The sequence below is a fragment of the Phenylobacterium sp. genome (assembly GCF_004297125.1).
Taxonomy (GTDB): Bacteria; Pseudomonadota; Alphaproteobacteria; order Caulobacterales; family Caulobacteraceae; genus Phenylobacterium.
In genome coordinates, this window is record NZ_SCVD01000014.1 from 56,417 (window position 1) to 108,543 (window position 52,127).

A 52,127-nucleotide genomic window follows, 5' to 3' on the forward strand; every position below is an offset into this window, starting at 1 on the left:
GCCCGATGAGCCAAGCCCTCGACCTCCAGGACAAAATCGAGCCCGTCTCCTTCGACCTCTACGCGAAGGACTTTCCCGCCTTCACCCAGAAGCTGGGCGACAGCTACGCCCGCTGGGGCTTCGCGGTGATCGCCGACCACGGCATGCCGCAGGACAAGGTCGATGCGGCGATCGAGCAGATGAAGCTGTTCTTCGCCCTCCCCGAGGAGACCAAGCGCAAGTACAAGCTGCCGGTGTCCGGCCAGCGGGGCTACACGCCGTTCGGGATCGAGACCGCCAAGGGCGCGACGCACCACGACCTAAAGGAATTCTGGCATGTCGGCCGCGACCTGCCGCCCGGCCACCGGTTCCGCGACCACATGCCGGACAACGTCTGGCCCGACGCCGAGCTGCCTGAGTTCAAGGCCAAGGTGAGCTGGCTCTACAACGCGCTCGACGAGATGGGCCTGAAGGTGCTGGAGGCGATCGCGACCTACCTGGGCCTCGACCGCCACTTCTTCGATCCGACCGTCGACTTCGGCAATTCGATCCTGCGCCTGCTGCACTATCCGCCGGTGCCCAAGGACGGGCCGCACATCCGCGCCGGGGCGCACGAGGACATCAACGTCATCACCTTGCTGCTCGGCGCCGAAGAGGCGGGCCTTGAGGTCAAGGATCACGACGGCCGCTGGATCGCCATCAACCCGCCGGCCGGCAGCCTGGTCTGCAATATCGGCGACATGCTGCAGCGGCTGTGCAACCACCGCCTGCCGTCCACCACCCACCGCGTCGTGAACCCGGCCCCCGAGCGCCGCGGCTTCCCGCGCTACTCGACCCCATTCTTCCTGCACTTCAACTCGGACTACCTGATCGAGACCCTGCCGGGCTCGATCGACGCCGAGCACCCGAACCGCTACCCGGAGCCGATCACCGCCCACGAGTACCTCCAGGAACGCCTGCGCGAGATCAAGCTGGCTTAACCTCCTCTCCCCGCAAGCGGGGAGAGGAGCACTGCGCATCTGCCGCCTACCACCCGCACTGCTGGCCCTTGTTCTGGACCTTCAGCCACGCATCCAGCGGCTTGAAGTACTCGGCCACGGCGCTCGCGTCGGTCCGCGTCTCGCCGGAGAACACCGCCAGGGTCTGCGGCCAGGGCTGCGACTGGCCCAGCTCCATCATCTTGTTGAACTTCTCGCCCACGGCCTTCTGGCCATAGACCGAGCAGCGGTGCAGCGGGCCCTTCCAGCCGGCCTGGGCGCAGGCGGCCCGGTGGAACTGGAACTGGTAGATGTGGGCCAGGAAGTAGCGGGTGTACGGCGTGTTGCCCGGGACGTGGTATTTCGCTCCCGGATCGAAGGCGTCGGCCGGACGCGCGGCGGGCGGGGCCAGCCCCTGGTACTTCAGGCGCAGCGCCCACCAGGCGTCGTTGTACTTGTCCGGCCCCACCTCGCCCGAAAACACCTCCCAGCGCCAGCGGTCGACCAGCAGGCCGAACGGCAGGAAGGCGATCTTGTCGAGCGCCATCTTCAGCAGGAACGGGATGTCCTCCTCCGTCCCCGGCACGGCGCCCAGCAGGCCGATCTGGTTCAGGTACGTGGGCGTCGAGGCCGACAGCGCCGCGAAGTCCCCGATGGCCTCGTGGAACCCGTCGTTCGCCCCGTTGCGGAACAGCGTCGGCTGGTTCTGGTAGGCGCGCTGGTAGTAGTTGTGGCCCAGCTCGTGGTGGACGGTCTGGAAGTCGTCGGCGTCCACCTTCGTACACATCTTGATGCGGATGTCGTTCTTGTCGTCCAGGTCCCAGGCCGAGGCGTGGCAGACCACCTCGCGGTCGCGGGGCCGGGTGATCAGCGAGCGCTCCCAGAAGGTCTGCGGCAGCGGCGCGTAGCCCAGCGACGAATAGAAGCCCTCGCCGGTTTTCACCATCTTGACCGGGTCGTAGCCCTTCGCCTCGAGCAGCTTGTCCAGGCTGTAGCTGGAGGCCGCCGTCTTCGGCTGGACGATGTCGTAGATGTTGCCCCACTGCTGGGCCCACATATTGCCCAGCAGGTCCGCGCGGATCGGGCCGGTCCTGGGCTGCACCGCGTCGCCGTACTTCTCGTTCAGCCGGGCGCGCACGTAGCAGTGCAGGTTCTTGTAGAACGGCTCCACCTGCGTCCACAGCCGGTCGGTCTCGGCGGCGAAGGCGTCGGGGTCCATGTCGTAGTTCGAGCGCCACAGCGCGCCGGTGTCCTTGAACCCCAGCCCCTTGGCGCCCTCGTTGGAGAGCGCGGCGAACTTGGCGTAGTCCGGCTTCATCACGCTCGCCACGCCGTGCCAGCCCTCCCAGGCGGCCTTCAGCTCGGCCGGGTCGCGGCTCTTGGCCATCACCTCCTCGGCGTCGTTGAGCGTGATCGGCTTGCCCTTGAACAGGAACTTGCCCGACGAATAGGTGCTGTCCAGCTTGGTCACCAGGCCGGCCAGCTCCTCGGCCGCGCCGGGCCGGTTGGGCGCGGGCGACACCAGGTACAGCTTCAGCAGCTTCAGCTTGCGCGCCGTCACCGGGTCGGCCTGCACGCCGTTGAACCTCGCCGCCTCGGTGGCCAGCCGGGTCACCAGCGCGTTCTGCTCGGCGTTGGCCTTGGCCTCCAGCCACTGGGTGTCCTCGGTGATGAAGTTGGCCCGCACCCACTGGGCGCGGTTGGCGAAGGCGTTGGCCGTGTCGAGCTGGGCCTCGGCGTTCTCCACGAAGGCCTTGGCGTCAGCGGCGGTAGGTTGGGCCGTGGCGGGGTGCGCGCACATCAGGACGGCCGCGGCGGCCGCGGCCATGAGCTTCAGTTTCATCAGGCGTTCCTGGTCGTTTCCGTTGGCGGTTCGCACCGCCGCTGGCCGGAGGAGAGGCCCCGCGGGGCGGCAGGTCAATCCGCGTATTCGGCCAGGTCCTCGGGACCCATGACGGTGACGTCCAGGTCGGTGACGATGCCCGTCCCCAGCGTATAGACCCAGCCATGCACGCTCAGCGGCTGGCCGCGGCGCCAGGCGTCCTGGACGAAGACGTCCGAGGCCACGTTGCGCACCTGGCGGATGACGTTCAGCTCCACCAGCCGGTCCCACTTGGCCTTCTCGCCCGGCAGGGCCTCCAGCTCGTGGCGGTGCTCGTGGTGGACCTCGCGGATCGGGTGCAGCCAGTGGTCCACCAGCCCCCGCCGCTGGCCGTCCACCGCCGCCGCCACCCCGCCGCAGCCATAGTGGCCCACCACCAGGATGTGCTTCACCTTGATCACGTCCACCGCGAACTGCAGCACCGACAGGTAGTTGGCGTCCTGCGGCGGGGCCAGGTTGGCCACGTTGCGGTGTACGAACAGCTCGCCGGGATCGAGGCCCACGATCTCGTTGGCCGGCACCCGGCTGTCGGAACAGCCGATCCACAGGTACTCGGGCGCCTGCTGGTCCTCCAGCCGCTTGAAGAAGCCGGGGTCCACCGCGACCTTGCCCGCCGCCCAGGCGCGGTTCTTGGCCTTCAGATCGTCCAGGGTCTTGGGCATCAGAGAGGTTTCGCGTCCGGCTGCTGGTTGGGATGGGCGGCGACGAAGGCGGGATGCTCCGCGGCCCGGTCGGCGGCGGCGACCAGCTTCGGCCATGGCGTCACGTCCAGCTCGAACCGCCGCGCCGAATAGACCTGGGGCACGAGGCAGCAGTCGGCGATGGTCGGCGTGTCGCCGAACGCATACTGCCCGCCGTAGGTCTCCACCAGCGGCTCCAGCGCGTCGAAGCCGTCGCGGATCCAGCCGTGGATCCACTCGGTGATCGCCGCCGGCTCCACGCCCATCTGCCGGAGCTTGCGGCCCACGCGGGTGTTGTTCAGCGGGTGGATGTCGCAGGCGATGATCCCCGCCATCCGCCGCACCACCGCCCGGTCCAGCGCCGCCCGCGGCAGGATCGGCGGCTGCGGCCGGGTCTCCTCCAGCCACTCCAGGATCGCCAGGCTCTGGGCCAGCACCGTGCCGTCCCCCAGGTCCAGCGCCGGGGTCAGCCCCTGCGGGTTCACCGCCCGGTACTCGGGCTCGCGCTGCTGGCCGGCGATCAGGTCGATGGCGTGATAGCCGTACGCGCAGCCCTTGAGCTGCAGGCCGATGCGCACCCGATAGGGCGCCGTCGCCCGCCAGGCGGAATGCAGGGTCCAGGCCATGCTCAGGCCACCACGAAGCTGAGCGAACCCACGCCCTCGACCTCGCCCTCGACCCGGTCGCCCTTGGCCAGCGGCCCCACGCCCTCGGGCGTGCCCGTATAGATCAGGTCGCCGGGCGCCAGCGCCCACAGCTTCGACGCCTCCGAGACGATCTCGGCCACGTTCCAGATCATGTCGGCCGCCGTGGCCTCCTGCTTCACCGTCCCGTTCACCGACAGCGCGATGCGGCCCTGGGGCGCCGGCCCGCGCCAGCGGCGGATCGCCGAGATCGGCGCGCTGTCGTCGAAGCCCTTGGACGCGTCCCACGGCTGGCCCTTGTCCTTGGCCGCGCTCTGCAGGTCGCGCCGGGTCAGGTCCACGCCCACCGCATAGCCGTAGACCACGCCCAGCGCCTCGCCCACGGCCAGGTCGCGGCCGGCCCCCCCGATCGCCACCACCAGCTCGATCTCGTGGTGCAGGTTGGCGGTGCGCGGCGGATAGGCGGGGTCGCGCCCCGGCGGGACCACCGCGTCGGCGGGCTTGGAGAAGAAGAACGGCGGCTCGCGGTCGTCGCCCCCCATCTCGCGCCGGTGGGCCGCATAGTTGCGCCCCACGCACAGGATGCGGCGGACCGGAAACCCGCCCAGGGCTTCACCCCCCTCGCCCTCGACGGGCACGACGGGAAGCGACGGAGGAGCGAACACATACTCGGCCATGCGCCGCGTTTAGGCCCGGCGCGCCGCGATGTGAACCCCACGCCGGGGCACACTGTCCTTACGTCACGGAAAGCCGGGCGGCCCAGGCCCTCTCCTCATCCATAGGGGGAGGAGCAGGGGCCGCCAGATCATCCATCACGCCAGCGCTTCCCCGGCCGCTGCCAGAGCCGCCCCAGCCGCGCCTCCACGCGCTTGATCCGCCGCCCCGCCTCGACCGGGTCCACCGGCCCCGTCCGCTCGGCGATCTCCAACATCTGGTCGGCGTACCAGTGTACCCGCTCCTCACAGGCTCGCGCCACCTCGCGCGCGATCTCCGGGTCGCGCGCCACCCAGCCGTACAGCGTCGTCCGATGCGGAAACCCGTCCCGCCCCGCCAGGTCGTTCAGCGACGCCCCTTGCACGATCGCCCAGCACACCGGCTCCATGCGCGCGCGCCGCTTCGCCTGCAGACGCGCCGAGCGCCCCATCGCCAGGTTCGCCCGCAGGTCGAAGTCGAAGTCCGGCCGCTCGCGCCGCCACTTCCGCACCGTGTAGGCCGACGGCAGCGCCGGGTTCACCGCCCGCAGCTGTGTCAGCGCCACCCCGCGCCCCACCTGGTACAGCACCCGGTCGGCCAGCCGGGCGTCCCACATCGACAGTTCCCGCCGCCGTTCGCCCACCCGCGCCCCGTGCGCGGCCCGCCGCATCCGGCGCAGCCGATGCACCTCGGCGCAGAACGCTCCGCTGATCGACTGCCAGTACCGCAGCGTCCGCCGGCTGGGCGCCGCCGGGTCCAGCTCGATCTTCCGCAGCGACTCCCCGGCCCGCAGCCGCGCCAGCACCGCCTCGGCCTTCACCGGGTCGAACGCCAGCCGCAGCGCATAGTCCCCCTTGGCCATCGCCACATCCAGCGCCGCCCGGAACCCGGGGTCCTGCCGCCCCCACCGGTCCACGCTCTTCGGACACGGCATCCCCGGCCGCGCACACGCCGCCTTCACCGTCTCCCCGGCGGCCACCCGCTCCAGGATCTCCAGCTTCTGGCGGTCACGCAGGTTGGCGCGCTCGACGAGGGACGGCATGGACGGAGGATACCGCAGGGGGCGAGGCGGGCGGTATGTTGTTCTGGCGGGGTGCGTCCGGGAATGACGTGGGGGTCGCGGGTCGAGGGTCGAGGTGGGCGATGCGCCAGGAGCCGCCCGAACCGGACATTCCCGGCACGCGCGGGCGGGCCCCGATCTCTCAGGCCGCCTGGATCGCTCGTCGCGCCGCTTCGGTCTCGCGGCCCGGCGGCAGCCCGAACAGGCGTCGGTACTCTCGGGTGAACTGTGGCACGCTTTCGTAGCCGACTTCGTAGGCGGCGCGGCTGGGCCTCGCTCCCTTGGCCAGCATGAAACGACGCGCTTCGATCAGGCGGAGCTGTTTCTGGAACTGAAGCGGCGACAACGACGTCACCGCCTTGAAACGTTGGTGGAACGTCGATGCGCTCATCCCGGCCGCCGACGCCAACCGTTCGATGCTCAGGGGCGACGCGAAATCCTGCCGGATGATCTCGATCGCCCGGCCGATCCGCCGCACGTGGCTGTCGGGAAAGCCCAACTGCCGGATCGCCGCTCCGTGGCGCCCCGCCAGCAACCAATAGTGCATCTCGCGCACCAGCTGGGTCTGCAACAGGGGAATGGCGGCGGGGCGCTCCAGGAGGTTGATGAGCCGGAGCGCGGTGTCGGCCACTTCGGCGTCGGTGGGCTGGAGGCGGAGCGCGGAACCGGTTTCCACGATCACCGCCCTCATCTCGGCCGAAAGCTCCGCGATCAGCGCCGCATCGAGATGGAGCGCGAAGGACAAATATGGCGCAGGACCGCTCGCCTGGGTGATCTGGCTGACCGTCGGCGCGTCGGCGGTGAGCAGCATGGAGTCGCCGGCGCTGAACGCCAGGGTCTCGTTTCCCACCGTCACCTGCTTGGCCCCCTGCACGACCAGGCAGATGAGCGGGCGCTGGATGGCGTATTGCAGCTCGCGCACGGCGGTGGTGCGAACGAGGGTCATGCCCTTGACGCCCGTAGGGGCGATGCCCTCCGCGCCGGCATTGGCCTCGGTGTAGCGGCTGACGGCGTCTCGCAGCTGTTGGGTCATCGAGATCTCGGTACCGAAAGGCCCGTGAGCGTCAAGCGTCCCGGAGTTTTAGGCAAGGTTACCGCACAACCGGGCAACCTGGCCTGTGGCGATCGGGAGATACTGGAAGGGGTCCTCGGCGGCCCGCCCCGGAGGGGCTCACTGATGAAACGGAAGCTTCAATGACCTCGCAGGCCGTTCAGCAGCATCGCGGCGTCGTCATGACCGGCGACGATGGCGATGAGGGCCGCAAGGCCTTCTACATCCTGATCGAGGCTCGTCCCTGCCTTGAAACCGAGGTCCTTCAGATGCTGAAGGACATCCTGGCCTGCGTGGAGAGTGAACCAGCGACCGGTCCTTGGTACGCTGTACAGCAGTCGCCGACCACCTTCGCCATCTTCGAGGTCTTCCCGAATATCGCCGGGCGCGACGCCCACGTGGCCGGGGGAGGCGGGGACATTTTCCGCGATGTCGAACGGATGAACCGCCTGCTGGCGCAGCCGGCCCATGTCCGGAAGGTCGACGTCCTCTTCAGCAAACAGGTGTTCGCGTAGCCGGCGGCGCGCCCGCCTCGCGCCATGAGGAGACCTTGGCCCAGGCTCCGGAATTCGACCTTCGCGGATTCAACACGGAGTCTGCTTATCGGCTCAACACCAACTTCGCTTCTCCCCCTTAGAGATCTATGGGAGTCCCGCCGAGCCGGATTGATGGGGAGCTCCGACCATGAAGCGGATTGCATCGGTCGCCCTTGTATTCACCCTACTGGGCGGCGCCACCCACGCGCACCATTCGCGCGAGATGTTCGATGTCACCCGCAACATTACATACAGGGGGGCAGTCAAAGCCTACCGCTGGCAAAACCCGCACAGCAGTATTGTCGTGACGGTCGGCGCGAACGCGAAAGACAGGTCAACCGTCGGAACGTGGAACATTGAGGCGTCTAGCCTGAGCATCATGACGACGGGCGGTTGGAAGCAGAACACGTTTAAGATGGGCGACCCCATCACCGTGGTCGCGCATCCAAACAAGGACGGCTCGAAAAGCGTCCTACTGTTTTATGTGATCATGCCGGACGGCAAGCGCCTCTACCGCGCTGCACATCGTTATCCCGGCGAGGTGGACCACTAGCCTTCTTACACCAACGTTCACGTCCCACCCTTTGGCGGCGTCGGGACGAGCCCCCGCCTGCCCCGGAAACGAGCCGCGCCTCCGCCTAGGGTGAGGGCTGCGCCAACAGCAGAAGTCCGCGTCGGGTTGGCGAGCAGACATTCGCCGTCACCTAGTTGTGCGCGGCCGTTTGCGGCCTCTACCCGTCGCCGGTTCACCGGCAAGGTCGTGCCGGCCCGGGAGCATCTCGCATGCTCGCCGGTCAGGCGGTCTTAGTCACAGGTTCCGCAAAGAACTGCGTGAACAGGGCAGTCGACAGGAAGATCGGGACAGGTTGACGTGTCCCCATCCCCACGTGCGAGGTGCGGGATAACCTGTCCCCGAATTCGCGCGGAGTTCACGGCGGCATCGCGACGTGAGGGCGCATCCCCCTGCTATACTGCTGCGGGGAGGGGCCGATGCCCAAGAAGGACCGCCGCAAGAAAAAGCAAAGCAAGGCGACCAGCAACAAGCCGGTGAAGGTCGAGATGTCGTCCTTTGGCGTGCCGGTCGAGGATCACGCTGCCTTCAACGAAGCTGTCTTGAAGGCCGCCAAGGCAGGCGTAGATGAATTCCCGAAGATGTTGGAGCGCTTTGGAAAGCTGTTCCGCGACCGCGACCCCATGGGCATGATCGCGTCCATGTCGATGTACAGCCTTATGGGCTTCGTTACCGACGAAGGTGTGTTCAGGAAGCCCAGCCGCGATATCGAGCAACACCACGTCGAGCTGTTGCAAGCCATCATGATGACGGTCCCCGGTGACGAGTGGGGAATACGTCCACCGACGGCCGACGTGATGCAGGCCCTGCACGACGAGGCCCCAAAGCTGGCGAACACGTTCCTTTTCCAACGCCTGCTGGCCGAGGGCGATGAACCTGACGAGGCGGCAAAGGCCTTGGCGTCACTCCAGGTCAGCATTCGCCTTCACACCCAAGCCGTTCGGAACTGGGGCTACTACAGTGCTGTGAACCGGATCACGAAGGAGCTGCACGAACCACTCAACGCTGCGTTCGTCGAGAAGCTCGGCTTCGGCATTTCCGATCTCATCGACGTCATGGCGGTGGTGGTAAAGGAGCATGAAAAGCGGAGCAGTGAGCACTCGACCACGCTCGCCAAGGTACTGCGGGGCAAGACCATCACCCAGATGGTTCGCCTCTACTATAAGTACGTCCCTGAGCTGAAAGGCGACCCGGAGGGACTCATCGCGACCTTCCCGCCAGGCGTGAGCCGCGATGGCGTGATGAGCTTCATCATGCAGCATTTCGATCTCCGGCTGGCGGATCGAGCAACCTTCACACCCGATGAAATCGCCCCGTTGGCCGAACGCACGCCCAATGTTGTCGAGAAGGTTCTAAGGGCGGTCTCACGCCCGCCCGGTGACCTCGCAGGAGCGAATCCTGACTTCCTCTTCCTCTCGAACCCGATCTGGACGGCTCCCGGCATCGATCTCGGCGACCGGTTCTTCTTCGCCATCCCTCAGGTGGTGCAAAGCCACATCAACGCCGTCGTTCGAGGCCTCGCAGAGAGGGCGGGCCTGACCGTCCAACTGGAGCGCCGCCGCGCTCGCTACCTCGAAAGCAAACTTGAGGAAATCCTGACCAGGGCGCTGCCAGGCGCGGCAGTCACGCCCGGGGTGAAGTGGGAGATTGCAGGCGAACAGGGAGAGACCGATGCCCTCGTCGTGCTTGATCGCATCGTCATCATTGCCGAGGCGAAGTCACATCGCCTGACGCCGGAGGCGCTGCGGGGCGCGCCTGCGCGCATGAAAAGACACGTGCAGGATTTGATTGTCGATCCGTCCTTGCAGTCGGCGCGCCTCGGAGCTTTCATCGAAGCGGCGAAGGCGGGGGACGAAGCGGCCGGCGCGGTCATGAAGACGCTGGGGATCGACCCGGTGAAGGTGGATCGGATCATCCGGTTTTCACTGACCCTGGATGACTTCTCGGTGCTCAGTTCGGCCGAAGCCGACTTCAAGGCCGTGGGATGGGTTCCGAATGATCACCATCTTGCGCCAACCATCCTGCTGGCCGACCTCGAATGCATTGTCGATATTTTAGATAGCCCACTGCTGGTCGCCCACTATCTCAGCGAGCGGAGCTACTTTCAGAAGGCGTTCGACCTTCTGGGCGATGAGCTGGATTTCCTGGGACTCTATCTCGACACGGGCTTCAATCTCGCCGGCCTTGAAGGCCACGCGGGCGTATTTTCCCCTTCGGGCATGTCAACGCCGATCGATCGCTACTACGAATCCCGCGACGCCGGCATCCAACTCCCGAAGCCAAAAGCCAGGGTCCAACCGTACTATCGCGCGATCATCGATCGCCTGACGGAACGGCGGCCGACAGGCTGGACGATGGCTGGCCTCCACCTGCTGAGCTCCGCCGACCCTGCCGAACAGCGGAAGATCGAAAGCGGCGTGAACAAGCTGCGTTGGATGGTCCGCAAGAATTTCAGGGATCCGAAGCACATCAATTCGGTGGTCGTCCAACCGCCCTCGAAGCGGAAGGCGAAGGTGGTGTTTTACGTATTTCCCGAAGAGCATCGCGCCAATCTGAAGGCCAACAGCGAGCAACTGATGGCGGAGACGCTGCCCGAAAGCGAACATGACGGCTGCGTGCTTTTCGCTCGTTGCCTGGACGAATGGGAAAAGCCCTATGTCGCCGTCCTGATGGCTGACGGTTCCTCGCGTACCGAGGAAGCGAGTTAGGCGCTCGTGTCGGTTTAGGTCCCGGCGCCGGCCCGATGGCGGACCTTCCGAACTTCGCCTTGGAGTCAGGATCGGTCCTCTAATCGCTTCCGTCCCCCCACACCCCCGCTTGCCATCCACCGCGACCTTGCCCACCCTCCCGTTCGGCTGGGCATGGGGCGTGGAGGCGGGGAAGCGCCATGCTGCGGATCGACCTGTCCCGGATGAGCGGGGCCGAGCTCCGGCGGTTGCTGGCGGCCGCCGAGGCGCGGGGCCAGGCGGGGCTGGCCGAGCGGTTCCGGGCCGAGCTGGCGGGGCGGGCGGGCGGCGGCGAGACCGCCACGGCGGCGCCGCGGCCGATCCCCCCTTCCGACGACGATGACGACGAGCCGGGGCCCATCGTGGTGCAGGCCGAGCCGCCGCTGCCGTTCGAGCTGAGCGGCCGGCGCCCGCCGCCCGCGCGGCGGTGGCCGGTGGGCCTGGCTGCGGCCGTGGCGCTGGCGGCGGGCGGGGCGACGGCCTGGGGCCTGGTCGGGGCGCCGGGATGGCCGGGCGGCTGGCCGGGCCGCGAGGGCGCGGCCGGGCCCGCGCCCCGGGCGATGACCCTCCGCAACGTGGCCGCGCCGGCGCCGGCGCCTGCCGCGGTCGCCGTCCGGACGCCGGAGCCGCAACGGCCGGCCGAGCCATCCGCCCGCGAGCCGCCCGCCTCCGAGACCCCCACGCCATCGCCGAAACCAACGACCCTGGCCACGGCCGCCCCCGCGCCCAAGGCCGTCCCCGAGCCGCGGCCGCGGCGGGCCGACCCTTGCGCCACGCCGCCCACCCCGGCCGATCGCCTGCTCTGCAACGACCTGGCCCTCAACCTGCTGCGGCAGGAGGCGCGCGACGCCTATGGCCGGGCCCTGGCGGCCGGCGCCGACCCCGCGGCGGTGCGGGCCAGCGAGACGGCCTGGCGGCGGGTGCGCGACCCGACCTCGGACCCCCGCGCCCTGGCCGAGCTGTACGAGCGCCGGATCCGGGAGCTGAGGGCCATGGCGGCGGCGGCGCCCGCGTCCCCGGCGCCGCCGGAGACGCGGGACCGACAACAAAATTGACGCTCTGACCCAGCGTCACCCGGCTTACGCTGCGGGCCCGGCTGGGCTAAGCGAGAGCCATGAGCGACGCATCCGAACCCCAGGGCCCGCTGGCCGGCCTCACCGTCATCGAGATGGGCACCCTGATCGCCGGGCCGTTCTGCGGCCAGATCCTGGGGGACTTCGGGGCCGAGGTGATCAAGATCGAGGACCCCAGGGTGGGGGACCCGATGCGCCAGTGGGGGCGCAGCCTGCCCAAGGGGCTGTCGCCCTGGTGGCCGGTGATCGGGCGCAACAAGAAGTCGGTGGGGCTGGACCTGCGCAAGCCCGAGGGGCAAGCGATCGCCAAGGCGCTGATCGCCAAGGCCGACATCGTCATCGAGAACTTCCGGCCGGGCGCCATGGAGAAGTGGGGCCTGGGCTACGAGGCCCTGTCGGCGGCGAACCCGGGGCTGATCATGGCCCGCGTGTCGGGCTTCGGGCAGACCGGGCCCTATGCGCAGCGGGCGGGCTACGGCCTGATCGGCGAGGCGATGGGGGGCCTGCGCTATGTGACCGGCGAGCCCGACCGGGCGCCGGCGCGGGCCGGGATCTCGATCGGCGACAGCCTGGCGGCCATGCACTCGGTCATGGGGATACTGATGGCGCTGCACCACAGGTCGAAGACCGGCAAGGGCCAGGTGATCGACGCGGCGCTCTACGAGAGCGTGCTGGCGGTGATGGAGAACCTGGTCACCGAATACGACCTGACCGGCTATGTGCGCGAGCGGTCGGGCTCGGTGCTGCCGGGGATCGCGCCGTCCAACGCCTATCCCTGCGCCAACGGCGAGCTGATCCTGATCGGCGGCAACGGCGACAACGTCTATGCGCGGCTGACCGAGGCCATGGGCCGGCCGGAGCTGAAGGACGACCCGAAGTTCGTGGACCACGCCAGCCGCGGCGCCCACCAGCACGAGCTGGACGGCATCGTCGCCGACTGGACCTCGACCTTCGTGCTGGACGACCTGCTGGCGCTGCTGGAGGCCAAGGGCATCCCCGCCAGCCGGGTCTATCGCGCGCCGGACATGCTGGAGGATCCGCAGTTCAAGGCCCGCGAGGCGATCGTCTCGGTGGACCACCCGGTGTTCGGGCCGGTCCGGATGCAGAACGCCTTCCCCAAGCTGTCGGCCACGCCGGGCCGGGTGCGCTGGCCGGGGCCGGAGCTGGGGCGGCATACGGCCGAGGTGCTGACCGGCCTGGCGGGGGTGCCGGCGAACAAGTTGGCGGAACTGAAGTCCGCGGGTGTAATCTAGGCAGGGTCCGCCGGCCCGCGACCTATGCCGCGGACCGAGCGTCGAGAGCTGGGTCGCCTGGTTCCGGGCGAACTCCCCTGGCCACCGGTCTGGCCCCCGCGGCTTGGCGCCGCGAGCTCTCGAGGGGTCAGATAGGCGGGCGGCCGGCCCTTGCAGAGGTGGCGACTTGTCCCAGTGCGATCCTGCCGCGCGACGGCGCGTCGCACAGCATAGCTAACGGAAATGGCTAACGATTCAGCAGTTCCGCAACGGCTGCGGCGACCTGTGTGACGTCATATGGCTTTCTGATAACCGGAGCCTCGAAACCACCAGGGGCGCCGCCAGTCTCGCCGTAGCCGGTGGCGAAGACGAAGGGGACCTGGCGCTGGTGCAGCGCCTCGGCGACCGGGGTCACGGAGCGGCCGTTGAGGTTGGCGTCGAGCACCGCGGCGTCGATCGGCTGGTCCAGCAGCGCCATGGCCTCCTCCAGCTCATAGGCCGGGCCGATCACCGTGGCGCCGGCCTCGGACAGGCCGGTTTCCAGTTCCAGGGCCAGCAGGACGGCGTCCTCGACGATCAGCACCCGGGCGCCCCTCAGGCTGGCGGGGCCGCGGGAGGTGGGGACCGTCTCGGTGACCCGGGCGACGGGGGCCTCGGGCATGATGTCGGGCCGGTCGGCCATGGCCTGCGGGCCGGCGCGCAGGCGCACGGTGACACCGGCGGGGCGGTACTGGACCGTGGTGTCGCCGTTCAGCTCGCGGCCGGTGACCTGGCTCAAGAGGGTGGAGCCGAAGCCCTGGCGGGCCGGCGCGGAGACGGTGGGGCCGCCGCTCTCGGTCCAGGTCAGCTCGAAGCCGCCGCCGGTCCGCGTGGTCCAGTTCAGCCGGACGTGGCCGGACTCCACCGACAGGGCGCCGAACTTGACCGCGTTGGTGGCCAGCTCGTGCAGGGCCAGCGACAGGGCGTTGGCGGCGCGCGGGGTGAGGAAGAGGTCGGGGCCTTCCCAGCTGGTCTGGCCCGGGGCGATGGCCCCCAGCTCGGCCGCCGCCAGGTGGTCGATGGCGGCGCCGCGCCAGCGGGCGGCGGTGAGCAGCTCGTTCGCGCTCGCCATGGCCTTCAGCCGGCCGCCGAAGGTCTGCAGGAAGGCGTCCAGCGACGTGGTGCGCTTGGCCGTCTGCTGAGCCAGGGCCTGGACGGCGGCCAACACGTTCTTCACCCGGTGGTCCAGCTCGGACATGAGCTGCTGGCGCTGGTCGTCCTCGAGGTGGGCGAGGCTGACGTCCTCGACGATGCCGGTCAGCCGCAGCGGCGCTCCGGCCGTGTCGCGGACGATGACGCCTGCCAGCCGCAGCCAGATCAGCCGCTGGTCGGTCGGCCGGATGAACCGGAACCGGATATCGAACGTGTCGGCCGCCTTCAGCGACGCGTCCCGCTGCGCGATGAAGGCCTCGACGTCGTCGGGATGCGCGTGCCGGGCCAACAGGCCGCCGACGTCGTCCACGACCTCTCCGGCCGGCAAGCCGGTGATGGCGGCCATCCGATCCGAGACGGTCAGCGCACCGCGCGACAGATCCCATTCGAACTCGCCAAGGCCCGCGACCTGGAGGGCTAGCTCCAGACGCTCGCGGTCAGAGCTGCGTCCCAACTCGCGCGTCATGAATCCAACATAGGCAAGCCTGCGGCCGGAGGCGACCATCAACAGCGCAAACTTTCGTTGCCGTCCACCGGACCTTTGCGGCGTTCCGGATAACGACCTATGTTGCGCCGCTCGATAGCTCAGCTCCTGCAAGGAGCGCACCCCGTTGGGAGACGACCCATGCCGCCCAAGTCCGGCCAACTGACGACCGAAGACGTGGCCGACGCGGCCAACGACACCGCCGCCAAGATCACCGCCGACGCCCAGAAGGCGATCGCCGACGCCGCCAAGCGGATTGAGGCCACCGTCCAGCAGGCGCTGGAACAGGTGCGCGCCCAGTCCCGGGTCTACGCCGACGTGGCCGGCGAGCAGTTGGACGAGGCCAGCCGCCTCGCCAGCGAACAGATCCGCGCCCGCCCCCTGGCCGCCACCGGCGCGGCTCTGGGCATCGGCGTGCTGATCGGCATGCTGCTCGCCTCCAAGCGTTGAACCTCCCGCGGATCCTGAGCCTTGCCGCCGCGCTGGCCGCGGTGGCGGCGGCCGCGGCCGTGTGCGTGGTGGCGGGCTCGTTCGCCCTCTACGCAGTGGCGCGCGCGTATATCGGCCCGGCCGGCGGTGCGGCCGTGGTCGCGGCGGCGTTCGCCGTGGTGGCGGTGGCTGTCGCCTGGATCGCGACCCGCAAGGCGGCTCCCAAGGCTGGGGCTGGGATCCCGCCGCCGCCGGCCTCGCCGATCGACAAGGTGGTGGCGATGGCCAAGGAGCATCCGCTCGTCGCCGTGGGCGCCGCGGCGGTGGCGGTCACCGTGATGGTCCGCAATCCGGCCATGGTCACCGCGCTGGTCAGTGCGTTCCTGGCCGGCAACAGCTCGCCCAAGCCGCCCAAGTAGGCGGAACGGCAGCGGCCCCGGAGCGTTGCCTTCGCCGCAGGGAGCTTACCCTGCGAACGGAGATTGTGACATGCTCGGTTGGGCCCTGACCTTCCTGGTGGTCGCCCTGATTGCGGGCGTGCTCGGCTTCACTTCGGTGGCCGGAGCCGCAATGGGGATCGCCAAGATCCTGTTTTTCGTCTTCCTGGTCCTGTTCGTCGTCTCGCTGGTCATGCACCTGGTGCGTGGCCGCGGCGTCGGTCCCGGACCGCTGTAACTGACGTCCACCTAGCCTGCGCGCCGATCCAGCGCCCAGGTCCGATAGGGCTCGTAGTGCGAGCCCTTCCAGGCGAGGGCGGTCACGCGAATGCAGCCGTCCTCGACCTCGACCTCGTTGTAGCCGGGCGGAACGCCCCGCTCGCGCACCGACAGCGTGCCGGCCCCGACTGCATAGGTCCGCCCGTCCCGATGCGGATAGGGCCAGGCGAAGGGTGCGTGGATGTGTCCGGAGAGCACCAGGTCCACCCTGGCCGCCGCGAACGTCTCGGCCGCCTTCTCCCCACCCCAGACGCGCGCCGTCATCGGTCCGCCCATCATCTCGACCAACGGGTGGTGGACGACAACGATTCGCAGCTGGTCGGCGGGCTCGAACCATTCGGCGGCCGCTCGAGCCTGGCGCGCGGCGATCTGGCCCTTCGACCAGTTGAGCCGGGGCTGGGCGCCGCGGGCCGTATTGACGCCGCGCACGGCCACGCCGCCCTGGCGCCAGGTCTGCGCCGAGGCCGGCCCGATATGGCGCTCGAAGCGGCGGAAGGGGGCGAAGATCCGCTCGGCCCAGGCGATATAGGGGGCGTCGTGATTGCCCGGCGTCACCAGCCGCGGCTCCGGCAGGCTGTTCAGCCATTCGACGCTCGCCTCGAACTCGGGGACCTCGGCGAACTGCGTCAGGTCGCCGGACACGATAGTGAGGTCGAAGCCGCCGGCCCGGATGCGCTCGCCGGCCGCGGCCACAGCGTCCTTGTTCTCGCCGCCGAAATGGATGTCCGAGAGGTGGGCCAGCCGGATCTTCACCGCTCGTCCTTCGGCGGGGCGAGGACGCGGCAGACCTTGGGATCGTAGCGTACGTCGATCAGGCTGGGCAGCTTCACCGTCTCGCCGTCCAGGATCGCGGGGATGCCCTGCGCCGACCAGACCCGGGCGATCTTGCAGAACCGGTCATCGACCGCTGGATCCAGGCGCCAGTCGCGGACCATGGCGTTGATGCCCAGCCGCAGGATCTCGCCGGCCCCTTTGGGGTCGAGGGCGGCGGCCTCCAGCCGGCCGTCCTCGGCGTGCATCACCTTGGACGCCATCGGGCACATCAGCACCAGGGCCTCGGCCTTCTCGCGCTGGCCGCCGTCGAGCGAATAGCGCAGCCGCCCGGTGAAGGCGCGCGTGAAGGCCCGCTTGGCGCGCAGGAAGGCCAGTTTCGGTTTGCCGCTGCGCGCCGCCTCGCGGGCCGGGGCCAGGAGAGCGGGAGAGCCCAGGATCGCCGCGACCAGGAAACGGTGGCCCTCGATGCAGCCGCCCCCCAGGTTCCGGGGCCGGCCCTCCGTCAGCGCCAGGCGCAGGGCCTCCGGCCAGGGCCGGGTCCCGTACACGGCGTGGGGCAGCATGTTCATGGTCCCGCCGGGCAGGGGGGCCATCATCGGCCCGTCGGGCCCGCACAGCTCCGCCGCCGCGCGCGCTGTGCCGTCGCCCGCGAGTACAATCAGGAGGTCAGGGGCAGCGTCCACGCTGGCCTTGAGGCGGGCGATCAGGTCACCGGGCTGCGCGGCGTGGACCTTGGCGGTCACTCCGAACTCGGCGAGCACCTTGGCGATCTCGTCAGGCGCGGTCGGGCCAACGCTGCCAGAGGCGACGTTGGCGACGACCTCGACCTTGCCGAGGCGGGGGCGGACGGCGGCGTCGCTATCGGCTTGTGGCAGGCGTCTGGGTCCTGTCGGTCGTTGTCGCGTCGCGCACGGCCTGACCGGCCTGGTCGGCGGCGCCGCGGACCACAGGTTCGGCCTGGTCGGCCGCCGTGGCAAGGTTCTGATCCACTACGGTCCCGGCGCCGCCGAACGAGCCGTTGACCGCAGCCAGGGCCATGACGATCAGGCCCACGGCCGCGGCGATTATCGTGAAGGTCATCAGGATCGGGTGGCGGCGGCGCTGCTTCTTGGCGTCCTGACGGCCCAGCTCATAGGCCTGCCGCAGGTCGCTGCGCTCGGTGTCGCGGTCGCTGTAGGAGGTCACGGCTTTTGTCTCCAGGAAGTGTTCCCTCGTTGCAACGGGGCTCGACACCCTTGGTTCCGGACGGAACTGTGGAGGTGCCGATGCGTTTCCGGCCAGGAGCGCATCCAGCCGCGAGGCGAAGAGGAGGCGCTCCAGAGTGATCTGGCGCCCCTCCCGCGGGCGGGCGCGCCGGGGACACCCCAAAGGAGAGCCATTCGAATGTTGAAGCCTCTTATCGCTATCGCCGGCGCCGGCCTGCTGGCCTCCGCCTGCACCTCCTCCGGCCACACGGAACGCAGCGCCCTCGGCGGCGCCGCTCTCGGCGCGCTTGGCGGCGCGGCGATCGGCGCGATCTCGGGCGATGTCGGCGTGGGCACAGGCGCTGCGGTCGGTGCGGCCGTCGGCGGCACCGTCGGCGCCGTGAAGGGTTGCCGGGACGAAGGCGGCTGCGGCAAGGACACGCCGAACCGTCGCCAGTACTACGACGAGCGCGCGGGTCGCTATTACTACTACGACTCGGGCACCGGCCGGTATTACTGGGAAAACGGCACGCCGCGCTGACGCGGACGCCGACACCGGAATATGAAAGGGGCGGCCGGACTTCCTTCGGCCGCCCCTTTCGGTTGCACATCTGGAGGGGCTGAACATGAAGACCGCCATCGTGACCGGCTTGGCGCTGGCGGTGGGCCTGACCGGCTGCTCCAGCATGAGGAGCGCCCGTGACGCCATCGTGCGCGCGCCGGCCACCTGCCAGGATGTGACCATCCCGATCTACTTCGAGCCAGACGCCGCCCAGCTGACGCCCGAGGGCCGCAGGGTGATCTCGACCCAGGCGGCGCAGGCCAAGCGCTGCCGGATCGACGCCGTGCGGGTCATGGGTCTGGCCGATGCGGCCGGCGATCCGGCCGCTAACCTGGAGCTTTCCAAGGCGCGCGCCGCCTCGGTCACGGACGCGCTGATGCGGGCCGGCCTGCCTGCGGCCGAGTTCGATCTCTCCGCCGTCGGCCAGGCCGGGTCGCTCACTTCAGATGGCAAGATCCAGCCGGTCCGCCGCCGCGCCGACATCACCTTGAAGCTGGGACCGCCGAAATAGGCGCGAGCCGCGCGTCGCCCATCTTCGCACGCCCCGGCGAAGGACGGACCCGCCGCCAGGCGCACAAAGAGAAGGGCGGACCTTCAGGCCCGCCCAGGTGTGCATCATCGAGAAAAGGGGTGCGGAGACGGCAGACTGGCATGCTCGCCAGCCTCAAGTCGGGGGGGGCGTCGCCGCCTCCGCACACATAAAACACGGACGTCTGACAACCGTTCCGAGAGGCGCCGAAAATTTTTCCAAGAAATGCGGAACGCCCCGCCGGGCCTCAGCGGGGAACGTCGGCTTGACCGTGTGCGTTAGTCCGACTGCCGTCAGGAAAGGCCGTCTTCCATGCGCAGTTCCTTCACCGCCACAACCGGTCTGAGGCTCACCCGGAGCCCGAACGCGCGGGATCAGGCCGCCCGCTGGCGGCTGGTAGCAGCGGCCGCTTTCATCGGCCTGGCGCTGGCAGGCGGCCTTCTGGGCGCGATCACCGCGCCGTCCGCCGGCGACCAAACGGCCCGCACGGGCCCGTTCAGCTATTTCCCATCCGAGTAAGGAGACCGATCCATGTCGTCCCGCGAGACCGAGAGGCCGGTCCTCAACGCCACCCGCGCGCGCCAGGGCCGCTGGGGCCGCCACATATTCTGGGTGCTGGTGTTCGGCACCCTGCTGGCCGCCTTGGGCATGTTCGCCGCCTGGACCTGGAAGTCGGCCGACGAGGGTCCGGCCGGCGCCGCGCAGGAGACCGTCGATGGTCGGGGCTTTGGCGCGCCGGAGCCGCCGCCTCCGAACCCGCAGAACCCGTAGCCTTCACGGCTTGGCCGCAAACGAAAAGGGCGCCGCTTCTGCAGCGGCGCCCTTCTCTGTTCGGGCCTCGCCGCCGATCAGGCGGCCTGCTTGTTCTGCCGGCGGGGGTGGAAGAACAGCGCCTGGCCGATGGCGGCCTTCACCGTCTCGGGCTGGAAGGGCTTGGTGATCAGGAAGGTGGGCTCGGGACGCTCACCGGTCAGCAGGCGTTCCGGGAAGGCGGTGATGAAGATCACCGGCACGTCGTAGCGCTGGAGGATGTCCTTCACGGCGTCGATACCGGAGGAGCCGTCGGCCAGCTGGATATCGGCCAGCACCAGGCCGGGCGTCTTTCGGGCGACCGCGTCCACGGCCTCGGTGCGGGTCGCGGCGATGTCGACCACCGAGTGGCCCAGTTCGGTGACCAGGGCCTCGATGTCGGCGGCGATCACCGGCTCGTCCTCGATGATCAGGACGTCGGTGGCCAGCTCGGCGTCGATCTCGGCCTGGGCCTCGGAGATCAGGCGTTCGACTTCGCTGAAGTCGGCGCCCAGGATCTGCGCCGCCTCCGTGGGCGTGAAGCCCTCCAGCGCGGTGAGCAGGAACGCCTGGCGCGAACGCGGGGCGATGCGCATCAACCGGCGGGTGGCGTCGTCCATGCCGGTGTCGTCGTCGGCCGGCCCTTCCAGCTGGGCGCCCGAGCTGCACCAGATAGCGTGGAAGACGTGATAGAGCGCGACCCGCGGCGTCATGTTGTCGGCGAGCGTACGCTCGCCCGCAGCCAGGGCTTCAAGGGCCACGCGCACATAGTTGTCGCCAGTGGTCTGGTCGCCGGTAAGAGCGCGCGCGTATCGGCGCACATAGGGAAGATGCGGCGCCAGTCGGGCTAGAAGACTCAAGGGTGACCCCTCCCGTATTGCAGTTCGAACACGGCAGCCCGCGACGAGGAGCATATACCCCGACCGGACCCCATGATGTGCTGAAAACGTCACCGCTGGGAACCGGTTCCCTTATTGATCGGTTTTCAGCATCTTGGTCGCCGCCGTGTGGGAACCCGAACTGGGACGAGGGCGTTGAGCGATCGCAAGGAACACGAGAGGGGGCGGACTCCGCGCGAGCGGAGCGCCGACGAGATGATCGAACAGCGTCCAACCACGGAGCGCCGCAAGGCCTCCGCAGCTCTTGATGAAGCCCGCCTGCGGCAGCAGGCGATTGGCGTACGCCTGCGTCAGATGTTCGATGAGGTGGTGAACGAGGATGTCCCCGAAGAATTCCTCGAGATACTGAGGCGTGCCGACGAACGCGGTTCGGAGAAGGCCTGATGGAGGCCGCTATGGAACGGGTCCGCCCGCCGCGAACCGCCGAGGACGACGCCGCCTTCAAGCGTGAGCTTGTGCAGCTGATCCCCCATCTTCGCGCCTTCGCCCGCACCCTGTGCGGGGATCCCACCGCGGCTGACGACCTTGCGCAGGACGCCATGATGAAGGCGTGGGACGCGCGGGCCAGCTTCCAGATGGGCACGAACATGAAGGCCTGGACCTTCATGATCCTGCGCAACCAGTTCTATTCCGAGAAGCGCCGCTCGTGGCGGCAGAGCCAGCTCGACCAGGAGGCGGCCGAACGCACCCTGGTGGCGGTGGACGATCCCGAGGCGCCCGTCGCCCTGGACGAACTGCGCCAGGGCCTGGCCATGCTGCCCGCCGAACAGCGCGAGGCGCTGATCCTCGTTGGCGCAGGCGGTTTCGCCTACGAAGAGGCTGCGGAGATCTGCGGCTGCGCCGTCGGCACCGTGAAGAGCCGAGTCAGCCGGGCCCGTCGCGCGTTGCACGCCATCCTCGAGGATGGGGCGTACGACCGGGACGGCGCATCCGCCAGCGATGCGATGCGTTCTATCCTGGCCGACGCGGAGCGGTTAAGCAGCGTCCGGTAGGACGCTGCCATGGTTGGATTCCCCGCCGGTTCGTTGAGCACGATCCGGGTTCGCCTCATCGCGGCCCTGGCCGTAGCGCTCCTGCCTGTTCTGGTGCTGGGCGCGATGCAGTCGGCGATCGGCTTCCAGCGCGAGGGCCGCGAGCTGCGGCAGAACCTCGGCTTCGCGGCCGACCGTAGCGCTGCGACCGCCCGCGCGCGGATGGAAGGCGCGGACATCCTGCTGCAGACGCTCGCGCCTGGCGCGATCGGCTTCCAGTGCCAGAAGCGCCTGGAACAGGTGACGACCCGCATCCCGGGCTATCTCAACCTGATCCGGTTCGACCGGCAGGGTCGCGTGGTCTGCGCCGCCGGCGGCGTGCCCGCCGATCTCGGCCGGGCCCAGCGCCCGTGGTTCCGCCAGCTCGCCGAGGGCGGCGACATCTCGATCACCCGAGACCCTGGCTCGGGCTACGCCGAGGAGCCGGCGATCCTGACGGCTGCGCGCGCCACGGCGACCGACGGCGCCTTCGACGGCGCTTTCGCAGCGGTGATCGCGCTCACCAGCCTGCAGCCGAAGGTCAACGACCCGTCGCTGCCGAAAGGCGCCGAGGTCGGCCTGGTGGAGAAGACCGGCCGCTACATCACCTTCACCGACGCCGGCGCCTTCCCGACGCTGCCCGCCGACTGGCGCGCCAAGGTCGAGGCGCGCGGCACGCTGGTCTGGTACGGCAAGGACGGCAAAGGCCGCCGCCGGGTCTATTCCGCCGCCCCCGTCGTGGGCGACGAGGTCTATGTGGTGTTGTCGGCCCAGTCGCCGGGCCTGTTGTCCTGGGCGCGGCTCAACCCGCTGACCGGCATCGTCTTCCCGCTGCTGACCTTCCTGCTGGCCCTGATCGCCGTGTCCGTCGTGACCGAACGGGTGGTGGTCCGCTGGATCGCCTATCTGCAGCGGATCGCGGCCCTGTACGCCCGCGGTCGCCTGAGCGTGCGGCCGGTCCAGGCCGAGCAGATGCCGCCGGAGATCCGAGAGCTGGCCGAGACGCTGGAGGACATGGCCGACGCCATCGTGGGCCGCGACGCTTCGCTTCGCGACAGCCTGGCCCAGAAGGACGCGCTGATGCGCGAGATCCACCACCGGGTGAAGAACAACCTGCAGGTCATCTCCAGCCTGCTGAACATGCAGCAGCGCTCGCTGGTCGACCCCGCCGCGCGCTCGGCGATGAGCGACACCCGCCAGCGGATCACCGCCCTGGCCCTGATCTACCGGGCGCTCTACCAGGGGCCCGACCTGAAGCGGGTCGACCTGCGGCCCTTCCTGGAGGAGTTGACAGCCCAGCTCGTGAACGGGGAGCTCATGCAGGGTCATACGGTGCGCACCGAGCTGAAGGTCGATCCGCTGGTCATCGACCCGGATCGCCTGGCCCCCCTGGCGCTGTTCGCGGTGGAGGCGATCACCAACGCCCAGAAGCACGCCTTCAACGCGCGAGGCGGGACCCTGCGGCTCACCTTCTCCGTCCGGGGAGAGGAGGCGGAGCTGGAAATCTCCGACGATGGGGAGGCGGCGGAGAACGCCCTGGTGACGTCCGGCGTGGGCCGCACCCTGATGACCGCCTTCGCCAGACAGCTCCGGGGCCGGGCCGAGTTGGCGCGCAACGCCGAGGGTGGAGTCACCGCCCGCCTCATATTCCCGACTCCGGCGGCCGACCGGGCGGCTGTGCAGGGGAACCAAGCCGCGGCCTGAAGCGTTGCCGCAGCGACGCTTTCAAACCCCCGGGAGATTTCTATGCGCAAGATCGTTTTGCTGGCCGTTTTGGCCGCCAGCCTCGCCGCAACGGCGTGCAACACCGTTTCGGGCGCCGGCAAGGATGTGAAGTCCGCGGGTGAGGCGGTTACGGACACCGCTGAAGACGCCAAGAAGTAGATCCCGCGACGAACCCGTCGAAGAAGCCCTGGCGCGCGAGCACCGGGGCTTCCTTCGTTCAGGCCGCCGAGCGAGCCACGTCGTCGGTGGCGGCGTAGAGGCTGAGGTCGGGGGCGGCCCGGACGAAGGCCTTGCCTGCCGAGTCGTTCTGCCCGAGCACCAGCAGCCCACCCGGGGCAAGGGCGGCGTGAAGCTGGCCCAGAACGCGGCCGCCGGCCTCGGGGGCCAGTTGGCCCAGGGCGCTGCGGCACAGGATCAGGTCGAACTGGCCGACGCGGGCCAGATCGTCCATCAGGTTCACGCGGCGCCACCGCACCATCTGGCGCACCCGGGGCGACAGGGCGAAGAACTCGCCGTCCTTCTCGAAGTGGCGCACCAGCATGCGGGCCGGGAGGCCGCGCTGGACTTCGAACTGCGAATAGCGGCCGCTCTGGGCCTTCTCAAGGCTGCGCTCCGAGAGGTCGGAGGCGAACAGCTCCAGCTTGCCCAGCCCGGGGACGTCGGCGAGCAGCATGGCCAGGGAGTAGATCTCCTGCCCCGTGCCGCAGCCCGCGCTCCAGATGCGCAGCGGCTCGCCGCCGCGCGAGCGGGCCAGGACGGGGACGACCTCGTCCGCCAACTGGGCGAATACGTGATGGTCGCGGAAGAACTCGCTTTCGGGCAGGGCCATGGCCTCGACGGCGGCCCAGGCCAAGCGGTCGTCCGCCCCGTGCCGCAGGGCGTCGATGAACGCCTCGGTCGAGCTGAAGCACTCGCGGCGGGCCAGGGGCGAGAGCCGGCTTTCGATCAGATAGGCCTTCTCGGCGTCCACCATGAGGCCGGCGCGCGCCAGGCACAGGGCGGAGACGAAGGCGCGGTCCGGGGCCGGGATCACGCCAGCAGCCCCAGATAGTCGAGCTTGCCCGCGACGATCCCGCCGTCGAAGGGCTTCATGATGTATTCGTCGGCGCCCGCGTCCAGCGCGTCGCGGATCGACTCGATCTCGTTCTCGACGCTGCAGAACAGGACCTTGGGACGGTCGCCGCCGGGCTCGGCGCGGAGCTTCTTCACGAACTCCAGCCCGTCCATCGCCGGCATCCGCCAGTCCAGCAGGATCGCGTCGGGCATGACGGCCGTGCACCAGGCCATGGCCTCGACGCCGTCAGCCGCTTCCGCGACCTCGAAGCCCAGATCCTCAAGGATCCGGCGCGAGACCTTGCGGATCACGCGGCTGTCGTCGACGACGAGACAGGTCTTCAAGGCTTCCGGCGCTCCAGCAATCTGGAGGCCTATGTCGCGCCGAGTTGGTTAACGCGCGGTGTGGCTCGGCGAAGAACCGCGTGGCCGGGTCAGGCGGGCAGGGTCGCGGCGAAGATCACCCGCTCCTCCTGCACGTCGGCGAATACGCGGCCGCCGGCGTCGGTGACGAACAGGTGCGTGTAGTAGGCCTGGACCCAGTGGCCGTGCAGGCCCTCGCCCAGCGGCTGGCCCTGCAGGCCGGCCAGGACCTCGGGACGCAGAAGCGCGCGCGGGCCCGTGGACTCCAGGGCGATGGCCACGGAGGCGCCTTCCTGCACAGCGCGGACCTTGGCGATCCCGCCGGTCGGCAGGGCCGCCCCCGCCATCTGGGCCAGGTTCAGCAGGGTGCGGGCCGCGGGCTTGTTCACCGCCGGGGTGTCCACCATCCATTCCAGTTCGGCGCGCATGTGGCCGAACACGCCGCGGGCCAGCTTCTCCAGGTCGCGGGCGTCGAAGGTCTCGGCGGAGGCGGAGGCGCCGAACGCCACCCGGCAGAAGGACAGCAGGTCCGCCAGCTTCTTGGCCGAGGTGACGATCAGGCCCATGGCCTCCTCGCGCATGTCCTGAGCGGAGGGGTCCTCCAGGAGGTCGAGGCCCGAGGATATGGCGCTCGCCGGGCTGATGAAGTCGTGGCACATGCGCGCCGCCAGATAGGCGGCGAGCTCGGCGGGACGCACGGCGAGGTCGGTGGTGTCGGTCATGGCGCCCCAGCTTTGACGCGATTTGCGCCTTGGGGAAACGCCTCGGCCTCTCTAAGGAAGCCGTCATGACGACGTTTTGGGACCCTTTCCTGGAGCCGGGCGTCCTGGTGCGTCACCCCGCGGAGCCGGACTGGGGCCTGGGCCAAGTCCAGTCGGTGGTCGGCCGGAAGGTGACCGTGAACTTCGAGAACGCGGGCAAGCGGACGATCGACGCGGGCGTCGTGACCCTGGTGTTCGTGGCGGACGATCCCCGAAAGTAGAGGGCCGAGGGCGAATTGAGCGATAACGCAAAGAACGAGAACGATATCGGCCAGGCGTTGGCCGAGATCTGCGAGGCGGCCGCCGCCCTGATCCTGCCGTTGTGGCGCTCAGGCGTGGAGGTGCTGACCAAGGCCGACGAGAGCCCGGTGACCGAGGCCGACCAGCGGGGCGAGAAGCTGATCCTGGAACACCTGGCGCGGCGCTTTCCCGGCGTGCCCGTGATCTCGGAAGAAGACGCCAGCGAGTTCGGAACGCCCGACGCCATCGGGCCGCGCTTCTTCCTGGTCGATCCGCTGGACGGCACCAAGGCCTTCGTCCGCGGCGATCCGAACTTCACGGTGAACATCGGCCTGATCCAGGACGGCCGCCCGGTGGCCGGCGCGGTCTGCGCCCCGCCGAGCGGGGAGACCTGGTTCACCCACGGCGGCGCGGCGCTGAAGCGAGTGAAGGGCGGGACGGACGCGGCGGTGCGCGTGCGACGCTGGCCAAAAGGCAGCGCCGTGGCCCTGGTCAGTCACACCATGAAGGAAGAGACGACGCGCAAGCTCGCCGAGGAGTACGGCTTCGACGTGCCGGAAGCGATGGACTCCTCGATCAAGTTCTGCCGGATCGCCGAAGGCTCGGCCGATATCTATCCGCGGCACGGGCCGACGATGGAATGGGACATCGCCGCGGGGCACGCGGTGTTGGAGGCGGCCGGCGGTTCCGTGCTGACGCTGGAGGGCCGGCCCTTCGCCTACGGCAAGGCTAGCGAAGGCTTCCGCAACGGCTGGTTCGTGGCCCGCGGGGGCTAGGCGTCTTTCGGCGGATGGGCCGCGATCCAGGCGTCCAGCGCCTGGGTCGCCTCGGCGGAGCAACCGCCCTGGTGGACCTGCACAACGGCGTCCAGGGTGGTGATGGTCGCCGGCTCGGGGCAGAGCCCCGCCCGGGTCCGCATCGGCCGCGTGACGCCCGGCCCCCTCTGGTCTGTGGACACGATCACCTTCAGGATCGCCAGGCGTTCGGCGTCGGCCTGGCTGGACTGGCGCCGCGGCAGGAGCACGCCGCCCTCCGCGCCCCTCAGGCGGACCAGATCGCCCGAGGCGTGCATCAGGGTGACCGTGCGGCCGGGCGCCAGGGTCAGCCTCATGCCGCTGTCGTAGGCCTGGCCGCGGACGATGGCGGGGTCGGTGGACCCGACCACGATATAGTCGCGGGCCGCGCCGGCGCCGGCGAAGGCCGCGAGGGCGAGACCGAGGATCGGAAGGGCAAGGCGTCGGAGCATCCGGCGAGCATGCGCGTCATGGTGGCGCCTCGCAAGTGCGGGACCGCTGTCGCATATCGCGTCCCGCGAACGCAGATTTCCCAGTGATGTGGCGCCGCCGACGGCCTTTCGAGGACGAGGGCCCGCGCGTCCCTGCGACACATGCGCCTGCAACCAAAAATTGAGCTCGCGGTTAACTGCCGGTTAAGCCTTGTCCATCTAAGTTGATGGCTAGAATGTCGAGGCAAACGCTATGGTCAGCGTGCAGCTACGAAATTCCGGCTCGGGTCTCTGGACCCCTTTCACCCTGCCCACCTCGGTGCAGGCCGCGCAGACGATCGCCAGTGCGGTGAAGACGCTCAACATCGCCGACCAGGTTCGCATCACGCCTGCGGCCGTCGCGCCCGCACCCGTGAAGCTCGACATCCAGGTCTAGCGTCCCGCTAGGTCGCCGCGTTCGTCCACATCGAAGAGCACTCCGTCGTCCGGCGCTTCGACCCGCGCCAGCCGCATGCCCAGCGCCTGGAGGATCGGCCGCGCGCCCACGTCACCCGTGAGCCGCGACACTTCCTCGAACAGCGCCCGGCTCAGCACGACGGGATTCCCCCGTCGCCCCTCGAAGATCGGCGCGGCGGCCGGCGCGCCATCGGCCACCGCCTGGGCCAGGGGCCTCAGCACGGCATGCGGGACCCGCGGCATGTCTCCGAGGAAGACGAAGGCCGCCCCGGCGTCGGCGGACAGGCTGGCGATCCCCGCCCGCAGCGAGGCGGCCATGCCCTCGGCATGATCGGCGGCGTGGATCAGCCGGACGTCCAGGTCGAAGGCTCGTGCGCAGGCGGCCACGGCCTGAGCGTCCGCGCCCGTGACGACCGTGATCGCCCCCGGCGCCGCGGCGCGCGCGGCGGCCAGCGCACCATGCAGCAGCGGGGCGCCGTGGAAGTCGGCCAGCAGCTTCCCGCCGCCGAACCGGGACCCCGAACCCGCCGCCAGCACCAGTGCGTCGATCCTGGCCACTGTCGCCACGCGCGGTTCCCCCCTATCTTGGTCGTCGAATGACGCCCTACGACGACACCGCCGCGCCCGCCAGGGGGCCGCTCATCGACGGCTTCGGCCGGACGGTGACCTATCTGCGCCTGTCGGTCACCGATCGGTGCGACCTGCGCTGCGTCTATTGCATGGCCGAGCACATGACCTTCCTGCCGAAGGCCGAGGTGCTGACCCTGGAGGAACTGGACCGCATCGCCTCGGCGTTCGTCGGCCTCGGCGCGCGCAAGCTGCGCCTGACCGGCGGCGAACCGCTGGTGCGCAAAGGGATGATGGACCTGGTCCGCCGCCTGGGCCGCCATCTGCGGACCGGCGCCCTGGACGAACTGACCCTTTCCACCAACGGCACCCGGCTGGCGGAGTTCGCCGGCAAGCTCGCGGACGCTGGCGTGCGGCGGGTGAACGTCTCGCTGGACACCCTGAAGCCCGACCTGTTCCGCCGCCTCACGCGCGGCGGCGACGTGGCCAAGGTGTTGGCGGGGATACGGGCCGCGAAGGCCGCGGGACTGTCCGTCAAGGTCAACACCGTGGCGTTGAAGGACGACAACGCCGCCGAGATCCCCGACCTGATCGCCTGGGCGCATGGCGAAGGCTGCGACATCACCCTGATCGAAACCATGCCCATGGGCGAGATCGACGCCGACCGCACCGACCAGTACCTGTCACTGAAGGAGCTCCGCCGCGAGCTGGAGAGCTTCTGGACGCTGGAGGACTTGCCCCTCAACACCGGCGGGCCGGCCCGTTATGTGCGGGTGGCCGAGACCGGCGGTCGGCTGGGGCTGATCACCCCGCTCAGCCATAATTTCTGCGAGGCCTGCAACCGCGTGCGGCTGACGTGTACGGGGACCCTGCACACCTGCCTGGGACAGGAAGACGCCACCGATCTGCGTGCGGTGCTGCGGGCGGGGGCCACCGATGCGGAGCTGGCGGCGGCGATCCGGGGCGCGATCGCGGGCAAGCCCAAGGGCCACGACTTCGAGATCGCGCGGAAAGCTCCGGCCGTGGCGCGGCACATGTCCACGACGGGCGGCTGAACCATGGCCCGCGTGTTGCTTTTCGGTCCCCTGCGCGACCTCGCCGGCTGGCGGGAACGGGAGATCGAGGCCGCGTCCCTGGCCGCCCTTCGAGGTTTCCTGGTCGACGAAGACGCCGACCTGGGCGCGGCCCTGGCCGGGCCGGGTGTCCAGGTGGCGGTGGACCAGGCGGTGGTTCGCGGCGACGTCGGCCTGTCGGCTGGCAGCGAGGTCGCCTTCCTGCCGCCGATGAGCGGCGGATGATCCGGCTAGCCGAGCAACCGTTCGATCCGGGGGCGCTGCTCTCGGAGTTCACGCGCGGCCGCGCGGAGACGGGCGCCGTGGCCACCTTCACCGGCATAGCCCGGGCCGAACGGGGCGCGACCACCGTGCTGGAGCTGGAGGCCTATCCCGGCTTCACCGAGGCCGAGATCGGCAAGATCGCCGACCAGGCGCGCGAGCGGTTCGGCCTGCATGACCTGGCCATCCTGCATCGGGTCGGGAAGATCGGCCCCGGCGAGCCCATCGTCTTCGTCGCCACCGCCGCGGGCCACCGCCGCGCCGCCTTCGAGGCCTGCGACTTCCTGATGGACTACCTGAAGTCGAAGGCCCCCTTCTGGAAGAAGGAGCATGGGCCCGACGGCGACCGCTGGATCGAGCCCACAGCGCAGGACCACGCCGACCGGGAACGGTGGAGCTAGGCCTTCAGCCCGTTGCGTGCCGGCGTATCCGCACCGGCACGGACTTGTAGGCCGGCGTTCCGCTGCGCCGGTCGTGGTCTTCGAGCGCCACCAGGCCGTTCGCCTCGGGATAGTAGGCGGCCACGCAGCCCTGCGGGATGTCGCGCTCGACGGCCGTGAAGCCGCGCACGATCCGAGCCCCGCTCGTATCCCAGGCCGCCTCGATATCCACGAGGTCACCGCTCGTGAGCCCCAAGCCGACAAGGTCCCCCGGGCTGACGAACACTACGTCGCGCCGCCCGAACACGCCGCGATACCGGTCGTCGGAGCCGTAGATCGTGGTGTTGTACTGGTCGTGGCTGCGCAGGGTGGTGAGCACCAGGACGCCGGGATCGTTGCGGCGCGCATCTTCCCCGTCGGCCACGAAAGGCAGGAAGTTGGCCTTGCCGCTGGCCGTGCGCCAGAGGCGTTCGCTGGCTCCCACGGCGAGGCGGAAGCCCCCGGGGGCGCGGATTCGCGCATTGAAGTCGGTGAAAAGGTCCGGGAACACCGCTTCTATGAGGTCGCGGATCCTGTCGTAGTCGCCTGTGAGGGCCTGCCAGTCCACGGGATCGTGCGCGCCGAAGGTCGCTTGGGCGATACCGGCGATTATGGCGACCTCGGACTTTAGGTGCGCCGAGGCTGGCGGGTTCAAGCCCCTGGAGGCATGCACCATCGACATCGAATCCTCGACGGTCACGGCCTGGCGTCCGCCGGCCTGCAGGTCGAACTCGGTGCGGCCCAGGCAGGGCAGCAGCAGACCCTCCTTGCCCGGCAGCAGGTGCGTTCGGTTGAGCTTGGTGGCGACGTGGACGGTCAGGTCCAGCTTCGGCAGTGCGGCGAAAGTCCGGTGCGGGTCCGGCGCGGCCACGGCGAAATTGCCGCCCAGCCCGATGAATACCTTGGCCTCGCCCCGCTCCATGGCGGCGATGGTCTCGATGACGGTGTGTCCGTGGTCGCGGGGCGAACGGAACCCGAAGACCCGATCCATGGAGGAGAGGAACGCCTCGGACGGCTTCTCCCAGATGCCGACGGTGCGGTCGCCCTGAACGTTCGAATGGCCCCGCAAGGGGCAGATCCCGGCGCCGGGCCGGCCCATGTTCCCGCGCAGCAGCAACAGGTTGGCGAGCTGCTGCACCGTCGAGGACGAGCTGCGGTGCTGTGTGAGGCCCATGCCGTAGCAGAGGATCGTGGCCTGGCTCCGGCATAGATGCGCGCCGCCTCCTCGATCTGCGCTCGGGTCAGGCCGCTGTCGGCCTCGATCGTCTCCCAGCTCAGCGCGGCGAGGCCGGCTGTCAGCAGCTCGAAGCCGCGGGTGTGCTCGGCGATGAACGGGTGATCGAGCGCTGGCGCCTCGTCGGGGTCCTCATCCCAGGCGATCAGCGCCTTCATCATGCCCTGGACCAGGGCCGCGTCGCCGCCGACACGGACCTGATAATAGCGAGAGGCGATCTCGGTGGAGCCCAGGGTGACCATCTCCACGGGATCCTGCGGTGCGGCGAACCGCTCCAGCGCGCGCTCCTTCAAGGGGTTGAAGACCACGATCGCCGCGCCCCGCCGCGCCGCCTCGCGCAGGGTGGTCATCATCCGCGGATGGTTGGTGCCGGGGTTGTGGCCGAAGCTGAGGATCAAGTCGGCGTGATCGAAGTCCTCGAGCGTCACCGTGCCCTTGCCGATGCCGATGGAGTCCGGCAGCCCGACGCTGGTGGGCTCGTGGCACATGTTGGAGCAGTCGGGGAAGTTGTTGGTCCCGAACCTGCGGCCCAGCAGCTGATAGAGGAAGGCCGCCTCGTTGGAGGTGCGGCCCGAAGCGTAGAACTCGGCCTGGTCCGGGTGGTCCAGCCGGTTCAGGCCGGCGCCGATGCGGGCGAAGGCCTCCTCCCAGGTGACAGGGAGGTAGCGGTCGCTGGCCGGATCGTAGGCCAGGGGCTCAGTCAGTCGGCCGGCGTCCTCCAGTTGGTGGTCGCTCCAGCTCCACAGCTCCCGAACGGTATGGCTGGCGAACAGCTCGGGCGTGGCGCGCTTGGAGGTGGCCTCCCAGGCGACGGCCTTGGCGCCATTCTCGCAGAACTCGAACGAGGACGTGTGCTTGGGATCGGGCCAGGCGCAGCCGGGACAGTCGAAGCCCTCGGGCTGGTTGGCGCGCAGCAGCGTGCGGCCGCCTTCCACCACTGTGTGCTGATCCTGGAGAACCTTGCCCACGGCCTTGAGCGCGTCCCACCCGCCGGCGGGATGGGTGTAGGGGCGGATGCCGGGCGTGGCTTTGTCAGACATGGGCGGCCTCGGACGGGGTCGGGACCTGACCACCGACAAGGCGGTCGGTCCTGCTGAAGACCGTGTGGCCGTCCGCCCGGGCAAGGGCGACGAGCGTCACGCCCGCGGCCTCGGCGCGCTGGATGGCGAGGTCGGTGGGCGCAGAGACGGCGACGATCATCGGGCATCCAAGGCGGGCGGTCTTCTCGACCATTTCGAAGGAACAGCGGCTGGTTACGACGACGAAGCCGCCAGCCGGGTCGACGCCAGCCTGCAGCAGGGCGCCGCCCAGTTTGTCGAGGGCGTTGTGCCGGCCCACGTCCTCCCGAACCAGGCCCAGCGCGCCATGGACGTCCGCGAAACCCGCCGCGTGGGTCGCACGCGTGAGGCCGCCCAGCGCCTGACGGGGCCCAAGCGCGGCCACGGCCCGCTGGATCGCGGCGTGCGAGAACTGCGCGCCGGAGGTCACCGCCGGCAGCGGGCGAATGGCGTCCGCGAGGCGCTGAACGCCGCAGAGCCCGCAACTGGACCGTCCCTCCAGCGTCCTCGGCCGGGCGCGCCGGGCCGGCCCCGCGGGTGCGAGCCGCAGGTCCGCCAGGATGCCATCGGTGCGCCGCTCGACGCTCACCTCGATAATCTCCGCCGGCGTCGCGACCCCTTCGGTGACCGCGAAGCCCACCGCCAGATCCTCGACATCGTCCGGCGTCGCCATCAGGACGGTGTGCGGCCGGCTGTTGAAGGAGAGGCCGATGGCGACTTCGGCCGGGGTGATTCGCTCGACGGCCTGCATGCCCGTGGCCGGCCGCCATTCGAGGCCTATGCGACCCACGGTGGTCGCGACGCTGTCGGGCATCGTCCGCTTCCTCTGTCCTGCCCACAGCAACATAGGCGTCCGATCGGGGGAAGCCATCGACGGCGTACCGATATCAAAGTTTGGGCTTGCCCGAAATCGGGCACGAGCGTTGTCTGGCTTCGATGCGATCGTCAGAAGACCCCTCGATGTCGGATGCGGGCGACCTGGACGATCTCGTGGCCCACGTGGCCCGGTCCAGCGACCTCAGTCCGTCGCAAGCGAGGCGGATCGTCGATGACGTGCTCTCCTACCTGGGCGAAAGGCCCGAAGATTTCGTGCGGCGCCGGCACGCCGCCCTGCTGCGGCTGGGCCGCCGAAACGAGGAGATCTACGCGCGGATCGCCGAGGAGGTCGCCCGGCGCCGCTTCCCCGCCCCGCCCTACAGCCTCCGCCAGATCCGCCGCATCATCTACGGCTGAGGCCCGGCGCTGATGTGCGGGATCGTAGGTTACATCGGGTCCAAACCCGTGCTGCCGTTGCTGATCGAAGGCCTGCGGCGACTGGAATACCGGGGCTACGACAGCGCCGGCATCGCCATCGCCGCGGACGGCCGTCTCGCGGTCCACAAGCGCAAGGGCAAGGTGCGCGAACTGGAGAGCGTGTTGCCGGTCGAGGTCCCTGGCTCGGTGGGGATCGCCCACACCCGCTGGGCAACCCATGGCGCGCCCAGCGACCTGAACGCCCACCCGCATGTGGACGCGACGGGGCGGATCGGCGTGGCGCACAACGGCATCATCGAGAACGCCGCCGAGCTGAAGCGCAAACTGCAGGCGGACGGCGTGGTCTTCGTCTCCGAGACCGACACCGAGGTCCTGGCCCACCTGATCGCGCGGCGGCCAGAAAATTCCCTGGTCGAGGCCGTGCGTGGCGCGTTGCGCCTGGTGAAGGGCGCCTATGGGCTGGCCGTGATCGACGCGGGGCGGCCGGACGTCATCGTGGCGGCCCGCAACGGCGGGCCGGTGGTGGTCGGCGTGGGCGATGGCGAAATGTTCGTCGCCTCCGACGCCGCGGCGCTGATGGGCCACGCCCGCTCGGTGGCTCACCTCGACGATGGAGAGGTGGCCGAGGTCCGCGCCGACGGCTTCACCGTGCTGACGCTGGACGGCGGCGAGACCACCAAGGCGACGCTGGAACTCAGCGGCGACGTCGCCGGCTTCGACAAGGGCGACTACGCCCACTTCATGCGCAAGGAGATCGGGGAGCAGCCGGAGGCGGTGCGCCGCACCCTTCTCGGCCGGCTGGACCACCGCTTCTCCACCGCTCACCTGGGCGGCATCGAACTGGCGGCGCGCGAGATGCTGGACATCCGCCGGGTGAAGATCCTGGGCTGCGGCTCGGCCTATTTCGCCGGGACCCTCGGGGCGCACCTGATCGAGCAGCTGGCCCGCATCCCGGCCCATGCCGAGCCGGCCTCGGAGTTCCGCTACCGCAACCCGGTGATCGAGCAGGACACGCTCTACATCGCCGTCAGCCAGTCGGGAGAGACCTTCGACACCCTGGCCGCGATCCAGGAGGTGAAGCGCAAGGGCGGCCGGGTGCTGGGGGTGATCAACAGCGTGGGCTCGACCATCGCGCGCGAGTGCGGCCGCGGCGTCTACCTGCACGCTGGGCCGGAGGTGGCGGTGGTGTCCACCAAGACCTGGACCTCGACCGCCGTCGCCTTCGCCCTGCTGGCGCTGCAGCTCGGCCGCGTGCGCGACCTGTCGGCCGGGCAGGGCGCGCGGATGCTGGCGGCGCTGGCCGCGCTGCCGGACCAGATCGCCTCGATCGTCGCGCGCGAGGCCGAGCTGGCGCCGATCGCCGCCCGGCTGGCCCGGGCCGAGCACGCCTATTTCCTGGGCCGCGCGGCCGGCTACGCGGTGGCGATGGAAGGGGCCCTGAAGCTGAAGGAGATCAGCTACATGCACGCCGAGGCCTATCCCGCCTCGGAGTTGAAGCACGGGCCGCTGGCGCTGATCTCCGCCGACACGCCGACCCTGATTGTGCTGCCGGACGACGACTTGCTGGCGAAGAACCTCTCCACCATCGCCGAGGTCGGCGCCCGCGGCGGCCCGGTGCTGGCGATCACCCATCCCGGCGTCGTCGCCGAGGGTGTGGAGGCCAGTTTCGCGGTTCCGCGCTCGGAGCCCGAGCTGGATCCGATCCTGTTGAACATTCCCCTGCAGCTCGTGGCCTACCAGGTCGCGCAGGGTCTGGGCCGCGACATCGACCAGCCGCGCAACCTGGCGAAATCGGTGACGGTGGAATAGCGCCCTCCCAAATGTTCGTCATGGCCGGGCTTGTCCCGGCCATCCAGACACGCTGACTTGGGGCCAGACGGTGCTGTGACGCCGGTCTGCATGGCTGAGGAAGTCGGCCCGTCTGGATCCCCGGGACAAGTCCGGGGATGACGTTCTATTTTGGTGAGGAAGGAGTCTCCCATGAACGCGTTCACCCCCGGCGGCCGGATCGACACCAACCAGCAGATCAAGCCGGTGAAGGTCGCCGTGCTGACCATCTCCGATACCCGCGACGAGGAGAGCGACACCTCGGGCCATCTGCTGGCCAAGCGGGTCGCCGACGCGGGCCACGAACTGGTCGACAAGGCCATCGTCACCGACAGCATCGTGGCGATCCGCGAGAAGATCGAGGCCTGGGTCGCCACCGGCTTCGTGGAGGCCATCGTCACCACCGGTGGCACCGGCATCACGGGCCGTGACGTGACGCCCGAGGCCGTGCGGCCGCTGTTCGACAAGGAGCTCGATGGGTTCTCCGTCGTATTCCACATGGTCAGCTACCAGTCGGTGGGACTCTCGACGCTGCAATCCCGCGCCTTGGCCGGGATCGTGAAAGGCGTCTTCGTCTTCTGCCTGCCGGGCTCGAACGGCGCGGTGAAGGACGGCTGGGACAAGGTGATCTCGCCTCAGCTCGACAGCCGCCACGGCCCCTGCAACATGGTCGAGCTCATGCCGCGGCTGATGGAGTCTTGAGCAAGCTCACCCACATCGATGAGACGGGCCGCGCCCGCATGGTCGACGTCTCGGACAAGGCGGTGACAACGCGCGAGGCGGTGGCCGAGGGCTTCCTGCGCATGACCCCGGAGACCCTGGCGCTGGCGCTGTCCGGCGAGGGGAAGAAGGGCGACGTCCGCGCGGTGGCCGAGATCGCCGGCGTCATGGCGGCCAAGCAGACGTCCAGCCTGATCCCCATGTGCCACCCCCTGCCGATCTCGAAGGCCGAGGTGCGGGTGGAGCCGGGCGAGGGCGGGCTGGCCGTCACCGCACGCGTGAAGACGACCGGCCAGACCGGGGTGGAGATGGAGGCGTTGACCGCCGTGTCGATCGCCTGCCTGACGCTCTACGACATGCTGAAGGCTGCGGAGAAGGGCATGGTCATCGAAGCCGTGCGCCTGGTCTCGAAGACCGGCGGGAAGTCAGGGGGTTGGCGGGCCTAGGCCGCGACCCAGCTCAGGGCTTCGGGGTCGTCGATGGCCATTTCGTCCCAGTCGAGGTCCGGCGGGGGGCTCATGGCGGCGGCGACCACGGCGCTCATCTCGGCGGCCGAGGTGACACCCACCAGGACGTGGCTGGCCTCGGGACGCGACAGGGCGAACCCCAGGGCCGCCTGGAGCGGATCGGACTTGCCCTCGGCGATCAGCCGGCGGGCGCGGGAAATGCGGCCCGCGGCGGCCTTCAGGTGGCTGGGGGCGCGGTCTGGCGGCAGGAACAGCACGCCGTTCAGGAAGATGGAGCGCAGATGCACCTCAATGCCCATCTCGGCGATGGTGGCCAGCGTGCCGTCCAGCAGCAGGCGCTGGTCCAGCAGCGAGGCGGGAGCCTGGACCACGTCAGGCTTGAAGCGGCGGGCCACGCCCACCGGATCGTCCGAGGCATAGACCGGCACGCCGATCCGCTGGCAGAGGCCTTCGTCCTTGAGCGCCTTCAGGCGGTCCCAGAGCTGGGGGCCCAGGGGCGAGAACAGGTCGGTGGCCGACGGGGCGACGATGGTGTCCACCCGCTCGACGCCCAGGCGCAGCATCTGCGCGCGAAGTTCGGCTTCCACCACCTCCGGCCCGCGGTCGGGGCGGACGGCGGTAAGGGTCATGCGGAACGGGTTGGGCTGGGGCAGCGCGCCGCGCATCAGCCCGTCGGCGATGGCCGAGCCCCGGGCGACCTCCAGGACCGACAAGCCGGAACGGCCGGCGATCGACAGGATGTCCCTGGCCTCGGCCTCCCGCGGCTTCCCCCGCGGGCCGGGCGGCTGATCGAGACCAAACTGGCTGGTCCCGAGGCCGAGCTTGCTGAGGGTTGAGGTCATGCGCCCTGAAAAGCTTGGTCAAATCCGTTCGAGCAGCCATTTTGCCGCAGGAAAGGCTAAGAAGCCGTATCCCCCTGATGGTTAAGGCGTGATTGACCAACTTCCCGAGTGGCCGATGTTCGGCGTCGCTGACGATGTGCGTCCGGCGATGCGCCAGGCCGTGTCCGCGCGCCAGGCGTTCGTGCTGGCGACCCTGGTCTCGGTCGAGGGCGGCGGACCCCGTCCCGAGGGGACGCAGATGGTTTTCGCCCCGGGAATCCTGGCCGGATACTTCTCTGGCGGCTGCGTCGAAGGGGACGTGGCGGGACACGCCAGGGCCTGCCTGGAAGACGGCGATCCGCGCACTCTGATTTACGGCGAAGGCAGCCCCTGGCCGGACATCCGGCTGCTGTGCGGGGCCCGGATCGAGATCTTCCTGGAGCGAATCGGGGCGGGTGATTCGGCCCTGGCCGAACTCCTCGCCGCCGAGGCCGAGCGCCGGCCGGTGAGCTACGTCAGCGACGGTGTCGCGCGGGCCTGCGCCGCGGAGGTGTCGCCCTGGCCGGAGGCCGTGGTGTCGAAGCGTTACGACCCGACCCCGAGGCTGGTGGTGGTCGGCGGCGATCCGACGGCGCTGGCCATCGCCGAGCTGGGGGTGAAATCGGGGTTCGAGACCACCCTGGTCCGGCCCAAGGGCCCCGAGGCGCCGCCGCCGATCGCCGGCGTCGGCTATCGCCGCGACGAACCGGGCGAGGCCCTGGCGGCCATCGGCCTCGATCCGTGGACCAGCGTCGCGGTGGCGACCCATGACCTGGAAACCGACCGTGCGGCCCTGAAGGCGGCCCTGCCGTCCCAGGCGGGCTACGTCGGCCTGCTGGGCGCGCGTCGGCGCCTGGCAGGGCGGCTCACCGAGCTTCAGGTCGAGGGCATATCCGAAGCGACGCTGGCGCGCTTGCACGCCCCCATCGGGCTCGACATCGGCGGCAAGGCTCCCTTCGAAGTGGCGGTGTCGGTGATCGGCGAGATCACCGCGCTGCGCTACGCCCCGCCATTTCCCCCGGAGGGAAATGGCGAATCCTTAGAAGGAGTTGTTCACCCGAAGGGTGAGCGGGCCAGCGGCAGCACCTCGACCACCTCGCCGGCCTCGGCGGCGGACGCGGCGGCGGGCCGCTTCAGCAGGGCGTCGGCGAGCGAAAAGACGCTGACCAGCGAAGAGTCCTGATCCCGATAGGGCTCGGCGACGATCTCGCCGCCCTCGAAACCGAGCTTCGCGCGCATCCAGTGTTCACGCGGCCCGTTGGCCGGCAACGGCCCGGCGAGCTTCGCCTGCATCATCGCGGGCCCCGGCTCTGCACCCTGACAGGCTGCGATGATGGGTTTGAGGAAGAGTTCGGCGCAGACCATGGCCGAGGCCGGATTGCCGGGCAGTCCCAGCAGCCGGCGGCCGTCGGACAGCACGCCGAAGAAGGTGGGCTTGCCCGGCCGCACCGCGACGCTGGCCACCTTCATGTCCAGGCCCAACGCCCCGGCGGCGGCGCGCACCAGGTCATGGTCGCCCACCGACGCGCCCCCGATGGTCACGATCAGGTCGCCGTCGGCGTTGCGAAGGGCGTCGATCGTGGCTTCCAACTCGTCCTTGACCGGTCGCGAGCGGTGAACCTCGGCGCCCCAGCCCGCGATCAGCGCCTCAAGCGCCCGCGAGCCGGAATCGTAGATCTGGAAAGGCCCGGGCTTCGCCGGCGCCTCGACGATCTCCTCGCCGGTGGAGAACAGGGCCACCTTGGGCCGCCTGGAGACGGAGAGTTCGGCGCGCCCGGCCGCCGCGGCCAGGGACAGCCGCCAGGGATCGATCCACAGGCCTCGCGACAGCAGGCGGGCGTCGGCCTTGAAATCCCCGCCCGCGGGCCGGACGTAGTGGTCGGCCTCGACCGCCGGAACGGTCACGGTCTCGGCGTCACGGGTGGCGTCTTCCTGGATCACCATGGCGTCTGAGCCGGCCGGCATCGCCGCCCCGGTGAAGATGCGCACCGCCTCGCCGGCCTGCATGGTCCCCTCGTAGCCATGCCCGGCCGCGCTCTCGCCGACGATCCGCAGCGTGCCTGGTGTGTCGGCCGCGCGCACCGCCCAACCGTCCATGGCCGAGGCCGCGAAGGGCGGCTGGTCGCGGACGGCGAAGACGTCCTCCGCCAGCACCCGGCCGATGCTGTCCTGGATCGCCACGGTCTCGGCGGGCAGGGCCGAGATCTCGGCCAGCATCCGGGCCCGGGCCTCGTCGACGGGAAGCAGTTTCATGCGACGGGCTTGTCGATGGCGGGCTGCGGCGGAGTGAACCAGGCAGCGCCGTCCTCGGTGACGTGGAAGTGGTCCTCCAACCGCACGCCGAACGCGCCCGGGATCACGATCATCGGTTCGTTGGAGAAACACATGCCGGGCTGGAGCGGGGTCCTGTCGCCGCGCACCAGATAGGGCGCTTCGTGGATCGACAGGCCGATGCCGTGGCCTGTCCTGTGGGGCAGGCCGGGTAGGTCATAGTCCGGGCTGAAGCCCTCCGACGCCAGCACCCGGCGCGCTACCGCGTCGATCTCCTCGCACGGCACGCCCGGCTTCACGGCGGCGAAGGCGGCGGCCTGGGCCTTCTTCTCGATCTCCCAGACCCGCGCCTGCTCCTGCGTGGCCTGGCCGTAGACGTAGGTGCGGGTGATGTCGGAATTGTAGCCCTGGACCCGGCAGCCGGTGTCGATCAGCACCAGGTCGCCATCGGCCAGCTTCTGCTCGCCGGGCAGGCCGTGCGGATAGGCCGAGGCCTCGCCGAACTGCACCGCGCAAAAGGAGGAGCCGTCGTCGGCGCCCAGGGCGCGGTGCGCCTGGTCGATGAAGCGCCGGACCTCGCCGGTGGTGACGCCGGGCGCCAGCATCCGGGCGGCGCGCCTGTGGACCTCCAGGGTCATGGCCTTGGCCTGATACATCAGGGCCAGTTCGGCGGGCGACTTGATCATCCGGCAGCCATCGACCACCGGGGCCGCGTTCGGCATGGCCACGCCGGGGGCGGCCAGCCGCAAGGCGTCGAACATGGCGAAGGTGAGGGCCGGATCGATCGCGAGGGACTTGGCGCTCCACCCGGACAGCACCTGGGCGGTCAGGGCGTAGGGGCTCTCGTGCTCTTCCCAGAGCCGCAGAGGCGCCTCGACGCCCATCGACGCCAGCAGCGAGCCCTCTTCGAACCGCGGGCAGATCATCACCGGCTGGCCCTGCTTCGGCAGCACCATCGCGACCAGCCGCTCGGTGGCGTTCCAGCCGACCCCGGCGAAGTAACGCAGCGAAGCGCCGGCGCCGATGAGCATCGCGTCGGTGGTCATCAGGGCCTGCGCCCTGGCCAACCGCGCCAGCCGCTCCTCGCGGGAAATGGGCGGGGCCGGGTTGGGCCAGGGCTTGAGGCCGGCGAGTTCCTTTTCCGCCGTCGATCCGCCGATCATGCACCTACTCCCGTGTCATCCCGGAAAGCGCGGCACGCGCTTGTCCGGGACCCATAAGCGCCAGATGGTCCAGGGTGAAGCGCGGCGGCGACGCTCGCATGAAATACACCGATCTCAGGCGCTTGTGGGGCCCGGTCGTTCGCCTGGCGAAAACCGGGATGACACGCGTGGGAGGCACAGTAGGTTGCCGCCATGGCTGGAAGTCAGGATTTCGCCGCCGATCCGCGCAACGCGGACCTGCGCATCTATCTCAACGGCGAACTGGTTCCCCGCGACCAGGCCAGGGTTTCGGTGTTCGACGCCGGGTTCGTGCTGGGCGACGGGGTGTGGGAGGGCCTGCGGCTGCACAAGGGCCGGCTATTGTTCCTCGAGGAGCACCTGGAGCGCCTGTACGAGGGCCTGAAGGCCATCGCGCTCGACATCGGAATGACGCCGGCCGAGCTGACCGCCGAGCTCAAGCGCACCCTCGCCGCCAACGGCATGGAGCACGGCGCCCACCTGCGGCTGATGGTGACGCGCGGCGAGAAGAAGGCGGTCAACCAGGATCCGCGCAACTGGCTGGGCCGGCCCACCATCGTCATCACCGCCGAGTACAAGGAGCCGTCGCCGGTCATCGTCACCCAGGGGCTGGCGTTGGCGACGTCTTCGATCCTCTGCACGCCGGCTGAGATGTTCGACATGCGGCTGAACTCGCACAGCCGGCTGGCCCTGATCCGCGCCCTGCTGGACGCCATCGAGAAGGGCGGCGACGAGGCGCTGATGCTGGATCCGAACGGCTTCGTCTCGAGCTGCAACGCCACCAACTTCTTCTGGGTGAAGGACGGCCGGGTGATGACCTCGACCGGCGACTACTGCTTCAACGGCGTGACCCGGGCCAACGTCATCGCGCTGTGCCGCCGCCACGAAATCCCCATCACACTGGGCGACTTCGACCTGGGCGACGTGGCCGAGGCGGAGGAGGCCTTCGTCACCGGCACCTTCGGCGGCCTGACGCCGGTGAACAGCATCGACGGCCATCGGCTGCCCGAGGCGCTGCCGGGGCCCATGACCCGGCGCCTGCGCGCGGCCTACGAGGCCCTGAAGGACGAGGACGCCGGGATTTGACCGTCCGTATCGCCATGTGGTCCGGGCCGCGGAACATCTCCACGGCCATGATGCGATCGTTTGAGAACCGCACCGACTGCGCGGTGGTCGATGAGCCGTTCTACGCGGCCTATCTGGCCGAAACCGGCCTGAGCCACCCGATGCGCGACGAGGTGCTGGCGTCGCAGCCGCGGGACTGGCGGGCGGTGGTCGCCGGCCTCGACGCGCTCTCGGGGCCGGTGGTCTACGAGAAGCACATGACCCATCACATGCTGCCCGGTTTCGGCCTGGCCTGGGCGGCGACCCGGGCCAACGCTTTCCTGATCCGCGATCCGGCCGAGGTGCTGGCGTCCTATACGGTGAAGCGGGCCGAGGTGACCCTGGACGACATCGGCGTCGTCCGGCAACGCGAGCTGTTCGACCGCGAGGCCGACCGGCTGGGCCGCGCGCCGCCGGTGGTGCGCGGCGCGGACGTGCTGGCCGATCCGCGTGGGATGCTGTCGGCGCTGTGCATGGCCCTGGGCATCCCGTTCGACGAGGCGATGCTGCGCTGGCCCGCCGGGCTCCGCGACAGCGACGGGGTCTGGGCGCCGGCCTGGTACGATGCGGTCGAGCGCTCGACCGGGTTCGAGGCGCCGCGCGAACGGGCGGCGCCTGCCCTGGGCGACGACCTGCGCCGCATCGCCGACGAAGCCCGCCCGCACTATGAGGCGCTGCTCAAGCACAGCCTTTCGCCCGCCTGAAGTTTGGGTATGGTCCCGCGCCATGCGCCTCGCCACCTCCCTCGCCGCCGCCCTCTCCATGGCCACCTCCGCCCAGGCCCAGCCGCTGGGGGGTGAGCAACCGCTGCTGAAGGAGGTGGCGGGCGCCGTCTCGGCCGCGCGGCAGAAGGCGACGATCGAGAAACTGGTCTCCTTCGGCACCCGCCACACCGGTTCGGACACCAAGTCGGACAAGCGCGGCATCGGCGCCGCGCGCCGCTGGATCGCCTCGGAGTTCGAGGCTGCTTCCAAGGATTGCGGCGGCCGGCTGAAGGTCGCGACGCCCTCGCGAGTGATGACCGCCGAACGGCTGGCTGGCCCGACCGAGGTGATGAACGTCCTGGGCGTCCTGCCGGGCGCGAGCGACCCGAACCGGGTCATCGTGATTTCCGGCCACTACGACAGCCGGGTCACCGACGCGAAGAACTTCACCTCCGACGCGCCGGGCGCCAACGACGACGGCTCCGGCACGGCGGCCGTGATGGAGGCTGCCCGGGTGCTCTGCAAGCACCAGTTCCCGGCCACCCTGGTCTTTGCGGCCTTGGCCGGCGAGGAGGAGGGCCTGCTGGGTGGCAAGGTGCTGGCCGACTACGCCGTGGCCCAGGGCTGGAACGTCGAGGCCAACCTCAACAACGATATCGTCGGCAACACCGAGGGCATCGGCGGCGCCCGCGACAACACCCACGTCCGGATCTTCTCGGAGGGCACGCGGACGACCGAGACGGCCGAGGAGGCGAACCGGCGCCGCTACAATGGCGGCGAGGTCGACAGCCCCTCGCGCAACCTGGCCCGCTTCATGGACGGTCTGGCCGACCGCTACCTCACGAACCTCGACGTGGTGATGGTCTACCGCACCGACCGCTTCGGCCGCGGCGGCGACCAGGTGGAGATGCTGCGCGCGGGCTTCCCGGCCGTCCGCGTCACCGAGGCGGTGGAGAACTACACCCGCCAGCACCAGGACCTGCGCACCGAGAACGGGATCAAATACGGCGACACGGTCGACGGCGTCGATTTCGCCTATCTGGCCCAGGTGACCCGGCTGAATGTGGTGACGATGGCCGCGCTGGCCATGGCGCCGAAGCCGCCCGTCGGCGTGCAGATCGCCGGCGCGGTCAGCGCCGACACCACGGTGAAATGGACGCCGGCGCCGGACGCCTCCGCCTACCGCGTCTGGTGGCGTTCCACGACCGAGCCGCAGTGGCGCTATTCGCGCATGGCCGGGACCGGCGGCGAGACCAAGCTCGTGGCCGTCAACATCGACGACTGGTTCTTCGGCGTCAGCGCGATCAGCGCGGACGGCTACGAGAGCCCGGTGGTCTTTCCGGGGCCCGCGGGCACGTTCGAGCGCGGCGGGATGGCCGCCGCGCCCAAATAGCCGCAGTCAGGCCAGGCTGGTCTTGTAGAGCTTGGTCAGTTCGGCCCACGCCTTTTCGGCCGCCGCTTCGTCGTAGACTTGGCTGCCCTTGACGCACCAGCCGTGGTTGGCGGGATAGACCTCCACCGTGGCCGGCCGCTTGGCCTGGGCGAAGGCGGCTTTCAGGATGTCCTTGGAGTCCGGCTGCTTCTCGTCGTCGTTCCTGGCGACGGCGACCAGGTAGCTGGCGTTGGTCTTGGGGATCAGCAGGTGCGGGCTGTCCGGCGTGGCGGTGGTCAGGCCGCCGCCGTGGAACGAGCCGACGGCGCCGATGCGGTTCGGGACCGCAGCCGCCGTCCGGAACGACAGCGGGCCGCCCATGCAGTAGCCCTGCACACCGGCCTTCTTCTTCCTGTTGGTCTGCGGCTGGGCGTCGAGGAAGGTCAGGTAGGCCGCGGCGTCCTTGTCGACCCCCTCGTTGGTCATCGCCTGGCGGTAGCCCATGACCCGGGCGCGATCGTCCGGCTTGGAGAAGTCGAAGCCCGGCGTCGCCACCACGCCCTTGATCGAGCGGTAGAAGGGGTTGGGAACCAGGACCACATAGCCCTGGGACGCCAGCCGCCGGCCCATGTCGCGGAACGCGGGCCGCAGGCCGGCGATGTCGGTCCAGATCAGGACGGCGGGCCAGGTCCTCTTGCCCGTGGGGTAGAACAGCGCCGCGTCGGCCACGCCGTCCGCCGTCTTCACCTCCACGTCCCTTTCGGTGACGTTGCTCTGGGCGTGGGCCGCGGAGCCCAGGCCCGCCACGGCGGCCGACATGAGGCCGAAGGTCCGGCGCGACACGGTGGGATCGTGGATCAGGCCGACGTGGATGTCGTCGTCACACATGGTGGAAGCCTCCCGCTCTTTCTGTTGTGCGTAAGCGTGGGGCGGATTGTTGCGGCGTTATTTCGGCAGGGCCAGAGGGTGCACGGCGCCGGGCGTTGCTCTAAGCGTCGCCGATGGTCTCAAGCACCAGCGCCGACGCCCGCCGCGCGCGGCCCCGGCGGCGGTCCATGCGCCGCAGCTCGGCGAAGGTATGGTCGGGGTGGGTGCGGGCGAGCTCGCGCAGCCGCCCGACCACCACCGGGGCGTAGGCCGCGCCGATGCCGGCCAGGTCGCCGAAGAAGTCGTGGAACGACATCTCGCGGCCGACCAGCGACTGGGCCAGCTCGCTCGCCACGCCCAGCCCAACGAAGGTCAGCGCCACGTCGAAGGCCCGTGAGCGAGGCAGGGCGGCGGTGGCCACGAGGGTCAGGGCGTAGAACAGCATCGCGTGGGCGACGGTGTCCGGGAACGGCAGGCGAAGGTCTTCGTACCTGAGCGGCCACGACAGCGCCGCCACCGCGGACAGGCCGGCGATCACCGCGCCCGCGCGCAGCATCATCATCAGCTTGTGGGGCGTGAGCCGCATGGAAGTCCGAGGGTCCGAAGCGAAGTCGGGTGACCCTGGCCGAACGCGGTGAAGGCCGATTGAAGATCGATGGTTAGCGGGTCGTCACCGGGCCCTCTGCGGCGATCCGCCACCCAGAGCGCGCACCACCCCCACCGCGATCAGCGTCTGGCCGCCGAAATAGAGGCCCCAGACGGCGAGGCCCGTGGGGAAGGTGTCCAACGCCGGGCGGCCGGTGCGCAGGAAGATCAGCAGGTCGGAGACCGCGAACATGGCGGCGCCCGCGAAGACCAGGGCGCGGGGGAAGCGGCTGAGGAACGCCGCCCCGGTCATGGCGGCGAGACCGGCGGCGTAGAGGGCGATGCCCGCTGCGCCGGCCCGATCGGGCGGCAGGAGGTAGGCGACCCCGGTGATGGCGGCGAAGAGCGCCGCCGCCACGGCCAAGTCCCTCGTGGAGAGCCCGGGCCGGCGGTTCTTGAGGTAGAGCCAGATGGCGGTCAGGTGGCCGGCCAGGAACGCCAGCGCGCCGATGATCAGGCCGTGAGTCTCGAGCAGCACGTCGCCCAGGGTTCCGAAGGCCATGACCGCGGTGAGCAGCCAGCCGTCGAGCGTCTTTGCGTTCATGGCGGCGTAGACGGCCAGCAGGCCGACGCCCGCGCCCTTCCACGTCGTGCCGAGGGCCGGCGGCAGTCCCAGGAACCAGCTGCCGATGTAGCTGACGCCAGCGAAGACCGCGGCGTAGAGGACAATGCGGCTCAAGCTTCGAAGCCCTTCAGTTCGCACCAGACGTCCACCGGGTCGCGGGTGGAGCGCCAGGCGTTGATGGCATGGTCGGGGTCGCGGTGGCCCAGGGCCATGCCGGAGAACACCATGTGGTCGTCGGGCAGGCCCACCGCCCTGGCGACGCTCTGCGGATAGCGGGCCCAGAATTCCTGCGGGCAGGTGTCGAGCCCCGCCTCCACGGCCAGCAGCATCACGTTCTGCATATACATGCCGAGGTCCGCCCACTGCGGCGGCCCCAGCTTGCGGTCCAGGCAGAAGAATAGGCCGACGGGGGCGCCGAAGAACTCGGCGTTGCGGGCGAACCAGCGCAGGCGCGCCGCCTTGTCCTCCCGCGGCACGCTGACGGAGGCGTAGAGCTGTTCGCCGTTCTCGAAGCGCCGCGTGCGGAAGGGGTCCCAGAGGTTGGGCGGGTACACGTCGTACTCCATGGGTTCGCCCATCGGGTTTCCGGCCACCTGCGCCTTGAAGTCGGCCAGGGGCGCGCCCGCCAGCGCATAGACCCGCCAGGGCTGGAGGTTGCCGCCGGACGGCGCGCGCGCCGCCTTTTCCAGAATGTCCGCCACGACGGCGGCCGGAACCGGCTGGTCGGTGAAGGCGCGGACGGAGATGCGGTGTTGGATCGCGTCGGAAACGTTCATGGCTGGTGTGTTGACCTCAGGCTCACGAATCGGCCCTAGCATCGCACCGTAGGGTGAAGGCAAGCGCGCGTGGCGAAACGAGGCAAGGGCGGGTTCTGGGGCGTCGTCAAGGCGGTGCTCGCCGCCGGCATCATGGTCTTCTTCATCGGCCCCGTGATCATGGTCGCGGTCTACCGGTTCGTGCCGCCGCCGGTTACGTTCCTGATGGTCCAGCGGCTCGTCGAGGGCCACGGCCTCGAGCGCCGGTGGGTTCCCATCGAGCGGATCTCGCCGGCGCTCGTCCGTGCGGTGATCGCCGCGGAGGACGCGCGGTTCTGCGAGCACCACGGCTTCGACGTCGAGGCCATCGAGAAGGCCATGAAGGCGAATGCGGCGGGCAAGAAGCTGCGCGGCGGCTCGACCATCAGCCAGCAGACCGCCAAGAACGTCTTCCTGTGGCCGGGCCGTGATTGGGTGCGCAAGGGCCTGGAGGCCTGGTTCACCGTCCTCATCGAGGTCGGCTGGGGCAAGGGACGGATCATGGAGGTCTACCTGAACTCCATAGAATGGGGGCCGGGCGTCTATGGCGCCGAGGCCGCGGCCCAGAAGAACTTCCACGTGCCGGCGAGCAAGCTCACCGTCGCCCAGGCCGCGCGCCTCGCCGCCATCGTGCCCAAGCCGTTGTCGTGGAAGGCCGCCAAGCCGGGACCGTACATCAAGCGGCGGGCGGGCAGCATCAACCGCAACGCCCGGGTTGTGCGCAGCGAAGGCCTCACCGCCTGCGTGCTTTGACGAACGCCGATCGCTGACGAATCGACCCGTCGGCGCCCGGATTTAGATCAACTCCTTGATGCATAGACTCTACCGTCGATTGTCATTGCAGTGCAGCAATCGACGGGTACCGTGGCTGTGGGGGGCGCCTCAAAAACCCCGGTCAGTAGAGGATTTGGCGCCATGAAACGACTACCAACTACCCTCGCCGCGGGGGCGTTCGCGCTCCTGTTGGCGACACCGGCCTTCGCGGACATCGCGGTCCTCGAGGGTCAGGCTCCCGGTGCGCTCGATCCGGTGAGCTTCACCGGCGGCGACACCGGCTTCCAGATCGTCGGCCTAGTCGGGCCAGACGACGCCCAGGTGACGGTCAACGGCGCCGAGGCCCTCGTCGTGCAGGGCCAGACGATCGAGGCCGTCGCCGACACCTTCAACTTCCTGCTGTTCACTCTCGCCGACGCTGGGCTGGCCTTCACCAGCGCCCAGTTCAATCTGAACGCCGCCGCCGCCGGCACGACCACGATCCGCGCCTTCGACCAGTTCGGCAATGACTTCGGCGGGACCTTCTCCGTCGGCGTCAACGGAGCCAACTTCTTCCACGTCTCCGCGACCGCCGGACAACGCATCCAGAGCATCGTGGTGATGTCGTCCGCCGACCTGGAGGACGTCAGCCAGATTCGCCTGGGCGGCATCTCGGCCCTGGTCCCGGAGCCGGCGAGCTGGGGGATGATGATCCTGGGCTTCGGCGCAGCCGGCGCCGTGATCCGCCAACGCCGCAGATCCGCGACCCTCTAGATATCGGGCGCCGCCGACGGGGTTTTCGGCGGCGCTTACGGGAGGTGGCTCTAGGTAGTTCAATATTAAATGAATACTAAAGAATATCTTTCGCGCCATTGGGGCGGCGGAAGCTGGTCCTGTTGCGCCCGGAAACAGCCTTCGCGGAACGGCCGCGCTTCCGAGGGGTTCTTGTCTGCCGACGAACGCCCCAAGGAGCTCGCACGATGAATGTCAGTGAAGTCATGACTGCCCAGGTGGTCACCGCCACGCCGCGATCCACCGTCGCCGAGGTGGCCCGGACCATGGTCAAGGTCGAAAGCGGCGTGGTGCCCGTCGTCGACGACGGCAAGGTCGTGGGCCTGATCACCGACCGCGACATCGTCATCCGCGTGGTGGCGGAAGGCCTGGGCCTGGACACCCCGGTGGCCCAGGTGATGACCGAGGAGGTCGAGACCTGCCGCGAGGACGACAACGTCGCGGACGCCGCCGCCAAGATGGGCTCGAAGCAGATCCGCCGCCTGGCGGTGTTGAACGACCAGGGCAAGCTGGCCGGCATCATCTCCCTGGGCGACATCGCCGTCGACTACGGAGCCAAGAAGGTCGGCCAGACCCTGGAAGAGATCTCGGAGAACTCGCCCGCGGCGCACTAGCCGGCGCTCAGTCCTCCCCGTCGTCCTCCGCCTCGCGCCGCACCAGCTCGGCCACCGGCGGAGGCGGCGGCACGATCTGCATGTTCATCCCGAAGGCCAGCAGCAGGCCGGTGACCAGCACCGCGCTGCCCCGCTGGCGCTTGGCGAACCGCACGGCCCAGACCGCGGGCGGCGCTAGCGCTGCCACGACGATCAGACCCAGGACCAGAGAGGCGAGGTCGGCCATGGCGTGAACATGGGCGACCGGCGAGCGCCGCACAACGCCGACCGGCGGTCGACGGAATCGGCCGTTGCGATCCATGTCTCCGGCTTGTCACTTGACCCTGCAACACCATTCCCCCAAATGCCCAACAAGCCGCAATAACCGACCCTGGGAGGTCACTTCATGCGCGTTGGTGTGCCCCGTGAAATCAAGCCGGACGAATACCGGGTCGGGCTGACGCCCACGGCGGTGCGGGAGTACGTCTCCCACGGCCATGAGGTGATCGTCGAAGCTGGCGCCGGGATCGGCGCCGGCTACGCCGACCAGCTTTACGTCCGCGCCGGCGCGAAGATCGTCGCGGATGCAGACGCGGTGTTCTCCGGCGCCCAGATGGTCGTCAAGGTGAAGGAGCCGCAGCCCGTCGAGTGGGCGCGCCTCACCAAGGACCACATCCTCTTCACCTACCTGCACCTGGCGCCGGATCCGGACCAGGCCGAGGGCCTGCTGAAGTCCGGCTGCGCGGGCATCGCCTACGAGACCGTGACCGACGCCGCCGGGGGCCTGCCGCTGCTGGCGCCGATGTCGGAAGTGGCCGGCCGCATCGCGGTGTTCTCCGCCGGCGAGACCCTGCTGAAGCATAACGGCGGCATGGGCCTCTTGATCGGCGGCGTGCCGGGCGTGCCGCCGGCGCGCGTGCTGGTCCTGGGCGGCGGCGTGGTGGGCATGAACTCGGCCCGCATGGCCGCCGGCCTGGGCGCCGAAGTGGTGGTGGTCGAGCGTTCGATCCCGCGGATGCGGGAGCTGGACAACATGTTCCAGGGCCGGGTGCTGACCCGCTATTCCACCCAGGACGCGGTGGACGAGGAGGTCCTGAAGGCCGACGTGGTGATCGGGGCGGTGCTGACCGCCGGCGCCTCGGCGCCGACCCTGGTGAAGAAGGAGCACCTGTCGAAGATGAAGCCCGGCTCAGTGCTGGTGGACGTCTCCATCGACCAGGGCGGCTGCTTCGAGACCAGCCGGCCGACGACGCACAAGGACCCGACGTACACGGTCGACGGCGTGGTCCACTACTGCGTGGCCAACATGCCGGGCGCCGCGCCCAGGACGTCGTCCGAAGCGCTTGTCCACGCCACCCTGCCGTTCGGCCTGCAACTGGCCGACCAGGGTCTGGACGCGCTCAAGGCCAACAAGCACCTGGCCAAGGGCCTGAATGTCATGGCGGGCGAGATCACTCACCCGGCCGTCGCCGAAGCCCTGGGAAGGTCCTTCAAGGATCCCTACGGAGCCTGGCGTTAAGCCAGGACGCGGATCCCGTGGCGCTGCCGCCAGGCGCGGGAGCGCAGACGCGGCGCCATCAGCAATGCGATCGGCGCCGAAACGGCGAAGGTCGCGGCAATGGACGGTATGAACGCCTTTGAAGGGGCGTCTAGCGCCAGCAGCATGAGCATGGCTGCGCCGAAGGCCACGGCTTGGATCATTGGGTAGAGAAGAGCGGCGATCGCCAGGTTGGTTCGCATCGTCAGTCTCCGTCGGGCGTGGCTCTGATCCACAACGCCGTGGGGCGAACTTCCGATCCTCAAGTGATCTCCGCCACCCCCGCATTCCCATCCTCGTCGCCCCAGGCGACGCGCTTCGCGTCGGGGCTGAGGGCGAGGGCGGATATGGCGGCGCCCTTCTCGGCCTTGATCTGGACCAGCTTCTCGCCGGTCACGTCGGCGGCCCAGACGCGGCCGTCGTCGAGGCCGGCGACCAGCCAGGTCTTGTCCGGAACCGTGGCGACGCGGGTGGTGACGGCGGAATCGTCGTAGCCGATCTCGGCCGCCTGCTTGCCCATGGGCCCGGTTGCGCCCGCGAACGGCCAGCAGACCGCCCCGTTCGCGCCCGAGGTGGCCATCAGGGCGCCCTTGGACATGAAACTCAGGCTCCTCACCTTCGAGGGGTAGCCACCCATCCGCATGTTCTTCTCGTCGGCCACCCGCCAGCCGTGGAGCTGGTTCTCCTGCATGGCGCTGACCAGGAACTTGCCGTCCGGGCTCCAGCACAGGGCGATGTGGCTGCCGGCCCATTTCAGCACCACCGGCTTCTGGTCGGCGATTCGGGCGTACCATAGCCAGGCTCCGCCATAGGTGGCTGCCGCCACGCGCCGGCCCTTGGGGTCGAAGGCGATGTCGGCGACGGACTTCTCGTGGGCGAAGATGCGGGAGAATGCCGGGTCGCCCAGGTCGCGCACATGCAACTCGCGGCCGGCGGCGAAGGCGATCAGACCCGACTCGGGCGAGGCGGCGACCGAGTCGATCCACTTCCCGGGCACGCTGGCGATTTCCTGGGCGCCCGATGGCGTCGAGAACACCACCCGCCCGTCGTCGCCGCCGGTGAGCACGCCCTCGCCCTTGGGCGGAAGGCAGGCCGACAGCGCCGCCCCGTTGTGGGCCGCGACCGTTTCGCCGCCCTCGAAGCGGACGGTCCCGTCGCCCAGGGCGAATCCCGCACGGCCGGCGCGGTCGAAAAGCGCGGCGGTTACATAGGCGTCGAAGGTGAAGGTCATGGCGCGCTTCCTAGGCGCCGGGGCAGGCCGGGGCAAGCGCGGGGCGTTTTCGAAACACGAACGTCGTTCCGGCGCTTTCGGCTTTACAAGCCCTTAGCGGCTTGCCAATGGTCGCCGCGAGAGGCCCGGTCCGCGCGGGCCCTAAGGGTAAGGAACCAGGACGTATGGGCGCAAAGGTTGGCGGAGGGGGCGGCTCGAAGTTCGACCTCGGCCAGAACTCGGACATGAACGTGACGCCTTTCGTGGACGTCATGCTCGTGCTTCTCATCATCTTCATGGTGTCGATCCCGGCAGCGACGGTGTCGATCAAGCTCGACCTGCCGCCGGCGATCCCGCCGCCGCCTGGGACGAAGGTGAAGGAGCCCACGCTGATCAACATCCAGCGGGGCCAGCGCATCTTCATCGGCGAGCGGCCCTCCACCCTGGAAGGCTTGGCGCGCGACCTGTCGGCTCAGCTTCAGGTCGATGATCCGACCATCCCGCC

62 protein-coding genes and 2 pseudogenes (1 of these 64 cut by a window edge) are annotated in these 52,127 nt (G+C 69.6%); 36 read left to right on the plus strand and 28 right to left on the minus strand.

Annotated features, from left to right (window positions below; translation table 11 throughout):
* Positions 1 to 5 precede the first annotated feature (5 nt).
* Positions 6 to 959 (plus strand): isopenicillin N synthase family dioxygenase, encoded by a 954-nt coding sequence (locus tag EPO51_RS07070; RefSeq protein WP_293347895.1) that lies wholly within the window; start codon positions 6 to 8, stop codon positions 957 to 959.
* Positions 960 to 1,005: 46 nt separating this feature from the next.
* Here the strand turns inward: EPO51_RS07070 and EPO51_RS07075 are convergent, their stop codons facing one another.
* The 6 genes from EPO51_RS07075 to EPO51_RS07100 form a co-directional block, all read right to left on the minus strand.
* Positions 1,006 to 2,799, minus strand: a complete 1,794-nt coding sequence (locus EPO51_RS07075) for a M2 family metallopeptidase (protein ID WP_293347898.1) — start codon at positions 2,797 to 2,799, stop codon at positions 1,006 to 1,008.
* 74 nt (positions 2,800 to 2,873) lie between these two features.
* Positions 2,874 to 3,500: a carbonic anhydrase gene (locus tag EPO51_RS07080; RefSeq protein WP_293347901.1), complete on the minus strand. Its 627-nt coding sequence runs from the start codon at positions 3,498 to 3,500 to the stop codon at positions 2,874 to 2,876.
* Positions 3,500 to 4,144 carry a maleylacetoacetate isomerase gene (gene maiA, locus EPO51_RS07085; protein WP_293347904.1) on the minus strand — a complete coding sequence of 215 codons (645 nt, stop codon included), beginning with the start codon at positions 4,142 to 4,144 and terminating at the stop codon, positions 3,500 to 3,502. Before maiA ends, EPO51_RS07080 begins: the two co-directional genes overlap by 1 nt.
* Positions 4,145 to 4,146: 2 nt before the next feature.
* Positions 4,147 to 4,839, minus strand: a complete 693-nt coding sequence (locus tag EPO51_RS07090) for a fumarylacetoacetate hydrolase family protein (RefSeq protein ID WP_293347907.1) — start codon at positions 4,837 to 4,839, stop codon at positions 4,147 to 4,149.
* Between the two features lie 128 nt (positions 4,840 to 4,967).
* Positions 4,968 to 5,897, minus strand: a complete 930-nt coding sequence (locus EPO51_RS07095) for a terminase small subunit-like protein (RefSeq protein WP_293347910.1) — start codon at positions 5,895 to 5,897, stop codon at positions 4,968 to 4,970.
* A gap of 160 nt (positions 5,898 to 6,057) precedes the next feature.
* A complete protein-coding gene (locus tag EPO51_RS07100; protein WP_293347913.1) occupies positions 6,058 to 6,948 on the minus strand; it encodes an AraC family transcriptional regulator in 891 nt (296 codons plus the stop codon).
* Between the two features lie 161 nt (positions 6,949 to 7,109).
* Here EPO51_RS07100 and EPO51_RS07105 point away from each other — a divergent pair, with 161 nt between their 5' ends.
* From EPO51_RS07105 to EPO51_RS07125, 5 genes are all read left to right on the plus strand, one after another.
* Positions 7,110 to 7,481 (plus strand): putative quinol monooxygenase, encoded by a 372-nt coding sequence (locus EPO51_RS07105; protein WP_293347916.1) that lies wholly within the window; start codon positions 7,110 to 7,112, stop codon positions 7,479 to 7,481.
* Between the two features lie 169 nt (positions 7,482 to 7,650).
* The gene (locus tag EPO51_RS07110) at positions 7,651 to 8,055 is read left to right on the plus strand and encodes a DUF6152 family protein (RefSeq protein ID WP_293347919.1); all 405 of its coding nucleotides are present in this window, start codon (positions 7,651 to 7,653) and stop codon (positions 8,053 to 8,055) included.
* 437 nt (positions 8,056 to 8,492) lie between these two features.
* The gene (locus EPO51_RS07115; RefSeq protein ID WP_293347922.1) at positions 8,493 to 10,781 is read left to right on the plus strand and encodes a hypothetical protein; all 2,289 of its coding nucleotides are present in this window, start codon (positions 8,493 to 8,495) and stop codon (positions 10,779 to 10,781) included.
* A 179-nt stretch (positions 10,782 to 10,960) separates the two neighbouring features.
* Positions 10,961 to 11,854 carry a hypothetical protein gene (locus EPO51_RS07120; RefSeq protein WP_293347925.1) on the plus strand — a complete coding sequence of 298 codons (894 nt, stop codon included), beginning with the start codon at positions 10,961 to 10,963 and terminating at the stop codon, positions 11,852 to 11,854.
* 59 nt (positions 11,855 to 11,913) lie between these two features.
* Positions 11,914 to 13,125 (plus strand): CaiB/BaiF CoA transferase family protein, encoded by a 1,212-nt coding sequence (locus tag EPO51_RS07125; protein WP_293347928.1) that lies wholly within the window; start codon positions 11,914 to 11,916, stop codon positions 13,123 to 13,125.
* 226 nt (positions 13,126 to 13,351) lie between these two features.
* On the opposite strand, the gene EPO51_RS07130 is transcribed toward EPO51_RS07125, so the two are convergent.
* A complete protein-coding gene (locus EPO51_RS07130; protein ID WP_293347931.1) occupies positions 13,352 to 14,761 on the minus strand; it encodes an HWE histidine kinase domain-containing protein in 1,410 nt (469 codons plus the stop codon).
* Positions 14,762 to 14,920: 159 nt separating this feature from the next.
* Between EPO51_RS07130 and EPO51_RS07135 the strand changes: the two genes are divergently transcribed.
* The 3 genes from EPO51_RS07135 (at position 14,921) to EPO51_RS07145 (ending at position 15,883) form a co-directional block, all read left to right on the plus strand.
* Positions 14,921 to 15,229: a glycine zipper domain-containing protein gene (locus EPO51_RS07135; RefSeq protein WP_293347935.1), complete on the plus strand. Its 309-nt coding sequence runs from the start codon at positions 14,921 to 14,923 to the stop codon at positions 15,227 to 15,229.
* Complete coding sequence (locus tag EPO51_RS07140; RefSeq protein ID WP_293347938.1) at positions 15,226 to 15,627, plus strand: hypothetical protein; 402 nt, start codon at positions 15,226 to 15,228, stop codon at positions 15,625 to 15,627. The genes EPO51_RS07135 and EPO51_RS07140 overlap by 4 nt, the downstream gene beginning before the upstream one ends.
* A 70-nt stretch (positions 15,628 to 15,697) precedes the next feature.
* On the plus strand, positions 15,698 to 15,883 hold the full coding sequence (locus tag EPO51_RS07145) for a DUF1328 domain-containing protein (RefSeq protein ID WP_068877826.1): 186 nt from the start codon (positions 15,698 to 15,700) through the stop codon (positions 15,881 to 15,883).
* Positions 15,884 to 15,894: 11 nt separating this feature from the next.
* Here the strand turns inward: EPO51_RS07145 and EPO51_RS07150 are convergent, their stop codons facing one another.
* Genes EPO51_RS07150 through EPO51_RS07160 form a run of 3 tightly spaced genes read right to left on the minus strand, consistent with a single transcriptional unit; the run spans position 15,895 to position 17,883 of the window.
* Positions 15,895 to 16,677, minus strand: a complete 783-nt coding sequence (locus EPO51_RS07150; protein ID WP_363200269.1) for a metallophosphoesterase family protein — start codon at positions 16,675 to 16,677, stop codon at positions 15,895 to 15,897.
* A complete protein-coding gene (locus EPO51_RS07155) occupies positions 16,674 to 17,573 on the minus strand; it encodes a diacylglycerol/lipid kinase family protein (protein ID WP_293348142.1) in 900 nt (299 codons plus the stop codon). Before EPO51_RS07155 ends, EPO51_RS07150 begins: the two co-directional genes overlap by 4 nt.
* Complete coding sequence (locus EPO51_RS07160; RefSeq protein ID WP_293347945.1) at positions 17,557 to 17,883, minus strand: hypothetical protein; 327 nt, start codon at positions 17,881 to 17,883, stop codon at positions 17,557 to 17,559. The genes EPO51_RS07155 and EPO51_RS07160 overlap by 17 nt, the downstream gene beginning before the upstream one ends.
* Positions 17,884 to 18,081: 198 nt before the next feature.
* On the opposite strand from EPO51_RS07160, the gene EPO51_RS07165 reads away from it, so the two are divergent.
* The 4 genes from EPO51_RS07165 (at position 18,082) to EPO51_RS07180 (ending at position 19,744) form a co-directional block, all read left to right on the plus strand.
* A complete protein-coding gene (locus EPO51_RS07165) occupies positions 18,082 to 18,423 on the plus strand; it encodes a YMGG-like glycine zipper-containing protein (protein WP_293347948.1) in 342 nt (113 codons plus the stop codon).
* 85 nt (positions 18,424 to 18,508) lie between these two features.
* A complete protein-coding gene (locus EPO51_RS07170; RefSeq protein WP_293347951.1) occupies positions 18,509 to 18,955 on the plus strand; it encodes an OmpA family protein in 447 nt (148 codons plus the stop codon).
* 330 nt (positions 18,956 to 19,285) lie between these two features.
* Positions 19,286 to 19,492, plus strand: coding sequence for a hypothetical protein (locus EPO51_RS07175; RefSeq protein ID WP_293347954.1), 207 nt, complete (start codon positions 19,286 to 19,288; stop codon positions 19,490 to 19,492).
* A gap of 12 nt (positions 19,493 to 19,504) precedes the next feature.
* Entirely contained in the window at positions 19,505 to 19,744 is a 240-nt protein-coding gene (locus EPO51_RS07180) for a hypothetical protein (RefSeq protein WP_293347957.1), read from the plus strand.
* A 77-nt stretch (positions 19,745 to 19,821) separates the two neighbouring features.
* Here EPO51_RS07180 and phyR read toward each other — a convergent pair whose 3' ends face one another.
* A complete protein-coding gene (phyR, locus tag EPO51_RS07185) occupies positions 19,822 to 20,622 on the minus strand; it encodes an anti-anti sigma factor/receiver protein PhyR (RefSeq protein ID WP_293347960.1) in 801 nt (266 codons plus the stop codon).
* 174 nt (positions 20,623 to 20,796) lie between these two features.
* On the opposite strand from phyR, the gene nepR reads away from it, so the two are divergent.
* The 4 genes from nepR to EPO51_RS07205 are packed head-to-tail and all read left to right on the plus strand — an operon-like array spanning position 20,797 to position 23,555.
* A complete protein-coding gene (gene nepR, locus EPO51_RS07190; protein ID WP_293347963.1) occupies positions 20,797 to 21,045 on the plus strand; it encodes an anti-sigma T factor NepR in 249 nt (82 codons plus the stop codon).
* Positions 21,046 to 21,056: 11 nt separating this feature from the next.
* Complete coding sequence (locus tag EPO51_RS07195) at positions 21,057 to 21,653, plus strand: sigma-70 family RNA polymerase sigma factor (protein ID WP_465246594.1); 597 nt, start codon at positions 21,057 to 21,059, stop codon at positions 21,651 to 21,653.
* Positions 21,654 to 21,662: 9 nt separating this feature from the next.
* Positions 21,663 to 23,375 (plus strand): sensor histidine kinase PhyK, encoded by a 1,713-nt coding sequence (gene phyK / locus EPO51_RS07200; RefSeq protein WP_293347969.1) that lies wholly within the window; start codon positions 21,663 to 21,665, stop codon positions 23,373 to 23,375.
* Positions 23,376 to 23,417: 42 nt separating this feature from the next.
* The gene (locus tag EPO51_RS07205; RefSeq protein ID WP_293347972.1) at positions 23,418 to 23,555 is read left to right on the plus strand and encodes an entericidin A/B family lipoprotein; all 138 of its coding nucleotides are present in this window, start codon (positions 23,418 to 23,420) and stop codon (positions 23,553 to 23,555) included.
* 58 nt (positions 23,556 to 23,613) lie between these two features.
* Here EPO51_RS07205 and EPO51_RS07210 read toward each other — a convergent pair whose 3' ends face one another.
* The 3 genes from EPO51_RS07210 to chpT form a co-directional block, all read right to left on the minus strand.
* Positions 23,614 to 24,429 (minus strand): CheR family methyltransferase, encoded by an 816-nt coding sequence (locus EPO51_RS07210; protein ID WP_293347975.1) that lies wholly within the window; start codon positions 24,427 to 24,429, stop codon positions 23,614 to 23,616.
* Positions 24,426 to 24,794, minus strand: coding sequence for a response regulator (locus EPO51_RS07215; protein WP_465246595.1), 369 nt, complete (start codon positions 24,792 to 24,794; stop codon positions 24,426 to 24,428). Before EPO51_RS07215 ends, EPO51_RS07210 begins: the two co-directional genes overlap by 4 nt.
* 89 nt (positions 24,795 to 24,883) lie before the next feature.
* Positions 24,884 to 25,534, minus strand: coding sequence for a histidine phosphotransferase ChpT (gene chpT / locus EPO51_RS07220; protein ID WP_293347978.1), 651 nt, complete (start codon positions 25,532 to 25,534; stop codon positions 24,884 to 24,886).
* A gap of 65 nt (positions 25,535 to 25,599) precedes the next feature.
* On the opposite strand from chpT, the gene EPO51_RS07225 reads away from it, so the two are divergent.
* A complete protein-coding gene (locus EPO51_RS07225) occupies positions 25,600 to 25,794 on the plus strand; it encodes a DUF3553 domain-containing protein (protein ID WP_293347981.1) in 195 nt (64 codons plus the stop codon).
* A gap of 15 nt (positions 25,795 to 25,809) precedes the next feature.
* Positions 25,810 to 26,589 carry a 3'(2'),5'-bisphosphate nucleotidase CysQ gene (cysQ, locus tag EPO51_RS07230; protein WP_293347984.1) on the plus strand — a complete coding sequence of 260 codons (780 nt, stop codon included), beginning with the start codon at positions 25,810 to 25,812 and terminating at the stop codon, positions 26,587 to 26,589.
* Here cysQ and EPO51_RS07235 read toward each other — a convergent pair.
* A complete protein-coding gene (locus EPO51_RS07235; RefSeq protein ID WP_293347987.1) occupies positions 26,586 to 27,059 on the minus strand; it encodes a hypothetical protein in 474 nt (157 codons plus the stop codon). The two genes, cysQ and EPO51_RS07235, sit on opposite strands and share 4 nt — an antisense overlap.
* A gap of 232 nt (positions 27,060 to 27,291) precedes the next feature.
* On the opposite strand from EPO51_RS07235, the gene EPO51_RS07240 reads away from it, so the two are divergent.
* Positions 27,292 to 27,474, plus strand: a complete 183-nt coding sequence (locus EPO51_RS07240; protein WP_293347990.1) for a hypothetical protein — start codon at positions 27,292 to 27,294, stop codon at positions 27,472 to 27,474.
* Here EPO51_RS07240 and EPO51_RS07245 read toward each other — a convergent pair.
* Positions 27,471 to 28,061: a nucleotidyltransferase family protein gene (locus tag EPO51_RS07245; protein WP_293347993.1), complete on the minus strand. Its 591-nt coding sequence runs from the start codon at positions 28,059 to 28,061 to the stop codon at positions 27,471 to 27,473. The two genes, EPO51_RS07240 and EPO51_RS07245, sit on opposite strands and share 4 nt — an antisense overlap.
* Before the next feature lie 29 nt (positions 28,062 to 28,090).
* Between EPO51_RS07245 and moaA the strand changes: the two genes are divergently transcribed.
* From moaA to EPO51_RS07260, 3 genes are read left to right on the plus strand one after another with little or no spacing between them, the layout of a single operon-like run.
* Complete coding sequence (gene moaA / locus EPO51_RS07250) at positions 28,091 to 29,116, plus strand: GTP 3',8-cyclase MoaA (RefSeq protein ID WP_293347996.1); 1,026 nt, start codon at positions 28,091 to 28,093, stop codon at positions 29,114 to 29,116.
* Between the two features lie 3 nt (positions 29,117 to 29,119).
* Positions 29,120 to 29,359, plus strand: a complete 240-nt coding sequence (locus tag EPO51_RS07255; protein WP_293347999.1) for a MoaD/ThiS family protein — start codon at positions 29,120 to 29,122, stop codon at positions 29,357 to 29,359.
* The gene (locus tag EPO51_RS07260; RefSeq protein WP_293348002.1) at positions 29,356 to 29,796 is read left to right on the plus strand and encodes a molybdenum cofactor biosynthesis protein MoaE; all 441 of its coding nucleotides are present in this window, start codon (positions 29,356 to 29,358) and stop codon (positions 29,794 to 29,796) included. The genes EPO51_RS07255 and EPO51_RS07260 overlap by 4 nt, the downstream gene beginning before the upstream one ends.
* Positions 29,797 to 29,800: 4 nt before the next feature.
* Here EPO51_RS07260 and EPO51_RS07265 read toward each other — a convergent pair.
* Positions 29,801 to 32,088: pseudogene (locus tag EPO51_RS07265) on the minus strand (FdhF/YdeP family oxidoreductase).
* On the minus strand, positions 32,081 to 32,920 hold the full coding sequence (fdhD, locus tag EPO51_RS07270; protein WP_293348005.1) for a formate dehydrogenase accessory sulfurtransferase FdhD: 840 nt from the start codon (positions 32,918 to 32,920) through the stop codon (positions 32,081 to 32,083). The pseudogene EPO51_RS07265 and the gene fdhD overlap by 8 nt, the downstream one beginning before the upstream one ends.
* 146 nt (positions 32,921 to 33,066) lie before the next feature.
* Between fdhD and EPO51_RS07275 the strand changes: the two genes are divergently transcribed.
* The 4 genes from EPO51_RS07275 (at position 33,067) to moaC (ending at position 36,353) form a co-directional block, all read left to right on the plus strand.
* Positions 33,067 to 33,339 (plus strand): hypothetical protein, encoded by a 273-nt coding sequence (locus tag EPO51_RS07275; protein WP_293348008.1) that lies wholly within the window; start codon positions 33,067 to 33,069, stop codon positions 33,337 to 33,339.
* Between the two features lie 12 nt (positions 33,340 to 33,351).
* On the plus strand, positions 33,352 to 35,169 hold the full coding sequence (gene glmS / locus EPO51_RS07280; protein ID WP_293348011.1) for a glutamine--fructose-6-phosphate transaminase (isomerizing): 1,818 nt from the start codon (positions 33,352 to 33,354) through the stop codon (positions 35,167 to 35,169).
* A 171-nt stretch (positions 35,170 to 35,340) separates the two neighbouring features.
* Positions 35,341 to 35,889, plus strand: a complete 549-nt coding sequence (moaB, locus tag EPO51_RS07285) for a molybdenum cofactor biosynthesis protein B (RefSeq protein WP_293348014.1) — start codon at positions 35,341 to 35,343, stop codon at positions 35,887 to 35,889.
* The gene (gene moaC, locus EPO51_RS07290; protein WP_293348016.1) at positions 35,886 to 36,353 is read left to right on the plus strand and encodes a cyclic pyranopterin monophosphate synthase MoaC; all 468 of its coding nucleotides are present in this window, start codon (positions 35,886 to 35,888) and stop codon (positions 36,351 to 36,353) included. The genes moaB and moaC overlap by 4 nt, the downstream gene beginning before the upstream one ends.
* Here moaC and EPO51_RS07295 read toward each other — a convergent pair.
* On the minus strand, positions 36,350 to 37,216 hold the full coding sequence (locus tag EPO51_RS07295; RefSeq protein WP_293348018.1) for a bifunctional regulator KidO: 867 nt from the start codon (positions 37,214 to 37,216) through the stop codon (positions 36,350 to 36,352). The genes moaC and EPO51_RS07295 overlap by 4 nt on opposite strands.
* A gap of 148 nt (positions 37,217 to 37,364) precedes the next feature.
* On the opposite strand from EPO51_RS07295, the pseudogene EPO51_RS07300 reads away from it, so the two are divergent.
* Positions 37,365 to 38,210 (plus strand): annotated as a pseudogene (locus tag EPO51_RS07300) (XdhC family protein); the annotation flags it as partial.
* Between the two features lie 77 nt (positions 38,211 to 38,287).
* Here EPO51_RS07300 and EPO51_RS07305 read toward each other — a convergent pair.
* Positions 38,288 to 39,487, minus strand: a complete 1,200-nt coding sequence (locus tag EPO51_RS07305; protein WP_293348020.1) for a molybdopterin molybdotransferase MoeA — start codon at positions 39,485 to 39,487, stop codon at positions 38,288 to 38,290.
* The gene (locus tag EPO51_RS07310) at positions 39,484 to 40,668 is read right to left on the minus strand and encodes a M24 family metallopeptidase (protein ID WP_293348023.1); all 1,185 of its coding nucleotides are present in this window, start codon (positions 40,666 to 40,668) and stop codon (positions 39,484 to 39,486) included. Before EPO51_RS07310 ends, EPO51_RS07305 begins: the two co-directional genes overlap by 4 nt.
* Positions 40,669 to 40,860: 192 nt before the next feature.
* On the opposite strand from EPO51_RS07310, the gene EPO51_RS07315 reads away from it, so the two are divergent.
* Genes EPO51_RS07315 through EPO51_RS07325 form a run of 3 tightly spaced genes read left to right on the plus strand, consistent with a single transcriptional unit; the run spans position 40,861 to position 43,887 of the window.
* Complete coding sequence (locus EPO51_RS07315; RefSeq protein WP_293348026.1) at positions 40,861 to 41,772, plus strand: aminotransferase class IV; 912 nt, start codon at positions 40,861 to 40,863, stop codon at positions 41,770 to 41,772.
* Positions 41,769 to 42,494 carry a sulfotransferase-like domain-containing protein gene (locus EPO51_RS07320; protein WP_293348029.1) on the plus strand — a complete coding sequence of 242 codons (726 nt, stop codon included), beginning with the start codon at positions 41,769 to 41,771 and terminating at the stop codon, positions 42,492 to 42,494. The genes EPO51_RS07315 and EPO51_RS07320 overlap by 4 nt, the downstream gene beginning before the upstream one ends.
* Positions 42,495 to 42,516: 22 nt before the next feature.
* Complete coding sequence (locus tag EPO51_RS07325) at positions 42,517 to 43,887, plus strand: M28 family peptidase (RefSeq protein WP_293348032.1); 1,371 nt, start codon at positions 42,517 to 42,519, stop codon at positions 43,885 to 43,887.
* A gap of 6 nt (positions 43,888 to 43,893) precedes the next feature.
* Here the strand turns inward: EPO51_RS07325 and EPO51_RS07330 are convergent, their stop codons facing one another.
* From EPO51_RS07330 to EPO51_RS07345, 4 genes are all read right to left on the minus strand, one after another.
* A complete protein-coding gene (locus tag EPO51_RS07330) occupies positions 43,894 to 44,754 on the minus strand; it encodes a dienelactone hydrolase family protein (RefSeq protein ID WP_293348035.1) in 861 nt (286 codons plus the stop codon).
* A gap of 100 nt (positions 44,755 to 44,854) precedes the next feature.
* Positions 44,855 to 45,319: a hypothetical protein gene (locus tag EPO51_RS07335; RefSeq protein WP_293348037.1), complete on the minus strand. Its 465-nt coding sequence runs from the start codon at positions 45,317 to 45,319 to the stop codon at positions 44,855 to 44,857.
* An 84-nt stretch (positions 45,320 to 45,403) separates the two neighbouring features.
* On the minus strand, positions 45,404 to 46,057 hold the full coding sequence (locus EPO51_RS07340) for a lysoplasmalogenase family protein (RefSeq protein WP_293348039.1): 654 nt from the start codon (positions 46,055 to 46,057) through the stop codon (positions 45,404 to 45,406).
* Positions 46,054 to 46,719, minus strand: a complete 666-nt coding sequence (locus EPO51_RS07345) for a nitroreductase (protein WP_293348042.1) — start codon at positions 46,717 to 46,719, stop codon at positions 46,054 to 46,056. Before EPO51_RS07345 ends, EPO51_RS07340 begins: the two co-directional genes overlap by 4 nt.
* Before the next feature lie 69 nt (positions 46,720 to 46,788).
* Between EPO51_RS07345 and mtgA the strand changes: the two genes are divergently transcribed.
* The 3 genes from mtgA to EPO51_RS07360 all read left to right on the plus strand — a co-directional run bounded on the left by mtgA (position 46,789) and on the right by EPO51_RS07360 (position 48,896).
* Positions 46,789 to 47,490 (plus strand): monofunctional biosynthetic peptidoglycan transglycosylase, encoded by a 702-nt coding sequence (gene mtgA, locus EPO51_RS07350; RefSeq protein WP_293348045.1) that lies wholly within the window; start codon positions 46,789 to 46,791, stop codon positions 47,488 to 47,490.
* Positions 47,491 to 47,652: 162 nt separating this feature from the next.
* On the plus strand, positions 47,653 to 48,264 hold the full coding sequence (locus EPO51_RS07355; RefSeq protein WP_293348048.1) for a PEPxxWA-CTERM sorting domain-containing protein: 612 nt from the start codon (positions 47,653 to 47,655) through the stop codon (positions 48,262 to 48,264).
* Between the two features lie 206 nt (positions 48,265 to 48,470).
* Positions 48,471 to 48,896, plus strand: coding sequence for a CBS domain-containing protein (locus EPO51_RS07360; RefSeq protein WP_293348051.1), 426 nt, complete (start codon positions 48,471 to 48,473; stop codon positions 48,894 to 48,896).
* Positions 48,897 to 48,903: 7 nt separating this feature from the next.
* Here EPO51_RS07360 and EPO51_RS07365 read toward each other — a convergent pair whose 3' ends face one another.
* Positions 48,904 to 49,122: a hypothetical protein gene (locus tag EPO51_RS07365; protein ID WP_293348054.1), complete on the minus strand. Its 219-nt coding sequence runs from the start codon at positions 49,120 to 49,122 to the stop codon at positions 48,904 to 48,906.
* Positions 49,123 to 49,281: 159 nt separating this feature from the next.
* Between EPO51_RS07365 and ald the strand changes: the two genes are divergently transcribed.
* Complete coding sequence (gene ald, locus EPO51_RS07370) at positions 49,282 to 50,394, plus strand: alanine dehydrogenase (RefSeq protein ID WP_293348057.1); 1,113 nt, start codon at positions 49,282 to 49,284, stop codon at positions 50,392 to 50,394.
* On the opposite strand, the gene EPO51_RS07375 is transcribed toward ald, so the two are convergent.
* Together EPO51_RS07375 and EPO51_RS07380 are read right to left on the minus strand one after the other, a co-directional pair.
* On the minus strand, positions 50,391 to 50,615 hold the full coding sequence (locus EPO51_RS07375) for a hypothetical protein (RefSeq protein ID WP_293348060.1): 225 nt from the start codon (positions 50,613 to 50,615) through the stop codon (positions 50,391 to 50,393). The genes ald and EPO51_RS07375 overlap by 4 nt on opposite strands.
* Positions 50,616 to 50,674: 59 nt before the next feature.
* The gene (locus tag EPO51_RS07380) at positions 50,675 to 51,643 is read right to left on the minus strand and encodes a WD40 repeat domain-containing protein (RefSeq protein ID WP_293348063.1); all 969 of its coding nucleotides are present in this window, start codon (positions 51,641 to 51,643) and stop codon (positions 50,675 to 50,677) included.
* 164 nt (positions 51,644 to 51,807) lie between these two features.
* On the opposite strand from EPO51_RS07380, the gene EPO51_RS07385 reads away from it, so the two are divergent.
* Positions 51,808 to 52,127, plus strand: the 5' portion of a protein-coding gene (locus EPO51_RS07385; RefSeq protein ID WP_293348065.1) for a biopolymer transporter ExbD. Its footprint extends 124 nt past the window's final position; 320 of the gene's 444 nt are visible here — the first part of the coding sequence; the start codon lies at positions 51,808 to 51,810; its stop codon lies off the right edge, out of view.

What these genes read in the sequence shown, in the direction of transcription:
- EPO51_RS07195 (WP_465246594.1), top strand. Translation starts at nt 21,057, where the DNA reads ATGGAACGGGTCCGCCCGCCGCGAACCGCCGAGGACGACGCCGCCTTC.
- EPO51_RS07110 (WP_293347919.1), top strand. Translation starts at nt 7,651, where the DNA reads ATGAAGCGGATTGCATCGGTCGCCCTTGTATTCACCCTACTGGGCGGC.
- EPO51_RS07325 (WP_293348032.1), top strand. Translation starts at nt 42,517, where the DNA reads ATGCGCCTCGCCACCTCCCTCGCCGCCGCCCTCTCCATGGCCACCTCC.
- EPO51_RS07205 (WP_293347972.1), top strand. Translation starts at nt 23,418, where the DNA reads ATGCGCAAGATCGTTTTGCTGGCCGTTTTGGCCGCCAGCCTCGCCGCA.
- EPO51_RS07240 (WP_293347990.1), top strand. Translation starts at nt 27,292, where the DNA reads ATGGTCAGCGTGCAGCTACGAAATTCCGGCTCGGGTCTCTGGACCCCT.
- EPO51_RS07090 (WP_293347907.1), bottom strand. Translation starts at nt 4,839, where the DNA reads ATGGCCGAGTATGTGTTCGCTCCTCCGTCGCTTCCCGTCGTGCCCGTC.
- chpT (WP_293347978.1), bottom strand. Translation starts at nt 25,534, where the DNA reads ATGACCGACACCACCGACCTCGCCGTGCGTCCCGCCGAGCTCGCCGCC.
- EPO51_RS07125 (WP_293347928.1), top strand. Translation starts at nt 11,914, where the DNA reads ATGAGCGACGCATCCGAACCCCAGGGCCCGCTGGCCGGCCTCACCGTC.
- EPO51_RS07310 (WP_293348023.1), bottom strand. Translation starts at nt 40,668, where the DNA reads ATGATCGGCGGATCGACGGCGGAAAAGGAACTCGCCGGCCTCAAGCCC.
- EPO51_RS07375 (WP_293348060.1), bottom strand. Translation starts at nt 50,615, where the DNA reads ATGCGAACCAACCTGGCGATCGCCGCTCTTCTCTACCCAATGATCCAA.
- glmS (WP_293348011.1), top strand. Translation starts at nt 33,352, where the DNA reads ATGTGCGGGATCGTAGGTTACATCGGGTCCAAACCCGTGCTGCCGTTG.
- EPO51_RS07105 (WP_293347916.1), top strand. Translation starts at nt 7,110, where the DNA reads ATGACCTCGCAGGCCGTTCAGCAGCATCGCGGCGTCGTCATGACCGGC.
- EPO51_RS07315 (WP_293348026.1), top strand. Translation starts at nt 40,861, where the DNA reads ATGGCTGGAAGTCAGGATTTCGCCGCCGATCCGCGCAACGCGGACCTG.
- EPO51_RS07095 (WP_293347910.1), bottom strand. Translation starts at nt 5,897, where the DNA reads ATGCCGTCCCTCGTCGAGCGCGCCAACCTGCGTGACCGCCAGAAGCTG.
- EPO51_RS07365 (WP_293348054.1), bottom strand. Translation starts at nt 49,122, where the DNA reads ATGGCCGACCTCGCCTCTCTGGTCCTGGGTCTGATCGTCGTGGCAGCG.
- moaA (WP_293347996.1), top strand. Translation starts at nt 28,091, where the DNA reads ATGACGCCCTACGACGACACCGCCGCGCCCGCCAGGGGGCCGCTCATC.
- moaB (WP_293348014.1), top strand. Translation starts at nt 35,341, where the DNA reads ATGAACGCGTTCACCCCCGGCGGCCGGATCGACACCAACCAGCAGATC.
- phyK (WP_293347969.1), top strand. Translation starts at nt 21,663, where the DNA reads ATGGTTGGATTCCCCGCCGGTTCGTTGAGCACGATCCGGGTTCGCCTC.
- EPO51_RS07100 (WP_293347913.1), bottom strand. Translation starts at nt 6,948, where the DNA reads ATGACCCAACAGCTGCGAGACGCCGTCAGCCGCTACACCGAGGCCAAT.
- EPO51_RS07335 (WP_293348037.1), bottom strand. Translation starts at nt 45,319, where the DNA reads ATGCGGCTCACGCCCCACAAGCTGATGATGATGCTGCGCGCGGGCGCG.
- EPO51_RS07115 (WP_293347922.1), top strand. Translation starts at nt 8,493, where the DNA reads ATGCCCAAGAAGGACCGCCGCAAGAAAAAGCAAAGCAAGGCGACCAGC.
- EPO51_RS07180 (WP_293347957.1), top strand. Translation starts at nt 19,505, where the DNA reads ATGTCGTCCCGCGAGACCGAGAGGCCGGTCCTCAACGCCACCCGCGCG.
- EPO51_RS07380 (WP_293348063.1), bottom strand. Translation starts at nt 51,643, where the DNA reads ATGACCTTCACCTTCGACGCCTATGTAACCGCCGCGCTTTTCGACCGC.
- EPO51_RS07130 (WP_293347931.1), bottom strand. Translation starts at nt 14,761, where the DNA reads ATGACGCGCGAGTTGGGACGCAGCTCTGACCGCGAGCGTCTGGAGCTA.
- EPO51_RS07175 (WP_293347954.1), top strand. Translation starts at nt 19,286, where the DNA reads ATGCGCAGTTCCTTCACCGCCACAACCGGTCTGAGGCTCACCCGGAGC.
- EPO51_RS07275 (WP_293348008.1), top strand. Translation starts at nt 33,067, where the DNA reads ATGTCGGATGCGGGCGACCTGGACGATCTCGTGGCCCACGTGGCCCGG.
- EPO51_RS07330 (WP_293348035.1), bottom strand. Translation starts at nt 44,754, where the DNA reads ATGTGTGACGACGACATCCACGTCGGCCTGATCCACGATCCCACCGTG.
- maiA (WP_293347904.1), bottom strand. Translation starts at nt 4,144, where the DNA reads ATGGCCTGGACCCTGCATTCCGCCTGGCGGGCGACGGCGCCCTATCGG.
- EPO51_RS07170 (WP_293347951.1), top strand. Translation starts at nt 18,509, where the DNA reads ATGAAGACCGCCATCGTGACCGGCTTGGCGCTGGCGGTGGGCCTGACC.
- EPO51_RS07260 (WP_293348002.1), top strand. Translation starts at nt 29,356, where the DNA reads ATGATCCGGCTAGCCGAGCAACCGTTCGATCCGGGGGCGCTGCTCTCG.
- EPO51_RS07355 (WP_293348048.1), top strand. Translation starts at nt 47,653, where the DNA reads ATGAAACGACTACCAACTACCCTCGCCGCGGGGGCGTTCGCGCTCCTG.
- EPO51_RS07305 (WP_293348020.1), bottom strand. Translation starts at nt 39,487, where the DNA reads ATGAAACTGCTTCCCGTCGACGAGGCCCGGGCCCGGATGCTGGCCGAG.
- EPO51_RS07360 (WP_293348051.1), top strand. Translation starts at nt 48,471, where the DNA reads ATGAATGTCAGTGAAGTCATGACTGCCCAGGTGGTCACCGCCACGCCG.
- EPO51_RS07070 (WP_293347895.1), top strand. Translation starts at nt 6, where the DNA reads ATGAGCCAAGCCCTCGACCTCCAGGACAAAATCGAGCCCGTCTCCTTC.
- EPO51_RS07255 (WP_293347999.1), top strand. Translation starts at nt 29,120, where the DNA reads ATGGCCCGCGTGTTGCTTTTCGGTCCCCTGCGCGACCTCGCCGGCTGG.
- EPO51_RS07235 (WP_293347987.1), bottom strand. Translation starts at nt 27,059, where the DNA reads ATGCTCCGACGCCTTGCCCTTCCGATCCTCGGTCTCGCCCTCGCGGCC.
- EPO51_RS07165 (WP_293347948.1), top strand. Translation starts at nt 18,082, where the DNA reads ATGTTGAAGCCTCTTATCGCTATCGCCGGCGCCGGCCTGCTGGCCTCC.
- EPO51_RS07295 (WP_293348018.1), bottom strand. Translation starts at nt 37,216, where the DNA reads ATGACCTCAACCCTCAGCAAGCTCGGCCTCGGGACCAGCCAGTTTGGT.
- ald (WP_293348057.1), top strand. Translation starts at nt 49,282, where the DNA reads ATGCGCGTTGGTGTGCCCCGTGAAATCAAGCCGGACGAATACCGGGTC.
- EPO51_RS07225 (WP_293347981.1), top strand. Translation starts at nt 25,600, where the DNA reads ATGACGACGTTTTGGGACCCTTTCCTGGAGCCGGGCGTCCTGGTGCGT.
- EPO51_RS07345 (WP_293348042.1), bottom strand. Translation starts at nt 46,719, where the DNA reads ATGAACGTTTCCGACGCGATCCAACACCGCATCTCCGTCCGCGCCTTC.
- fdhD (WP_293348005.1), bottom strand. Translation starts at nt 32,920, where the DNA reads ATGCCCGACAGCGTCGCGACCACCGTGGGTCGCATAGGCCTCGAATGG.
- EPO51_RS07135 (WP_293347935.1), top strand. Translation starts at nt 14,921, where the DNA reads ATGCCGCCCAAGTCCGGCCAACTGACGACCGAAGACGTGGCCGACGCG.
- EPO51_RS07120 (WP_293347925.1), top strand. Translation starts at nt 10,961, where the DNA reads ATGCTGCGGATCGACCTGTCCCGGATGAGCGGGGCCGAGCTCCGGCGG.
- EPO51_RS07080 (WP_293347901.1), bottom strand. Translation starts at nt 3,500, where the DNA reads ATGCCCAAGACCCTGGACGATCTGAAGGCCAAGAACCGCGCCTGGGCG.
- EPO51_RS07075 (WP_293347898.1), bottom strand. Translation starts at nt 2,799, where the DNA reads ATGAAACTGAAGCTCATGGCCGCGGCCGCCGCGGCCGTCCTGATGTGC.
- EPO51_RS07145 (WP_068877826.1), top strand. Translation starts at nt 15,698, where the DNA reads ATGCTCGGTTGGGCCCTGACCTTCCTGGTGGTCGCCCTGATTGCGGGC.